The following is a 55871-nucleotide window of genomic DNA, read 5'->3' as shown; positions in this document are numbered from 1 at the left end:
AGACGCTCGCCATCGTGGGGGAATCGGGGTCCGGCAAGTCGACGCTGGCGCGCGTCATCACCGGACTGCTGCCGCCTTCGGAGGGCAGCATCACCTTCGACGGCAAGCAGCTCACCCCGGCGCTCAAGCAGCGGTCGCGCGACGATCTGCGCCGCATCCAGCTGATCTACCAGATGGCCGACACGGCGATGAACCCGCGCCAGACGGTGGGCCAGATCATCGGCCGGCCGCTGAGTTTCTATTTCGGCCTGCACGGGGCGAAGAAGCGGGCGCGCGTGGCCGAGCTGCTCGAAGAGATCGAGATGGGATCCGGTTTCATCGACCGCTATCCGGCGGAGCTGTCGGGCGGGCAGAAGCAGCGCGTCGCCATCGCCAGGGCGCTGGCGGCCGAGCCCGAGCTGATCCTCTGCGACGAGCCCACCTCGGCGCTCGACCCGCTGGTGGCCGAAGGCATTCTCAACCTGCTGCTGCGGCTGCAGGCGGAGACGCAGGTCTCCTATCTGTTCATCACCCACGACATCGCCATCGTGCGGGCCATCGCCGACAGCGTGGCGGTGATGCACCGGGGCAAACTGGTGCGCTTCGGGCCGAAGTCGAAGGTGCTGGCACCGCCGTTCGACGACTACACCGACCTCTTGCTCAAATCCGTGCCCGAGATGGAAATCGGCTGGCTCGAGAAGGCGCTCGCATCGCGCAAGATGGAGAGCGCCGGGAATTGACAGAAAGAAGACACGGAACCATATTATGACTACTGTAGTCATGGGGTGAAGTGATGAAGGAAATTCAGCTCAAGGACGCGAAGGCAAAGCTTTCCTCGGTGGTCGATGACGCCCTCAACGGGAACGGGTCAATCATCACGCGGCATGGCCGAAAGGAAGCTGTGCTGATCTCGTACGACGATTATCAAAGGCTTTCCGAAGTCCCAAGTTTCGGCTGGCTGTTGACCCATTCGCCTCTCGAAGAAGGCGATATCCCGGAAAGAAAGCCGGCTCGGATACTCAAGGACGACCTGGTTTAATGTATTTGCTCGACACGAACATTCTTTCGGTCTTGTCGCCGAAGCCTGTTCAGACACTGAACGAGCGCGCCGCCCAGGATTGGATTGAGGCAGAGTCGTCGCAACTCTTTCTGTCGGTCGTTTCCCTTTCCGAACTGGAATTAGGGATCGCCAAGGCAACGCGCCAAGGTGCTTCACGCAAGGCGCAAGCGTTGACGCAATGGCTGGCCGGCATCACCCATCTCTATGCCGACCGCATGCTGTCGCTGGAGGTGGAAGCTGCGGGGCTGACCGGTCGCTTGCTGGACCGTGCTTATGGCCGCGGTTGGGATCCAGGATATGAAGACGCCGCCATCGCCGCAACGGCGATCGCCCATGGCTTTACAGTGGTCACACGCAATGTCCGGCATTTCGAGATACTGGATGCCCCGTGCTTCAATCCGTATCTCTCGCTGCCCGAAAGATGACGTCACTCTGAAAAGTCGTACTCCGACAGCTTATCCCCGCTATCTTCATCTTCGATCGCATCCAATAACCACATATCGGAACCATCATGAGCCCCCGCCCCTTCACCCTCATCGAAAACCAGTGGATCCGGCTTGCCGATGGCACGCGGCTGGCGGCGCGGATCTGGATGCCGGACAATGCCGAGGCCGATCCGGTGCCGGCGGTGTTCGAATTCCTGCCCTACCGCAAGCGCGACGGCACCAGCCCGCGCGATGATTCCACCTATCCCGCCTTCGCGGCAGCCGGGATCGCCGGCGTGCGGGTCGACATCCGCGGCTCGGGCGAATCCGATGGGATCATCGACGGCGAATACACCGAGCTGGAGCTGGCGAACGCCTGCGAACTGATCGCCTGGATCGCGGCGCAGCCCTGGTCGAACGGCTCGGTCGGCATGATGGGCATCTCTTGGGGCGGCTTCAACTGCCTGCAGGTGGCGGCGCTGAACCCGCCTGCGCTGAAGGCGGTGATCTCGATCGCCTCCACCGTCGACCGCTACAATGACGACATCCACTACAAGAACGGTTGCCATCTCTCGGCGCAGCTGTCGTGGGCGGCGACCATGCTCGCCTACCAGTCGCGCTCCCCGGACCCGGCGCTGGTCGGCGAGCGCTGGCGCGAGATGTGGCTCGAGCGGCTCGAGGGCGAGCCCTTCTTCATGGAAGAATGGCTCGAGCACCAGCGACGCGACGGCTTCTGGAAGCACGGCTCGATCTGCGAGGATTTTGGTGGCTTCAAGATCCCGGCGCTGGTGATCGCCGGTTGGGCCGACGGCTATCGCAGCACGCCGCTGAAGGCCGTCGAGGGGCTGGGCGACAAGGCCAGGGCGCTGATCGGGCCCTGGGTGCACAAATATCCGCATTTCGCCTTTCCCAAGCCGCGCGCCGATTTTCTCGGCGAGGCGATCGGCTGGTGGAACCGCTGGCTGCGCGACGAGCCGAACGGCGTCGAGGCCCTGCCGCAGGTTCGCGCCTATATCCTCGACGGGATGCGGCCGGCGCCAAGGCGTGAGTTCGACCCCGGCCGCTGGATCGCCAAGGACAGGTGGACTTCGCCGGAGATGCTGGAGTTCGGCATCGATGTCCATGGCCGTCTGGCCGAAGGTCCCGCAGCGACGTCCGGAGCGGAGTGCGACATCCATCTCCGCTCGCCGCTCGACACCGGAACCGCGTCCGGCGAGTGGTTCACGCTCAAGCCCGACGTGGAAATGGCCATCGACCAGCGCGGCGACGACGCCGGATCGCTGTGCTTCGAGACCGCGCCGCTTGATGACGCGCACGAATTTCTCGGTCAGCCGACATTGTCGCTGCAACTGTCCTGCACCGATGACTGGGCCAATCTCTGTGCCCGGATCGTCGACGTGCATCCCGACGGCACCGCGACGCGGGTGAGCTTCGGGGTGCTCAACCTGGCGCATCGCGACGGCAACGGCGACCCGAAGCCGATGCCGGACGGCAAGGTCGAGGTGACGGTGCTGCTCGATGCCTGCGGCTATCGCTTCCGGCCCGGCCATCGCATCCGGCTGTCGCTGTCGACCGCCTACTGGCCGATGGTGCTGCCGGCGCCGGGCGATCCCGGTGTCACCATCGACACCGCAACCGTGCGGCTTGGCCTGCCGAAACTCGGCGCGCACGACGCCATCGAGATGAAACAACCGGACAATCCGAACCCGCTGCCGGTCTATGTCCAGCATTCGCCCGGCGAGACGCAGCGCCAGGTGCTGCGCGATCTGTCGCGCAACGCCACCAGCTACGCCATCTACGAGGACACCGGCCTGTCCGAGCGCCCCGGCACGGGCCTGTCCACCCGGCAGGTCCGCGACGAGGTCTGGTCGATCTCGCTCGATGATCCGACCTCGATGACGGGAACATCGATCTGGACCTGCGACATGGCGCGCGAGGGCTGGTCGGTGCGCACGGTCAGCACCGCCACGATTGCCTGCACCGCCACCCACTGGGTGATCGCGGCGTCCGTGGTGGCGTTCGAGGGCGAGCAAGAAGTCTTCCGCAAGCTGTTTGACAGGACCGTCGCACGGGACTTCATGTAGGGCGCCGCGGGCGTCGATGGATGCGGTCGCCGCGTCGACACAGGAGAGATCGCCATGAAGGCCATGTACTACGAACGTTTCGGGGAGCCCCCCGAGGTGCGCGACGTTCCCGATCCGTCGCCGGGACACTCGGCCGTGGTGATCGAGGTCAAGGCCACCGGACTCTGCCGCAGTGACTGGCACGGCTGGAAGGGCCATGACGACGACATTCATCTGCCACATGTGCCGGGCCACGAATTCGCAGGCACCATCGCCGCCGTCGGCCGCGACGTCCGCAACCATCGCGTCGGCGACCGGGTGACCGTGCCCTTCGTCTCCGGCTGCGGCCGTTGCGGCGAGTGCCATTCCGGCAACCAGCAGGTCTGCGAGGCGCAATTCCAGCCTGGCTTCACCCACTGGGGCTCGTTCGCGGAATATGTCGCCATCGACTATGCCGACCAGAACATCGTGCGTCTGCCGGACTCGATCGACCATGCCACCGCGGCCAGCCTTGGCTGCCGCTTCGCCACCTCGTTCCGCGCCGTGGTCGACCAGGGCCGGGTGAGGGGCGGCGAGTGGATGGCGGTGCACGGCTGCGGCGGCGTCGGCCTGTCGGCGATCATGATCGGTGCCGCGCTCGGCGCCAATGTGGTGGCGATCGACATTTCCCACGCCAAGCTCGAGGAGGCCCGCCGCATGGGCGCGGCGCTGACCATCAACAGCCGCGAGGTCGCCGACGTGGTGGCGGCGGTCCGTGACCTCACCGACGGCGGCGCGCATCTGTCGATCGACGCGCTCGGCCATCGCGACACGTGTTTCAACTCGATCGCCAATCTGCGCCGCCGCGGCCGCCACGTGCAGGTGGGGCTGATGCTGGGCGAGCATGGCAATCCGGTCATCCCGATGGGCAAGGTGATCGCGCATGAACTCGAAATCTACGGCAGCCATGGCATGCAGGCGTGGCGCTACGATGCCATGCTCGACATGATCCTGTCGGGACGACTCTCTCCGCAGAGGCTTATCGGCCAATCGCTGAGCCTGTCAGACGCAGTTCCGGCGCTGATGGCGATGGATACGGCCCAGGACACCGGTATCCGCATCATCGACCGTTTCGTCTGACCCGGCCCGGCGGCGCGCAGAGGCGCCGCGCGGTCGGGCCAGCGGTCTCAGTGGGCGAAGACGCTGTCGAAATCCTTGAATCCCTTGACTTCGATCGGGTTGCCGCTGGGATCGAAGAAAAACATCGTGCGCTGCTCGCCGGGTTCGCCGGCAAACCGGATGACGGGCGGGATATCGAAGGCGATGCCGCGGTCCTCGAGCCGCCCGGACAGCTCCAGCCAGGCGTCGAGGGGCAGGACCACTCCGAGATGCGGCATCATCACCATGTGATCGCCGACCTTGCCGGTGCGGGTGACCGCAAACGGCTGACCCAGATGCAGCGAGATCTGGTGGCCGAAGAAATCGAAATCCACCCACGTGTCGGTGCTGCGGCCCTCGGCACAGCCGAGCACGTCGCCATAGAACCGGCGGGCCTCGTCCAGATCGGTGACGTGGTAGGCGAGGTGGAAAAGCGATTTCATCGTGACGTCCTCAGTGATTGCAGGGCTGCGTTCGGAGCGAATTCGCTGGCGAGGCAGGTTGACCTTCTGGTAGCGCGATATACCCTAAAGAAAAACAGGTCTTTTTTACTTCTGAGCATAAGGAAATCTTGTGGATATCCGATTCCTGGAGAGCCTCGTGGCCGTGGTCGATGCGGGCTCGATCGCCGCGGCTGCGCGGCGCGAGGGCCTGACAGCGGCGGCTGTCAGCCAGCGCATCCAGGCGCTCGAGCGCAATCTCCGCTGCACGCTGCTGGCGCGGGGGGCCCATTCGGCCCGTCCGACGGAGGCCTGCCTCGCGCTCCTGCCGCGGGCGCGGCACCTGATCCGCGAGGCAGCCTTCCTCCAGGATGATGTCGCGGGCGGCGACATCGCCGGCGAGATCCGGCTCGGCGCCATCTCCACGGTGCTGACGGGCGCGGTGCCGCAATTGCTCGATGAGACCGCCCGCCGGGCGCCGAAGCTCGGATTGCAACTCGTGCCGGGGTCGTCGCTGCATCTCTACGAGCAACTGGCATGCGGCGCGCTGGACGCGGCGATCCTGGTGGCACCTCCCTTCGCGCTGCCGAAAGGGTTGAAGGCCAGTCTGTTTCGCCGCGAGCCACTGATGCTGATGACACGCGAGCCGCTTTCGGGCGAGGGCGTGGGGGAGCGGATCGCGCGCCAATCCTTCATCCGCTACGACCCGTCCTCCTGGGGCGGGCGGCTGGCGGCGGACTACATGACAAGGGCCGGCCTGTTTCCCGAGGTGCGGTTCGACCTCGATGCGCTGGAAACCATTGCGCTGATGGTCCGAAACGGCCTCGGCAACGCGCTCGTGCCGCACTGGCAGGGGCTGGTGGCAGACGGTTTCCACCTGGTGCCCGTCCCCGACGCGGCGGACTATGCCCGCGATCTGGTCTTCCTGCGCCACAGCGTTTCCAGCCGTCCCAGGGCGCTGGACTTCCTGCTGGAGATGGTGCTGCGCGCCTGACTGGCGTATGTTGCTTGCCGTTGCCGAAAGTCGAACGCCGACAACGAAAATCAGCGCTTCTCAGCAACGCCTGCGTCTGGGATGCTGGCGGCGAATTTCAACGGCGGGCGATCCATGGCCTATATCATCACCACCCCTTGCATCGACATCAAGGACGGCGCCTGCACGGCGGCCTGTCCGGTCGATTGCATCTACGAGGGCGGGCGCATGTACTACATTCATCCCGACGAATGCATCAATTGCGGACTGTGCCTGTCGATCTGCCCGGTGGACGCGATCGTCTATGACGAAAACGCCACGGAAGCCCAGGCCCTGTTCATTCCCGTCAACCGGGAGTATTTCGGGCCGGCGGTTACCGGTCTGGGCTCGCCGGGCAGCTGGGACCTCAGCCGATCACGCGACATCGACCATCCGCTGGTGGCGGCCGTGCCCGTGCCGGCTCACGCGGCAGGCCAGCTCTCGTAATAGCGCCGTGTCGCCGCCGACAGCAGCCTGACATTGCGTCGTTCGATTTCGAGCCTCGGCAGGTCGGCTCTGGCCTGCGCCAGCAGCTCGGCCCTTGCCGCCGGGAAATCCACCTGCGTGAGCCTGCCGTCGCGCATGATCTCGCGTCCGTTCACATGCAGGCCGGAGGCGTGGGCGGCGGACATGCGCGCCAGCAGCACCTCCGCCTCGTCGAGGTCATCGAACAGGCTGTCGGCGATGAGCGCGGCATAGTCGATGACGGTGAAGTCCTCACCGGCAGGTGCGCCGATGACGCCGGCCCCGGTGGCGATTGCAGCGTCGAAGAGGTCGGCCGCGGTGAAATCGCGCTCCAGACCGCGGCCCCCATGCATCAGATAGAGCAGCCGCATCTCCCGCCAGAGATCCTGGTCATCGTCAAGCGCGCTGCCGTCGAGACCCACAGCGAAGCGAAGCCCGCGCCCTGCCGCCGCGGCGAGCGGCGCGATGCCCGAGCGCAGACGGAGATTGGCGGAGGCATTGGACACCAGCCGCACGCCGCGTTCAGCGAGCAGCTCATATTCGTCCGGCCTGAGCTGCACGCCATGGGCGACGGCGAGCCTTGGGGACAGGAAGCCGATCGCGTCGAGGTGGCGCACCACGCCTTGCGGAAAGCGGCGATCGAGCCAGGCCCGCTGCCTCGGACTCTCCAGCAGGTGCATGTGGATGCGGCGGTCGTGGTGCGACGAGGCCTCGGCAATGGCTTCGAGCAATGCATCCGAGCACCATTGCGGGCCGATGGGACCATACTGAACATCGGCCAGCGGGTTGTCGTTGGCATGGGCGATCGCCTCGACGGCGGCGATCTGATCGGCAATCGGGGCATAGCGCGGCGCGCTCTGCGAAAGGGCATTCCAGTCGTCCGCCGCCATGAAGGGGCGCAGACGTTCCGGACCGCCGCCATAGGCCCATGGATCATGGTCCAGCAGGGGACAGGAGAGGGCCAGGCGGATGCCGACTTCGCGGGCGGCGCGGATCACCTCCAGAGCCTCATCGACCAGTCGGCCCGCGTTGAGCGAGTTGTGGCAATGCATCGTCGCGCCGACACCGGTGAGCGCCAGCCGCCCGAAGGCCACCAGGGCTTCGAGATAGGCATCGGTGCGTGGTCTGAGCCGCATGGTCGGGATCCAAACCTCCAGCGCGTCGTCGACGCTGCCGAAATCCAGGAGCCTGATGCCGTAGCCGTGATCATGGGCGTTGACCGGGCTCGGCAGCACCAGGGCTCCCGGACGCAGCTCCGCCGGCAGCCCGCGAGCGGCGAGCGCCGCGCGCGCCAGGGCGCCGCGTTCGGCCTTTCCATGTCCGGGCCGGCCCAGAAACCGGATCTCCGTGTCGCTGGTCACCGGCTGATCACCTCTTCGATGCGCTTGCTGTATTTCTCCAGCTCGATGCTCATGCCCTCCACCACGGCCTCGGTGGCGCGGGAAAGCTGGCGATGGCGGGGGGCCACGACACCGACTTCCAGATCCTGCAGCCGCGATCCCGCGATCGGCAAGGCCACGACCTCACCCGACTTGAGCTCTTCCAGCAGACCCAGCGGCGTGAAGAAAGCGACCCCTTCGCCCGCCACGATCAGCGGCTTGAGCATCATCTGGTTGTTGGTGGCGACCAGCGTGCGCCCGACGCGGTCGAGCGAGGCCAGTTCGAAGGCGATCATCGAACTCATCACCTCGTTGTCGAGCTGCAGCAGCATCTTGAACTGGGCGCATTCCTGCAGCGTCACGCTCTTCTGCCGGGCGAGGGGATGATGCGGCGCGACGATCACCATCAACGGCATGCGCACGCCGTGCACCAGCTTGATGTCGTGCGGGCGCGCCAGGTCGAAGGTGACGCCGATATCGCAGTCGCCATCGGCGACGAAACGAAAGATGTTGTTGAAATTGTCGGCCCGGATGCGGAAATCCACCGCGGGGTTCTTCCTGTGGAAGGCGGAGACGAATTCGGGCAGGAACTGCACGGTGAGGCTGTCGAGGCAGGCGATATGGACCCGGCCGGTCTTCTTGCCCTTCAGGTCGCCGAGATCCGATTTCATGATCTCGTAGTGATGGATGGTCTCCTTGGCGTGGCGCAGCACCACTTTTCCCGCCGAAGTCAGGCGAAGACCGTCGGAGAAGCGCTCGAACAGCGGAGTTCCAAGCTCATCCTCCAGTTTCCGGATCTGGCGGCTGACCGCGGAGGTCGCCACGTGCAGCTCTTCGGATGCCTTGCGGATGGATCCGGCGCGGGCCACCTCGACGAAATACTTCAGTATGCTGGCGTGCATCTACGGCCTCCGGTGACCGCTGATGCATAGCATGTTCAGCGGCCCCGCCAAATCGGCGCGCGCTTCTCCCGGAAGGCGGCGACGCCCTCGACCGAATCCTCGCTGGCGAGGGCCCGGACCAGCGCCGGCGTCCGCAGGGCCTGCGCCTCGGCCGGAGAAAGATGGGCCGTGCGGTTGACCGTCTGCTTGATGGCCTTCAGCGACAGCGGAGCGCAGGCGACGAGGTCGGCAACCCAGCGGTCGACGGCGGCGTCGAGCTGTTCGAGCGGCACGGTTTCATTGACGATGCCGTAGGTCTGCATCTCGGCAGCCGTGAAATGCCGGCCGCTGAGCATCATGCCCATGGCGAGATTGTGGGGGATCTTGCGCTGCAGCAGCACCATGCCGCCATCGAGCGGCAGGCGGCCCACGCGGGCTTCGGGCAGGCCGAACTTCGCGGTCTCCGCGGCAATGACGATGTCGCAGCCAAGCACCATCTCGAAGCCGCCGCCCAGCGCATAGCCGTTGACGCGCGCGATCACCGGCACGTCGAGGCTGCGGCGGAAGGCAAGGCCGCCGAAGCCGTTCTCGCGGCTTTCCGACCAGTATTCGAGACCGCTCTTGCCGGCGCCCCCCTTCATGTCGGCGCCGGTGCAGAAGGCCTTCTGCCCGGCGCCGGAGAGGACAACGCAGCTGATGTCGTCGCGGCTCTCGATCTCGCGCCAGATCAACTCGAGTTCGGCCTCGGTGGCGGCGTCCACGGCGTTCATGCGGTCCGGGCGGTCGAGCGTGACCCGCGCGACCCGGTCCTCGACGGCGAAGGCGACCGTCATGCCGCGTCTCCGCGCCGGGCTTCCAGCGACGCCAGGATCTCGTCATTGTGTTGTCCGAGCGATGGCGGCGGGATGCGCACGGACACGGTTGCGGCCGACATGTCGATCGGCGAACCGACGAGACGCACGGGACCCGCAGCGGTTTCACCCGCCTCCAGGATCATCCGGTTGATGACGGTCTGTTCGTCCGCGAGCGCGGTGGCGAGATCGCGCACCGGCGCGCAGAGGATATCGACCTCCTCGAGCCGCCTGAGCCAATGGGCGGAAGTGTTGGTTGCGAAGGCATCGCGGAAGATACGCTGGAGTTCCGGCCGCCTGGACATCTGGGCGTCGAAATCCTTGTAGCGGTCCTGCGCCGAGAGATCCTCGATCCCGAGGGCGTTGCAGATGTCCTGAAGCGGGTTGGCCTTGAAGGCGCCGACCATGACGATCGTGCCGTCGGTGGTGTCGAACACGCCGGTCAGCGGGAAGGCGCCCCAGTTGAGGTCCTTGCCGCGCATCATGTGGGTCGTGCCCTCCTGCATCTGCATGGCGATCATGGAGCTGTAGAGGTTGACCGCCACCTGCTGGCCTTCGCCGGTCTTGCCGCGCTGCAGCAGCGCGAGCAGGATCCCCTGGACCAGATGCATGCCGGCCGAATAGTCCGCGAGCGGCGTGGCATAGATCGAGGTCGGATGGCTGGAGTCCGACTTGCGCCGCATCACGCCCGAGAGCGCCTGGGCCAGAATGTCCTGGCCGCCCTTGTGACGGTAAGGGCCTTCCAGACCGAAACCGGTACCGACGGCATAGACCAGGCCCTTGTTGATCTTCTTCAGATCCTCATAGCCGAATCCCATGCGCTCCATCACGCCGGGCCGGAAGTTGTTGACGACGACATCCGCATCGGCAATCAGCGCGAGGACGGCATCGCGGGCTTCGGGAAGCTTGAGATCAAGCGCCAGGCTCTTCTTGTTGCGATTGAGCGAGCAGAAGACCGGATTGTTGAGTCCGTCCGGATCCGATCCCAGCGACCAGCGCGACAGATCGCCGATCTTCGCCTTTTCGATCTTGATGACCTCCGCCCCGTAATCGGCGAGGGTCTGGGTGCAGCACGGGCCGAGCATGACCTGGGTGAAATCGATCACCCGGATGCCGTCGAGGGGAAGTGGGGTCATTATTCGGCGGCCTCCAGGAATGTCGCGTTGCCCGACGGCATGTCGCCCGGGTCGGCGCCCTGCGCCCGCATCTGTTTTTGAATCCGGGCCACATCCGCCTGCCTGACGGTTGTTCCGGCATTGAGCGCGACGGTGGCGGCGATGCCCGCGGCTTCGCCCATGGCCATGCAGGGCGGAATCTCGCGGCTCGACTTCTGCGCCTGCGGCGTCGCCGAATAATGCCGGCCGGCAACGATCAACTGGTCGACCTCGCGCGGCAGCATGGCGCGGTAGGGCGTGTAGTAGTCGCGGCCGCGGCAGACCGTGTCGGCGAAATGCACCCGGTTGGTGACGTCGTCCTTGGTCACCACATATTCGCCATCGAGGAGCCGGGTCTGGCGCACGCCGGTCTGCGGGGCAAAGTCGACGACATAGGCCTTCTCGAAGCCGGGCATGTTCTCGCGGGCGAAATCCAGCAGCCGGGCGATGCGGCCGCGGCCTTCGATTTCGGCCCGCGTCAGGTCTTCGGTCTTCAGGCCGGACAGGTTGGGCATGTGCGGGCAGTTGAGCCAGACGATGCCTGGCAGCGGCGTCTTCAGCCACCAGAACGACCAGCAGCCGCCGATGAGACGCTTGGCCTCGTGGTCCAGCTTCTTGAACCGCTCCGGCTCCTCGGCTTCGAAGCGTTCGGCGGCGTCGGTGTCCACGCCGCCCCACCGCGACACGGTGGTGAGGATGAAGTTGGATTCGGTGTGCGACGCGCCGGCATTGGCAGCGACATCCAGGTCGCCGGTGGTGTCGATGACGACGTCGCCCAGCACCGCCTCGAGACCGGACTTGGTCTGCGAGATCACGCCCTTGATCGTGCGGCCCTCCATGATGGCTGAGGAAAACCAGCTGTGGGTCCTGAGCTTGACGCTTGCCTCGGTCAGCATGTCATAGGAAGCGCGCTTGAAGCCGTCGGGGTCGAAGGCGGCCGAAAAGCAGATGGGATGCGGCATCGACTGGGTGTGAAAGTCGAACAGGCCCCATCTCGCCCAGCGGCGCCAGGCTTCAGGCGTCTCGCGGATGTCGAGCTCGCGGTCGCGGCCGGTCGGGGTGACGCAGAGGTCCCACTTCTTCATTCGCTCGATCATCTCCATGCACAGGCCGCGCACGGTGATTTCGAGATCGTTGATCATGTCGTCGAGCACCAGCACCATGCCGCCGGCGGCAAGGCCGCCGACATAGGGGTAGCGCTCGAGCAGGGTGACCTTTGCCCCGTTGCGGGCGGCGGAAACGGCGGCCGAGATCCCGGCGGGTCCGCCACCCACGACGATGACGTCGGAACGGTCGACCACGGCGACGTTGCGCGCCGCCTGAACAATTGTCTGTTGCATCTGGTTAACTCCTGGAGCGCGTGGCTCAGTGGTTTGCGGCCGGCTTCCAGCGGATCACCCTGGCTTCGACGATGGAGACGAGGAAGAAGAGGATGACGGCCATGACGGCGGCGATGACGACGGTTGCGTAAAGCAGGGGCGAGCGGAAATTGTAGGTGGCCTCGATGATCAGCGCGCCCAGACCGAACGAGGAGCCGATCCACTCGGCGACGATGGCGCCCATGACGCTGCTGGTCGCGGCGATCTTCAGCGCCGCGAACAGGAACGGCATCGAACTCGGCAGGCGGACCTTCCACAGGATTTCCGTATTGCTGGCCGACAGGACACGCATCAGGTCGAGCATGGCGGGACTCGCCGACTTCAGACCCTGGACCATGTTGACCAGCGTCGGAAAGAAACAGATCAGGCCGGCGATGATGATCTTCGGTGCCAGTCCGTTGCCGAAGATCAGCACGAGAATGGGCGCGATCGCGATGATCGGGATCGCCTTGATGAAGACGGCGATCGGATAGAAGGCGCGCTCGGCCGTCCGGCTGTGCACGAACCAGATGGCAAGCAGTATCGCCACCAGGTTTCCGAACACGAAGCCCAGGAATGCCTCGAGCAGTGTCGGCAGCAGATTGGCCCAGAGGATGCCGGCGTTTTCCTGGAAGGCGAAGAAGACATCGACCGGGCTGGGCGCCATGAAGGTCGGAATCTCGAAGAACCAGACGATCAGTTGCCAGAGAACGATCAGCCCGAGGCCGGCGCTGATCGCCGGCATGTGCTTGAGGAGCACTCCGGCGGTTGCGTCGAGCACGGAGCCGAGGCGCCGGTCCGGGGTCGCGGGCAGGGATGTGGCTGCATTGCTCACAGGCATTCCTCCAGAAGCTTGCGCAGATGCGCGGTTACGCGGATGAACTCCACGGTGTCACGCACGGCCAGCGAGCGCGGGAAGGGCAGGTCGACCTTCATGAACTCCTTCATCCGGCCGGGATGGGCCTGCAGCATCAGCACGTGCTGACCGAGAAAGGCAGCCTCGGGAATGGAATGGGTCACGAACAGGATCGTCGTGCCGGTTTCCTGCCAGACCCGCAGCAGCTCTTCGTTGAGCCGGTCACGGGTGATCTCGTCGAGAGCCCCGAAGGGCTCGTCCATCAGCAGGATGCGCGGCCGCGTCACCAAAGCGCGGGCAATCGCCACGCGCTGGCGCATGCCGCCGGAGAGCTCGTGCGGCAGCGCGTTCTCACGCCCTGCCAGCCCGACCATCTGCAGCAGCGCCCGCGGGTCGGCATAGTCGCCGGTCCTGGCGTGCTTGCCGACCTCGAGCGGGAGGCTGACATTTTCGAGAACCGTCCGCCAGGGAAGCAGCGTCGCATCCTGGAACACGAAGGCGAAATCCCGGTTCTGCCGCGCCTGGCTGGGAGTCCGGCCGAACACAGTCACCGACCCCTCGCTGACATCGATCAGATCTGCGACGCAACGCAGCAGCGTCGACTTTCCGCAGCCCGAAGGTCCCAGCATGGTGACAAAGGCACCTTCCGGTATGTCGACAGAGATACCGGACAGTGCCGTGACCTCGTTGACGCCGTCTCCGAAACGGACGTCGACATTGCGGATGGAAACAGCCGTGGCTGCAACCGAGGGCGCGGCGGGCGCGTCAATTTCGGGTTTCAACTTCGGTGCTCCCAGCATGAGGATCAGCCCACCTGTTTGCGGATTTCGGTGGTCGCATCCAGAATCGCGAAACTGGCGACATCATCGACCGTGGGAACAGCGCCCTTGAACTGGCCGAGATCGGCATAGGCCTTGATCTGGGCCTCCCAGTTCTCCCTGGTCATCGAACCCCAGCCGTCAGCCTTGGTGCTGTCGCCGAAGGAAAAGTCGACAACCGAGCCGACGGCTTCGAGTTCGCTCGCCTTGTCGAGATTGGGATAGGCCTCGACCAGGTAATCCACCGCAGCTTCCGGATTGTCGCGGACATAGCCCCAACCCCGCGCGGCTGCATTGGTGAAGCGCACCAGCACGTCCTGGTGCTTCTCAAGCTGCTCGTCTGTCGTGTAGTAGACATTGGCGTAGAGCTGCAGGCCGGCGTCCCACAGCATCATGTCGACGCGGTCCTCGCCCAGCACCTTGAGCGCATTGGCGTTGGTGACCCAGCCGGTGACCGCGTCCGCCTGGCCGGTGAGCAACTGGTTCATGTCCGAGCCCATGTTGACGATCTTGACCTGATCCTCGGCGATGCCGTTCTTGGCCAGCAGTGCGCGCAGCAGGATGTAGGCGGTCGGCTGGGTGGCAATCGTCTTGCCGATCATGTCCTGCGGCGTGCTGATGGCGTTCTGCTTGAGCGAGAAATAGGTGAAGGGGTGCTTGCGGTAGCCCGACAGGAAGGCCTTGACCGGGATGCCAGCCGAGCGGGCCAGCATCACGGAGGGGCTGGACGAGATCTGGCCGAGGGTCGACTGACCGGCGGCGACGCCGGCGACACCATCCACATTCGGACCGCCGGGGACGATCTCAAGCTCGATGCCCTCGTCCTTGAAATACCCCATCTTCTGCGCGGCGACCTCTCCAAGCAGGCCGTTGGAGGCGAGCCATCCGAGCTGCATCTTGACGGTGGCGACGTCGCTGGCGAGGCCGGCGCGGATGCCGATGAAACTGGACGCGGCCGCGAGCCCGCCGATTGCCGCGGCATTCGAGATGAAGCGGCGGCGGTTCATGGTGAAATGAGACATGTGGTTCCCTTGTCTGGCTCTTTGGCCGCGATTTGTTTCTTGCCTCGCGGCCAGCTCTCAGGCGCCGCAGGGAAAGGATGGCGCAAGGACGCGTTCTAATAAAGATCAAATTTTCGTCATGCAAATTGCCAGAAAGGCAACACTGCTCCGCCGGCAGCGGAAGTTCTCGCCTATCAGCGGGCGAACGGGATGCTCAAGCTGTCAGCGGAAGACGATCGGCGTGGCGAGGGATCTGGCGCAGGCAGTGTCACCCGGGGCGCATTCGACGCGACGGTCTCAGAGCGCCTCTTCCCTCCGCCGCATCGCAGAGACACTCCAGGTTGCCGGTCTGTCGCAGACGCCACCGGCGAAGCCGGTTTCCCTTCGTCTGCAAGCGCCGGACGCCGCCCGGGCACGTGAAGGCGGCGCGGGCGGCCGTTCCGGCGGCGCAGGCACGGAACAGCCAACTCTCAGTGAGCGCGTTTGGCCCGGATCATGCGTCGGCTGCCGGGCCTTCACCCTCGCGGATCATGCGCTGGACGGCGCTGCACAGCGCCTCAAAGCCGGCCCGGGCGCCCTCGCTCATGTGGCGGGCGCGCAGCCAGGCATGCACCATCTGCGGCTCCTCCCGGAACTGCACATCGACCCCGGCCTCCGCCAGGCGCGCCGCATAGTGGCGACCGTCGTCGCGAAGCGGATCGAAATGAGCCACGGTGACAAACGCCGGGGGCAGGCCGCCAAGGCGCTCGGCCTGCAACGGGAAGGCCACCGGATCGCCTTGCGGGGCCTGGAGGATCTCGCGGTAATACCGGACATCCGCGGTACTCAATCCCGGGGCTGCGGCCATCTCGACATAGGAACCGGAAACGAGGTCGCCGCCAAGGCCGGGATAGACCAGGGCCTGGCCGACGATGCCGGAGAGGCCCGCGTCGCGCGCCCTGATGGCAAGACCGGCTGCGAGATTGCCGCCGGCGCTGTCGCCGATGACGACCAGCCGGCTGCCGTCTGCCAGCAGTTCCTGGAGGACCGCCCAGCAGTCCTCGCCCTGGGCCGGCCAGCGGTGTTCCGGGGCCAGCCGGTAGTCGAGCGCGACCAGTTCGGCCCCGCAGAACTCGGCGAGTTCCGCACAGATCGCCTGATGGCTGTCGAGCGAGCCCACCACGAAGCCGCCGCCGTGAATGTAGACAAGCACGGTTCGCGCGGTGACGGCTTGCGGCCGGTAGCGCCGTGTCGGCACGCCGGCAATCGCGGCGTCGACGGCGGTCATGCCGTCGGGCAGGGGACGGTCGAACTGCGCGCAGAGCGCATCATACCAAAGCCGCTGCCGCTCGACCGACGCCTCGACTGCGTCGGCCGGATAGAAGCTCTCGCACAAGCGGAGAAATTCGAGAATCCCGGCTTCTTCGGGAACCGGTTGGGTGTCGTCCATGCCGTGGTCTTGCATCGTTGCTCCAAGGTGAAGGCTGTGCCGCCAACCTAGCACCGACGCGGCTCGCGGTCGCGCGAATTTCCGCCCGGCCTGCTGTGTCGCCGCATCACCGGGATGTTTCGCTCGTCCGGCAGCGCGACATGAGAAATCCATTAAAATCCCGGGGGTTTCCTTAAGTCGCCCTTAACTCTCCCTGTTGTTTCCTGATGCTGCATTTTCGCAAATAACCGCGCCTGTCACTGCAGGATCTTCATGGCTTTCCGAGCCGTTTCAACAAGAGAGGTCTGTTCAATGCGTGGTATTCTCGGGGGGCTTCGTTGCGACTCTGTTCTTGATGCGCTGGGCAAGTCGATGGCCATGATCGAGTTCGACATGCAGGGGAAAATCCTTACGGCCAATCCGAACTTCTGCAAGACGCTCGGCTATGAATTGTCCGAGATCAAGGGCAGGCACCACTCGATTTTTGTCGATGCGTCCGAGCAGGCGTCAGGCGAGTACCGTGAATTCTGGGAGCATCTGCGGCAGGGAAAGTTCGAGCGGCGGCAGTACAAGCGTATCGCCAAGGGCGGTCGCGAGATCTGGATCGAGGCAAGCTACAATCCGGTTTTCCGGGGCTCCAGGCCCTTCAAGGTGGTCAAGATCGCAACCGACATCACCGATGCCAGGAACAGGGCGATCGATGATGCCCGCAAGCTGACCGCGCTCGACCGGTCCCAGGCGGTCATCGAGTTCACCCCCGATGGTGTCGTCCTTGCGGCCAACGCCAATTTCTGCAACGCCATGGGCTATGCGCCGGATGAGATTGTCGGCCGCCACCACAGGATGTTCTGTGACAAGGTATATGCAGAGACACCCGAATATGGTGCGTTCTGGCAGAACCTGCGCGCCGGGAAGCTTCTCTCCGACGAGTTCATGCGGCTGGGCAAGGGCGGCCGCGAGGTCTGGATCCAGGCCACCTACAACCCGATCCTCGATGACAGCGGCGCCGTCGTCAAGGTCGTCAAATTCGCCACTGACGTTACGGTCCGCATGACCGCGATTGCGGCCATCGCCGAGGGACTGGATGCCGTGGCGGGCGGCAATCTTACGCAGCGGCTCTCGACGCGGTTCTCCCCGAGCATGGAGAAGTTGCGCGGCGATTTCAATTCCGCAATCGAACGGCTTGCCGATACGATGACCGCGATTCTCGCCGGCGTCAGCTCGATCACCGGTAACACCGACGCGATCAGTTCCAGCGCCAACGCGTTTTCCAAGCGGGTGGAAAATCAGGCGGCGGCTCTGGAGGAAACGGCTGCGGCTCTGGACCAGATCACGGTCAACGTCGCCAATGCGACAAAGCTCACGGAGGAGGCGCGCAGCGTCGCCACGGAGGCCAACAAGGACGCGGCCAATTCCGGCCATATCGTCGCCAATGCGGTCAACGCCATGAGCCGGATCGAGCAGTCGTCCAAGCAGATTTCCAACATCATCGGGGTCATCGACGAGATCGCCTTCCAGACCAACCTGCTGGCGCTCAATGCCGGCGTCGAGGCGGCTCGGGCGGGGGAATCCGGTCGCGGTTTCGCCGTCGTCGCCCAGGAAGTGCGGGAACTGGCCGGCCGTTCGGCAAGGGCAGCCAAGGAGATCAAGGACCTGATCGTCACGTCAAGCGCGGAAGTGAGTTCCGGAGTCAGGCTGGTGAGCGAGACCGGAATGTCGCTCACGCAGATCGGCGGCTTTATCGCCACGATCAACGGGCACATGGACGCGATCGCCACGTCCAGCCGCGAGCAGTCGGCGGGTCTTTCGGAAGTGAATGCGGCGGTCAACCAGATGGACCAGTTGACCCAGCAGAATGCGGCCATGGCCGAGGAAAGCACGGCGGCCACCATGGCGCTGGCAGAGGAAGCTGGTGGGCTTCGCCGGCTCGTCGACCAGTTCGAACTCGGCAGCGCCAACAGCCCGACCACGACCCGGCAACAGATGGAAGTCAGGATTGCCACCCCGGCCAAGCCTGCCGGACGCGTCGTCGCGAGAGCACCGTCGAGGCAGATGCAGATGGTGGCGGCTTCGAGCGCGGCCGTCCGCCCCGGCGACTGGTCAGGGTTCTGATATCAGACACCGCCGGAGCGCCGGTTCGGCATTCGCCGGCAGAATGATTGCGCTGCCGCCGCAGTCACCGCGACAGCGGAGCTGACCCTGCCGGGTGGGAGGCACTCAGCTTCGGAATTGCCGTTTCCGGCTTGTCGGCGATAACCCTCCGACACTCCGACACTCCGACACTCCGACACTCCGACGCGCCGCGGGGAGTTGATCCCGGGGACAACCCTCCTGCCCGAAAGCCGTGGCTGTTTCTCCCCGATGGCTTAATTTCCTTCCGGTCCCGGCGATACCGCCGCGATGCAGGCATGCTACGGGATCCCTGGACTGGCGGGGTGACAGTGGTCGGGTCGTGCGAGCTCCAAGCGGCGAGCGCAGATTGGCCCCGCGCCTTCCAGCCGTGCGGCCGTGCCGGCTTCGCCAAATTGCCGAATGGATCCAGAGGGGTAGGAAAATCCGGATCGGGTCGTCTTGGATACCGATTCTTTTCTTGCTAATACATAAGTAAAGATATAGCATATATCATGTATTTGTGAGATCTCTGCGTGAATATAATCCGCCATACTGCTTTCTGTCTGATGTTCTGCTGCTGAGCGGTGTGGATTATCAAATAGTTATCCGGGAGGATCGCGGTGTCGGAGCCATTTGTTGCCGAAATCAGAATGATCGGTTTCACTTTCGCGCCACGTGGATGGGCCTACTGTGACGGCCAGATCCTCGCTATCGGGCAGAACCAGGCGCTGTTTTCAATTCTCGGAGTGAACTATGGCGGTAATGGCACCACCACCTTCGGCCTGCCGGACCTGCGAGGGCGAACGCCGATCCACAGTGACCAGACCTATTCCCTTGCGGCGAGGTCCGGCTTTGAAACGGTCACGCTGACGTCGGCGGAAATTCCCCTCCACAGCCACGCGGTCAGGGCGTCGTCACTGGCGGGGGTGCAACCGGCTGCGCAGAGCGCGCTCCTCGGCGCCGCGGCGATCTATCGGGACCCCGAACCGGCGACGTCCACCGCCATGCGGCCGGGCACGATCAGCAACGCCGGCGGGAGCCAGCCACACAGCAACATGCAGCCTTATCTAACGCTCGGCTTCGTCATTGCGTTGCAGGGAGTGTTCCCGTCGCGGAACTGAAGGAGGGAACCATGTCTGAGCCATTCATAGGTGAAATCCGCATGTTCGCCGGCACATTTGCACCACGCGGATGGGAGTTCTGCAATGGAAAGCTGCTCTCGATCAGCGAAAATGATGCGCTGTTTTCGCTGTTCGGCACCATCTATGGCGGAGATGGTCAGGTCACGTTCGGATTGCCGGACCTGCGCGGCCGCATTCCGCTGCACCAGGGGCATGGACCCGGATTGAGCCCACGACTGCTGGGATCGATGGGTGGATCGGAAGAGGTCACCCTGACCGTCGCCCAGCTGGCGTCGCACCCGCACGACTTCAACGGCAACACTGCCGCGGCAACCGAATCCGCGGCTCAGGGACGGATGGTTGCCGACGCCTCGGCCAATTCCATCCGCATGTATGCAAATACCGATCCGACCGCTGACTTCGCATCGGTGATGATCGGCATTTCCGGCGGCAATCAGGCGCACGACAACATGATGCCGACTCTCTGCGTGAACTTCATTGTCTCGTTGTACGGCATCTTTCCGAGCCGCAGCTGAGGGGGGCTGACATGTCCGAACCGTTTATCGCGGAGATCCGCATCTTTGCAGGCGATTTCGCGCCGCGCGGCTGGGCCTTCTGCGATGGGCAGGTGGTGCCGATCGCGCAGAACACGACGCTGTTCTCGCTGATCGGGAACATCTACGGCGGCGACGGCCGCGTCACCACCGCCTTGCCGAACATGCAGGGCCGCGCGCCGATGCATCCCGGCCGCGGGCCAGGCCTTACCGAGCGCTTTCTGGGCGAGATGACCGGCACGGAGGAGGTCACCATCACGCAGGCGACGATGCCGGCGCACACCCATCTCGCCCACGCGGCGACCACGCCGCCGAACACCAACGCGCCTTCCGTGACGGCCGCCTTCTCCCGCTCCCAGGGGGGACTGGTCTACGAGCCAAACGCCGGCAGCGACGTCGTGGACATGGCCCCCCAGTCGCTGTCGCCCGCCGGTGGCAATCTGCCCCACGAAAATGTGCAGCCGCTGCTGGCGCTGAACTTCATTATCGCGCTTCTCGGCATTTACCCGTCGCGCGCTTGAGACGACAGCGATGGACAGAAGGCTGCAGCAGTTGCCGGCGTGATCGGTCGCCAAGGCCAGCCGCGGCGTGTTGAAGAAAACCGGGACATCCCGGACGTGTTCGAAGTGACGCCGGCGATCCGGGTGGACGTCCGGCAAAAGGAGCTTGATCATGAGCGACACAGCAACACCGGCGGCCGGATTGAAAGACCATGTTCGCCTTCCCTCCGGTGAGCCGGCCATCGTTCCCTTCGCAGAACTCTCTCGGCTCATGCTGGTGGGCATCGACGCCAATCAGGGCAATCATCTGCTCTGGACCGCGCAGACCAGTCCCGACGGGCCGTGGAGCGGGACGTGGGCGCCGGTCAACGAAAGCTACTCCTATATGGTGCTGGGCACCGGCTCGACCATGGACGGCCGTGTCGCGATGGCGGCCCTGACCAAGTCGGCGCCGGCCACGGTGCACTACATCGATGAGGCACAGCAGGGTCCCGGCGGTGCGGAGCGCTGGAACGGGCCGGTGGATCTCGGTCTTCCCGGCGGGGTGACCGGTTTCGTGCAACTGGCCATGCAGCGCGACGCCAATGGGCGGGTCGAAATCTTCGGCGTTGACGGCACCACCGGCGGTGTCTGGTGGATCTACCAGAATCCGGCCAGAATCATCGACATCACCGAAGAGGTCACGCCGCCGGGATCCACCACTCCGATCACCGTGCATGTGCAGGTACCGGCACCACCGGTAACGCCGTGGAGCGCCTGGACCCAGCTGCCGGGCGACGGCCTTGCAAGGATGACGGTGGTCAACGATGTCAACGGCCGCATCACGATCGTGGCCACGGGCCAGGACCCGCAGGCCGCCGAGGTGTATGTCAACGCCCAGACGGCCGATACCGCGCTGACCGCGGCGGACTGGACCGGCTGGACCCGTATCGATAATGCGGCAAGCGGCACCGCCGGCTCGCTGCCGACCGCGGTCCTTGATCGCGCGGGCTTCCTCAACATCTTCATGGTGGGCGTCAATGCGCAGATCGTTCAGATCCGGCAGACCGAGCCCGCCGCCACGACATGGTCCGCCTGGCATCAGGTGAGCATGATCGGCGCCGCAGTGGTGAACGTGACGTCCGCGTTTGACGGAGATGGCGATATCGTCCTCGTGGCGCTGGATGAAAATCTCGGCCTGCACGCCAACTACCAGACCGAGGTCCAGAGGCAGGTCTGGAGCGGCTGGCAGCAGATCGGCGTCGCGCCCGGATTCGGCCTTGCGGCGATGGACTACAACGCCGACGGCTCGCTGAGCTATTTCCAGGGCGAGAACAGGATCGATGGCGTGAAGTTCATTTCCCAGGTTGCTCCGGACTCCACCCACTGGACCGCGGGCTGGACGATGCTGGCCGACAACGGCATCTTCACCTACGGGATCGTCCGCGACCTGACGCCGCCGGCAACAAGCTGACATGGACGAGCGGCACGCCAAGGGAGTCACTGGCCAAGCCGATGGCGGTCCGGTTCCCGGTTTCCGCCGAGCGGAAGCCCGGGGGATGGAATTCCGGCGCGAGACTGCGGACGACCTCGGATTTCTGTCGGCGCTCTATGCTTCGACCCGCGGGGAGGAACTCGCGCCACTGGCGTGGAGCGAGGCGCAGAAGGCCCACTTCCTGGACATGCAGTTTCGGGCGCAGCACAGCCATTACGCCCGGCACTTCCCGAACGCGCTTCGGCTGATCATCGAACACCTGGGCAAGCCCGTGGGGCGGCTCTGCCTCGAGTTCCGGCGCGAGGAACACCGGATCATCGACGTCGCGCTTGTCCCCATGGCGCGGGGGCGGGGCTTCGGCGAGGCCCTGCTCCGGGACGTGATGGACGGCGCGGCATCCAATGGCGTGGCGGTTGGGATCCATGTCGAAAAGGCCAACCCGGCGATGCGGCTCTATCGGCGGCTTGGATTTGCCGTCCGGCAGGACAAGGGAGTCTATGACCTCCTGGACTGGCGACCGCCTCAGGTGAACACCGCCTCGTAGTCCACTCCGTGCGCGCTTTGGGCCACCGGAACCAGAAACAGGTCCACACTGCCGATCTCCGGGTTGGTCAGGCGCAGGACGCCTTGCCCGATCAGGTCCGGGCCGGGGCCGCTGAACAGGAGCGAGAACGCGCCGCCGTGACGCAGCCCGCTGCCCATGGCGGTCGCCTCCCGCAGAACCAGCGTGACTGCTCCCCACGGCAGGGCGGTGGTGAAACCGGACCCTATCAGCGGCTGGAAGGTTTCGAGATCGAGATCATTCAGGTCGGGCATGGCGGTGACCCCTGATTGAGGCGGTTCAAAGCAGTGATCGCATCTGACAGGATTTCGCTCACCTTTGGCAAGCCGATATGACATGCGCCGCTGAAATGCCGGCGTCGGCTGCTCTCCTGTGGTCGCGGAACCATCGGGCCTCCGGCTGGTGTCCGGTGGCTCCACCCCCCGCGGGTAGGTGAGGGGCGGCGGGCGCCGTGACTGCCCACTCTCCAGTCGCGCGCGGATCGCCACGCCACGAACGGACAGATGGTGGCCGTTAAAATTCGGCTGCGGACGATTTGCATTGGATTTCCCACTGCTTTCGCGTCTACCTTGCAGCCGGATGAGGGGGCCCAATGCAGCATCGGACATACGCAGGGATGGACCGCCGGCCTGCCCGGCGCCGTGGATCGCTGCGATGAGCGGCCCGATCGCCGCGGGGAGCGTGGAGCAATTCGATTACATTGTCATCGGAGGCGGTTCGGCCGGCTGCCTGCTGGCCAACCGGCTGAGCCGCGACCCCTCGAACCGGGTGCTGCTGCTGGAAGCCGGTACGAAGGACCGCTATCCGTGGATCCACATTCCCGTCGGCTATCTCTACTGCATCGGCAATCCGCGCACCGACTGGCTCTACACCACCGAGCCCGACGCAGGATTGAACGGGCGCAGCCTGCGCTACCCGCGCGGCAAGACTCTTGGCGGCTGCTCCTCGATCAACGGCATGATCTACATGCGCGGCCAGGCCCGCGACTACGACAACTGGGCCGCAATCACCGGCGACGACGCCTGGTCCTGGGCCAATGTCCTGCCCGCCTTCAAGGCCCATGAGGACCATTACCGGCTGGACGCCGGCGCCGACCCGCAAACCGGCGGCAACGGCCGGTTTTCCGACATGCACGGCCATGGCGGCGAATGGCGCATCGAGAAGCAGCGCCTGCGCTGGGACATCCTCGAGGCCTTCGCCGATGCGGCGGTGCAGGCGGGAGTGCCGAGAACCGCGGATTTCAACGGCGGCGACAACGAAGGCGTCGGCTATTTCGAGGTCAACCAGAGATCGGGCTGGCGCTGGAACACGTCGAAGGCGTTCCTGCGGCCTGCCAGGCGGCGGAAGAACCTGTCGGTGTGGACCGAGGCCGAGGTTGAACGGCTGGTCATCGAGCCTGGGGCGGACGGCGGCCGGCGTTGCGTCGGCGCCATCGTCATGCGCCAGGGCCGGCGGCTGGAGCTCCGGGCGCGGCGGGAGGTGATCCTGTCGGCCGGGGCGATCGGCTCGCCGAAGCTGCTGCAACTGTCGGGGATCGGCCCGGCCGCGCTGCTCGCCGCACATGGCATTGCAGTCACGGTCGATCTGCCGGGCGTTGGGGCGAACCTGCAGGACCACCTGCAGATCAGGTCGGTGTTCCGGGTCACCGGCGCCAAGACGCTCAACGTCCTTGCCGGCAGCCTGTTGGGCAGGATGAGAATCGGCATGGAATATGCCTTCACCCGCAGCGGGCCGATGAGCATGTCGCCTTCGCAACTGGGCGCCTTCACCCGGTCCGATCCCGCCCGGCCCCATGCCAATCTCGAATATCACGTCCAGCCGCTGAGCCTGGATGCGTTCGGCGAGCCGCTGCACAGCGTCCCTGCCTTCACGGCGAGCGTGTGCAATCTCAACCCGACCAGCGTCGGCAAGGTGGAGATCCGCTCGCCGCGGCCGGGCGACGCGCCGGCGATCTCGCCCAACTATCTCAGCACAGATGCCGACCGCAGGATCGCCGCCGACAGCATCCGCCAGGTCCGCAGGATCGTGGGGCAGCCGGCATTGGCGAAATACTCTCCCGTCGAATGGAAGCCGGGGGTCGAGTTCCAGACCGACGCGGAGCTGGCGAGGCTCGCCGGCGACATTGCCAGCACCATCTTCCATCCGGTGGGCACCACCCGGATGGGCGCGGACGGCGATCCGATGGCGGTGGTGGACAGCCACCTGCGGGTGAGGGGAGTCGCCGGCCTGCGCGTCGTGGATGCGGGCGTGATGCCGGCCATCACCAGCGGCAACACCAATTCGCCGACGCTGATGATCGCGGAGAAGGCGGCCGCCTTCATCCTGGCGGACGCCGCCGCCCGACGGTAGCTGGCATCCGCAGCGCCGGGGGCCGGGCTGCCGACCGCGCCGGGGTGTCAGTCACCGATCGGCTTCGGTCCAGGATCGCTCGACAGCGGCACCAGCGAGGTGCGGATACGGCGCAGATATTCCTTGACCTGTTCGGGCCTGCGGCGTGCGGTGCCCGCGGCGAGCACGTCGATGATGGCGATGTAGGCCAGCCGCGAGGCCGACGGCTTGTAGATGTCGTGGTCCTCGGGAATGTCGATCTCGATCGCCACGTCGGTGGCGTGGGCAAGTTCCGAGCCGCGCTTGGTCAGGCTGATCGACTTGACACCGTATTGCTTGGCGATCGCCACACTGTCGAGCAGCTCTGCGGGCGAGCCGCTCTGCGAAATGGCAAACACCAGATCGCCCTTGTCGAGCGTCGAGGCAAGCATGCGTTGGAAGTAGCCGTCGGCATGGGCCTCGGCGGGGACGCCCAAGCGGAAGAACCGGTTGGCGCCTTCGCGCGCCACATTGGCGGAACCGCCGCCGACCCCGAAGAAAGCGATCCTTCGGGCGCCGGCGAGCAGGTCGATGGCGGCTTCGATGGCTTCGCTGTCGAGCTGCTGGCGCACCAGGTTGAGCGTGTCGACCAGCGCGCCGAAGACCTGCACCACCAGCTGGTCGGAGACCGAATTGTCGTTGCCCGGACCACCCAGATACTGGAGACTGACGGCCACGCTCTGCGTGAGTCTGATCTTGAAGTCGCGGAAGCCTTCGCAGCCCAGTGAGATGCAGAAGCGGTTGACCGTGGCGTCCGACACGCCCGCCGCCCTGGCGATTTCCGACTGGCGCAGATAGGCGGCCTGCTCGAGATTGGCGAGCACGAAGTCGGCCACCCGCTGTTCGCGCTTGGGCAACTCACCGTCGAGCCGCCGCATCTGCAGGATAATGTCGATGACCTTGTTCATGCCGCGCTGTCCTGGCTATAAAGGGTTGTAAGCTATTACATCCATTTCCACCTTGGCGTCGACCATCAGCGCCGATTGTACCGTCGACCTGGCGGGCGGATTGTCGAGAAAGTACTTTTCGAACACGCTGTTGAAGCTGGAGAAGTCGCGCGGGTCATCGAGCCAGACATTGACCTTGACCACATGCTCGAGCCCGCACCCGGCCAGTTCCAGAACGCTGATGATGTTGGTCATCACCTGTTCGGTCTGGACAATGATTCCGCCATTGACGATCTCGCCATCCAGCGCTGGCACCTGGCCGGAGACATAGACGAAATCTCCGGCGCGAACGGCCTTTGCAAATGGGCGTCGCTGACCGCCGGCGGCCAGGTCGGCGGTTTCGTATCGGGTGATCCGATGAGCAGCGTCTGACATTGGAAACTCCATTATGGAAAAAACTTACGAGAAAATACGCTGAAGATGAGCGGTATGCAAATTTCAATTGACGTACTTTCACTGAAATGTAAATTTCTTTCACGAAGGCGCGGTTTAGGCGGCGCCGGCGGACCCAGTGAGTGAATCAGAAAAGGGGAATGACAATGAAACTCAAGACCTGGTTGAAATCTGCGGTGATGGCGGGCGCGTTGCTGGCCTGCACCGGCTCCGCGATGGCGGACGGCATGCTGCGCTATGCCACGGTCGGCGAGCCGCCGAGCCTTGACCAGCAGGTCATTACCTCGGATCTGGCCACGACCATCGCCCACCACATGTTCGAGGGGCTCTACACATTCAATTCGTCCAACGCTCCGGTTCCGCTTCTCGCCGCCGGCGACGAGACCAGCGCCGACGGCAAGACCATCACCATCAAGCTGCGCGAGGGCGTGAGCTTCCACAACGGCGAGCCGATGACGTCCGCCGACGTACTGGCCTCGCTCAAGCGCTGGGGTGAATTCGGTTCGCGCGGCGCCCTGCTGTTCGACAATGTCGAGAGCATCGAGGCGACTGGCGATCATGAGATCACCATCAAGCTCAAGGCTCCCTTTGGTCCCTGGAAGAACCTGATGGCCTTCATCAACGGCGGCCCGGCAATCTATCCGGCTTCCGTGCTGGCTGGCGCCGGCAAGGAGCCGATCGCGCCGGAAAGCTACATCGGCACCGGTCCCTACAAGTTCTCCAAGTGGGAGCCAAACCGTTACGTCGAGCTTGTTCGCTATGACGGCTACGTTTCTCCCGAAGGCGAGCCGGACGGCTATGGCGGCAAGCGCGTCGCCGAATTCGACACGCTGCACTTCATTCCGGTGGCCGATGTCGGCACCCGCGTGGCCGGCGTGCGCGCGGGCGACTATGACTATGCCGAGAGCATTCCCGGCGACCTGTTCGCCGATCTCGATGCCGATGCCTCGGTCAAGACCATCGTCAACGGCAGCCCGCTGTTCGGCCTGGTGTTCATGAACTCCAAGGAAGGCCCGCTCAAGGACAATTTCGCCCTGCGCCGCGCCATCCAGACGGCCATCGACAAGGTTCCCGCGCTGCAGGTGTCCATCGGTCCCGATCAGCTGTGGCGCGCCAACGGCTCGTTCATGCCCAAGGGCAATGTCTGGTACACCGAAGCGGGTGCAGAGAACTTCTCGAAGGGCGATGCCGAAGCCGCAAAGGCGATGGCAAAGGAAGCCGGCTACAACGGCGAGCCGATCAAGTTCATGGTCTCGACCAACTATCCGTTCCATTACGACTCCGCCATCGTCTACACCAAGCAACTGGCCCAGGCCGGCTTCAACATCGACCTGCAGGTCTATGACTGGGCGACGCTGATCGACAAGCGCGGCAAGGCCGACCAGTGGGACATGTTCTTCACCCACCACGGCTTCGTGCCCGATCCGATCCTGATCTCGGTGATGAACGACAGCTATCCGGGCTGGTGGGCCACGCCTGAAAAGGCGGCGCTGAAGGCGAAGTTCACCGCTTCTTCCGATCCGGCCGAGCGCGAGAAGATCTGGGCCGAAATCCAGGCGCTCATCTACGAGCAGGTTCCGACCATGAAGACCGGCGACGTCTACACCTACAACATCGCCTCGCCCAAGCTGAAGGGCCTGGCGGACGCCACGCTCATCTGGCCCGCCTTCTGGAATGTCTCCAAGTAGGCTGAAGCATCGAAGGTCCCTCCCTGCGATCCGCGGGGAGGGGCTCTCCACCGGAAATCCTGGTCATCCCCATGCTCGCATACACGTTCAAACGGCTTCTCGCCCTGGTTCCGACCTTGCTGGCGGCCTCCGTCCTGGTCTTCCTCTTCGTCCATCTCATCCCCGGCGATCCGGCCGCCGTCCTGCTTGGCGATTCGGCCACGCCCGAGGATGTGGCGCGGCTGTCGCGGGAAATGGGCCTCGACCGTCCGATCTACGTTCAGTATTTCATCTGGCTCGGCCATGCGCTGCAGGGCGATTTCGGCACCTCTGTTTTTTTCCGCACCCCGGTGATGGACGTGATCGCCGGCGGCGCCGAGACCTCGATCCTGCTGGCGGTGCTGACCATGATCTGGATCATCATCCTCGGCATCCCGATCGGCGTCATGTCGGCGACCCGGCACGGCAGCTGGGTCGACCAGCTCGCCTCCGGCGGGGCCATGCTGTTTGCCTCGGTGCCGACCTTCTGGCTCGGTCTCTATCTCATTCTCATCTTCGCCGTCTGGCTCGGCTGGTTTCCCAGTTCCGGTTTCCCCTCCATCCATGAGGAAGGCGGCCTGCTCAATCTGCGCTACCTGCTGCTGCCGAGCCTGACGCTGGCCGCGCCCAACGCGGCGCTGATCATCCGCCTGGTGCGGGCATCCATGCTCGACGTGCAGCGCGAGGACCATGTGCGCACGGCGCGCGCCAAGGGGCTGCACCCGGCCCGGGTGGCGATCAAGCATGTCTTCCGCAATGCGCTGATCTCCGTTGCAGCCGCCTTCGGCTTCACCTTCGCCGCGCTGATATCGGAAGCGGTGGTCACCGAGACCGTGTTCTCCCTGCCGGGCGTTGGGCAACTGGTGGTGCAATCGATCCTGCGCCGCGACTATCCCGTCATCCAGGGGGTCATTCTGGTGATCGTCTGTCTCTACATGGTCATCAACCTGATCGTGGACCTCGCCTATGCCTGGCTCGATCCGAGGGTGTCGCTGAAATGAGTTTTCTCCACTCCGTCCGGGATATCTTCCGCGGCCGCGCCATGGGCACGGCAGGCCTGATCTGGCTGTGCGTCATCCTGTTCGCGGCGCTCGCCGCCCCATGGATCGCGCCGTTCGATCCGCTCGACATCGATCCGGTCAACCGACTGACGGAGCCGGGCTGGCCGCATCTCTTCGGCACCGACCATTACGGACGCGACACGTTTTCGCGCTGCATCTACGGCGCGCGGATGACCATGCTGATCGGCCTCGGCAGCGTCGCATTCGCGCTGGTGACCGGCGGCGCCGTCGGCATGCTGTCGGCCTATTTCACCCGGCTCGGAAACTTCCTGATGCGCGGCATCGACGTGCTGATGGCGTTTCCGGCGCTGCTGCTGGCGCTGGTGCTGATGACGCTGCTCGAGCGCAGCGTGGTCAACACCATCATCGTCATCGGCATCGTCTACGCCACCACCACGGCGCGGATTCTCTTCGGCATGACGCTCAAGCTCAAACGCGAGGTCTTCATCGATGCCGCTGTCTGTTCAGGTGCGGGCCACGGCTCGATCCTGTTCCGGCACATCCTGCCAAACCTGATCTCGCCGCTGCTGGTGCAGGCGAGCTTCATCTTCGCCTTCGCGCAGCTGCAGGCCGCCGCACTCGACTTTCTCGGCCTCGGCCTGCCGCCGGAAGTGCCGAGCTGGGGCAACATGCTGTCCGAATCGCGGATCTACGTCACCCGCGCGCCGTGGCTGCTGCTCTATCCCGGACTGCTCATCATCCTGTCGGTGTTCTCGATGAACATGGTCGGCGACGCCATGCGCGACAGCATGGACCCACGCTTCAAAGACGACATCGCGGGAGTTTGACCGATGGCCCTTCTGGAAGTCAAAGACCTCGCCATCGCCGTCGCCATCAACGGGCGGCTGGTCCCGGTCGTCCGCGGCATCTCGTTCGAGGTCGAGGCGGGCACAACGCTCGGCATCGTCGGCGAATCGGGCTGCGGCAAGAGCCTGACGTCGCTCGCCATCATGGGTCTGCTCGAAGGCAGCCAGGTCCGCATCACCTCCGGTTCGATCGTCTTCGACGGACAGGACCTGCTGGCGCTGCCGCCGGAGCGGCGACGTGCCGTCATGGGCGCCGACATGGCGATGATCTTCCAGGAGCCGATGACCAGCCTCAACCCGGTCTACCGGGTCGGCGACCAGATTACCGAATCGATCCTGCAGCACCGCCGCATCTCCCGCGCCCAGGCGCGCGAGCGCGCCATCGAACTGTTGCGGCTGGTGCGCATTCCCGATCCCGAGGGCCGCATCGACAGTTTCCCGCATCAGCTTTCGGGCGGCATGCGGCAGCGGGTGATGATCGCCATGGCGCTGGCCTGCGACCCCAAGCTGCTGATCGCCGACGAGCCGACCACGGCGCTCGACGTCACCGTGCAGGCCCGCATTCTCGACCTGATGAAGGAGCTGCAGGCCGAGACAGGCATGGCGATCATGCTGATCTCACATGATCTCGGCGTCATCGCCGAGACCTGCGATACGGTCGCCGTGATGTACTGGGGCAAGATCATCGAGACCGCGCCCGCTGCCGAACTCTTCGCCGATATGGCCCATCCCTACACGCGCGGCCTGCTTGCCTCGATCCCGGTGACGGACCGCGAGGTCGACCGGCTCGAAGCCATCCCGAGCCGGGTGCCGCTCATCGGCGAGACGGTCACCGGCTGCGCCTTCCATCCGCGTTGCGGCCGCGCGCGCCCGGTCTGCGCCGACATCGACCCGGCGGCGATCGCGGTTTCGCCCAGCCACTCCGCCCGCTGCCATTTTCCCGGCGAGGATTCCGCATGAGCGCCGCTCCCCTGTTGCAGGTCGAGGACCTGAAGACGCATTTCTTTCTGGGCACGGCGCGGCCGTTCGGCTCCGGCCGGCGCCTGCTCAAGGCCGTCGACGGCGTGAGCTTTTCCATCGGCGCCGGAGAGGTGCTGAGCCTGGTCGGCGAATCCGGCTGCGGCAAGTCGACGGTCGGCCGAACGTTGACGCGGCTCGAAACGGCGTCGGGCGGCACCGCCAGGCTGGATGGCCGCGAGATCCTGTCGCTGAGCCAGGCCGAGTTCCGGCCGCTCAGGCGCGAGATCCAGATGATCTTCCAGGACCCCTTCGCCTCGCTCAATCCGCGGCTGACCATCGAGCAGACGCTGGCCGAGCCGCTGCGCATTCACGGGTTGGCACAAACCCGTACCGAGGCTCGCGCGCTCATCGCCGAGACGCTGCAGCTGGTGGGTCTCGACCCCAAGGTGATGGAACGCTATCCGCATGAATTCTCCGGCGGGCAGCGCCAGCGGATCGGCATCGCCCGGGTGATGATCCTCAAGCCGCGGCTGGTCATCGCTGACGAGGCGGTCTCCGCGCTCGACGTCTCGATCCAGGCGCAGGTGCTGAATCTGATCAAGGATCTGCAGCGTGATTCCGGAGTCTCCATGCTGTTCATCAGCCATGATCTTGGCGTGGTCAGGCACATCAGTGACCGGGTCGCGGTGATGTATCTGGGCCGGATCGTCGAGATCGGCACGCGAGCCGACATTTTCGATCGGCCGTCGCATCCCTACACCCGCCTGCTGTTGTCCTCGATCCCGCGCATCGTTCCCGGCCGCAAGCGGGTGGAAGACCTGGGCGAACCGGCCAATGCGGCCTCGCCGCCCTCAGGCTGCGCCTTCCATCCGCGGTGCAAGTTCGCCACCGACATCTGCCGCACGACCCAGCCTCCGGCCCACGCCGTCGATACCGGCCATCTCAGCGCCTGCCATCACATCGAAGCCCTGCAGAAAGACCTTGCATGAAAACCAATGCCAAACGGGTATATGTCGGTTCGCTCGCCACCGAGTCCAACACCTTCTCCCCGCTCATAACCGACCTGCAGGACTTCAAGGACAGCTTCTACGCGCCTCCCGGCGAGCATCCGCTCACACCCACACTGTGCAGCGCCGTCTTCCCGGCAGCCCGCGCCCGTGCCGACGCCTATGGCTGGCAGCTGATCGAAGGCACCGCCACCTGGGCCGAGCCGGGCGGCATCGTCAACAGCCGCACCTGGCAGCTGCTGCGCGACCAGTTGCTGGCCGAGATTTCGGCCGCCATGCCGCTCGACGCGGTCCTGCTGGGACTGCATGGCGCCATGGTGGCGCAGGATTGCCTCGACTGCGAGGGCGAGCTGCTGGAGGCGGTGCGCGGCATCGTCGGGCCGGATACATTGATCGGCGCCAGCTTCGATCCGCACAGCCACCTGAGTTCGCGGCGCGTCGACAATCTCGACATCGTCACAGTGTTCAAGGAATTTCCGCACACCGATTTCGCCGAGACCGGCGAACGCCTGGTGGAGCTTGCAAATCGCGCGCTTGCCGGCGAGGTTCGTCCCGTGATCGCGGTCCACGACTGTCGCATGATCGAACTGCTGCCCACCTCGCGGCAGCCGATGCGCGGCTTCGTCGATCGCATGCGGGAGCTTGAGCGGCAACCCCGCATCCTGTCGATTTCCGTGATCCACGGCTTCATGGCCGGCGATGTTCCCGATCTCGGCACCAAGGTGATCGTGGTCACCGACAACGATCCCGATCTTGCCGATCGCCTGGCTCGGACACTCGGCGAGGAGTTGTTCAGTTTTCGCGGCAGAACACGGCCGGAATTCCTCAGCCCGGAACAGGCGCTGGAGCGCGCCGAATCCAGCGCCGACGGCCCCGTGGTCATCGCCGATGTGTGGGACAATCCCGGCGGCGGCGTGCCCGGGGATTCCACCGTGCTCCTGCGCGCCATGCTCCAGCGCGGCGTCAAGAACGCAGCGCTCGCCTCGATCTGGGATCCGATCGCGGTGCGCACCTGCATTTCGGCGGGCGAGGGCGCCCGGCTGCAGCTCCGTTTCGGCGGCAAGATGTCGGCGGGCAGCGGCGAGCCGCTCGATGCCGGAGTGATCGTGCGCGGCACCCGCGCCGCCGCGCTGCAGAGTTTCGGCGACAGCGTCGTGCCGCTTGGCGCCTCGGTGTGGATCGAGGTCGGCGGCATCGACGTCATTCTCAACACAGTGCGCTCGCAGGTCTTCAATCCCGACATCTTCTCCAATTTCGGCATCGATCCGCTGTCGAAATCGGTGCTTGTGGTCAAATCGACCAACCATTTCCAGGAGGCCTTCTCGCACATTGCCAGCGAGATCCTGTATGTTGCCATCGACGGGCCTTATCCGAACAATCCCGTCACCAACCCATACAGGCACCTGACGCGCGCCATCTGGCCGCGGGTGGAGGATCCGCACAATGCTGTCGATTGAAAAGGTCGAGGATTTAGACACGCCCTGCATCGTCATCGACGAGGCGATTGCGCTTGCCAATATCCGCAGGCTTCAGGATCATTGCAACGAGGCCGGGCTGGCGCTTAGGCCGCACATCAAGACGCACAAGATGGTCGGTTTCGCCCGCGCGCAGATGGATGCCGGCGCCGTCGGCATCAACTGCCAGAAGATCGGCGAGGCCGAGGTCATGGCCGACGGCGGTCTCGACGACATCCTCATCACCTTCAACATTCTGGGGGCAGACAAGCTCAAGCGCCTGCGCCGGCTCGCGGCGCGGGTTTCGAGGCTTGCCGTCACCGCCGACAGCACGGTCACGGTGACGGGCCTGAGCGAAGCCTTCGCCGATGCGGAACGGCCGCTCGACGTGCTGGTCGAATGCGACACCGGCGCGGGCCGCTGCGGCGTGCAGACGCCGGAACAGGCGTGCGACCTCGCGGCCGTCATCGCCGCAAGCCCGGGCCTGCGCTTTGCCGGGCTGATGACCTATCCGGCCGTCGGCGGCGCCCCGGACGCGGCTCGGTTCATGCGCGAGGCGGTGGACCGGCTCGCCGGCGTCGGGCTCGACTGCCCGGTCGTCTCCACCGGCGGCTCGCCCGACATGTCCGGGGCGGCGCGCCTCGGCGTGTTCACCGAATATCGCGCCGGCACCTACATCTACAACGACCGTTCGCTGGTCGAGCGCGGCGCCTGCGGCTGGCAGGATTGCGCGCTCGGCGTGCTTGCCACTGTCGTGAGCCTGCCGGCGCCCGGCCGCGCGGTGATCGATGCGGGTTCCAAGAGCCTGACATCGGATCTTCTCGGGTTGCAGGGCTTCGGCCACGTGGCAGGCTCTGCCGACACGGCCATCGTCTCGCTCAGCGAGGAGCACGGCGTGCTGCATCACGGCCCAGCCGACAGCTACCGCATCGGCCAGCGAATTCTGGTGATCCCGAACCATGTCTGCGTCGTCTCCAACCTGTTCGACGAAGCCTGGCTCGTCAAGCCCGGCGGCGAACCGGTCCGGGTGGGCGTCGACGCCCGCGGAACCGTTTCCTGAGCGAAAACGGAGCATTGCGACGAGTGAATTTCACCTCGTCGACGGACAATGTGATACGTTCAAAGGGAACTCTGCACGTGAAGTTGCTCGCCGGCGGAGGGGCAGCCGGCGGCGGATGCCAGCAGTGGTAACACCTCATCCATGTGGATGCCAGGCGCCGACCATGGTGCTGCCGCGTGCCAGGCGGATCCGTGGGCAGGCTGCCAGTTGTCGTCCCATCAGCCCTGGCACGTTGCGGACCACCAGGTCATTTGCCCCACCAAGGTCATTGGCCAGTCATGCGGTCAGGCCGATTCCGAACGCGTCCGAGGTCGCCTGCGCTTCGGCGATCAGCCACTCCCTGAAGAGCTCCAGCATCGGCACACCGGCGTACCGTGGCGAGGAGAGGAAGTAATAGGTCTCGTCGGAGTGGACCGGGATCTGGATGGGAGCCACCAGCAAGCCCGCCCTCAAATCGTCCTCGATCAGAAAGCGCTGGCCGAGCGCCACGCCAAGGCCGCACTGGGCGGCTTGGTAGGCCATGCTCGACGAGGCGAAGCGGTGGCCGGTCTCGAGATCCACGTGGGAAAGTCCCGCGCCCTCCAGCCAGACGCGCCAGTCGTTCGGCCGTCCGAGCGAGTGAAGCAGCGTGGCCTTGTCGAGATCCTCAGGGCCCCGCAGCGGCAGGTCCGTCGCCACGTAGGTGGGAGAGCAGACCGGCACGAGATAGGTCTCGCAGAGCTTATCGGCGCGAACCGGCCACTCGCCCGCGCCGGCGCGCACGGCGCCGTGGACGTCGGAGTTGTTGAAGTCGACCGGCTTGAGCGACGCGGTGAGCCTGACATCGATCTCGGGATTTTGCTTCTGAAACCGGCTCAGCCGTGGGATCAGCCAGCGCATCGTGAAGGTAGTGTAGGTCTGGATGTTGAGGACCTCACGGCCCTGCTTGCGCCGGAGTCTGCGGGTGGCGATGTCGACCTGCGAGAAAGCGCCTGCGACATCGCGCCGGTAGCGTTCGCCTTCCGCCGTCAGCACCACGGCGCGGTGCTTGCGCTCGAACAGCTGCAGGTCGAGAAAATCCTCCAGCAGCCGAATCTGCCGGCTGACCGCCGATTGGGTGACGAACAACTCCTCTGCGGCCTTGGTAAAGCTCATGTGACGCGCGGCAGCGTCGAAGGCGCGCAGGGCGGACAATGGCGGCAGCATCGGAATCTCCTCGTTTCGCATGAGAATAGCTCATGCATTCCTTTCCAAAAAGTCGTTTGTCGCTTCCGATCGTATTTGCCAATCTCCCTCCATCGGATGTCCGGGAGGAGGGCACAGCCGGGACCCGATCCTGCCATGGCCCGAAGGCTCCGGCATCGGAACGCGCCGCATTCCTCCAGAAATTCTAAGCAAAGGATTTGATTTACAGATGGTTATGTCATCAATTCGAGACAAGGTCTGTATGGTCGGCATCGGCACGACCGACTATGGCAATTTTCCTGAGACCGATACTTACGGACTTGGCTCGCAAGCCCTGCTGTCGGCCCTCGACGATGCGGGATTGCAGGTTTCCGACATCGACGGTTTGATTGTCAATCGAATTCCCTCATACGAACGCTTCGCCGAAATGATGGGGATCAACCCGCGCTACTGCCTCCAGACCGAGGCGCCGGGACGCTACTCCGCGGTGTCGCTGATGCTGGCCGCCCAGGCCATCGCCACGGGCGCCGCCGAGACCGTCGCCTTGGTCTACGCCAACAACGGCCGCTCGCAGCGCGTCTTCTACGGCGGCGACGAGGGCGAATGGGCGCCGTGGGGCATGTCCTCGCCAGGCGCCTCACATGCGATGATGTTCCAGTCGCACATGAACCAGTTCGGCACCACGGCCGAGGATCTGGGGCATATCTCGGTGGCGTTCCGCAAGCATGCCGGCCTCAATCCGGCAGCCGTGATGCGCAAGCCGATGACGCTCGAGGATCACCATAATTCGCGGCTGATTGCCGAGCCGTTGCGCCTGCTCGACTATTGCCTGATCAACGACGGCGGCGTGGCCTGGATCATGACGTCGGCCGAGCGCGCCAAGGATCTCCGGCAGAAGCCGGTCTATGTGTCGGGCTTCGCCCGCGAGGATCTCTTCGACACCGCATCCATTCCCCGCCAGGATTACTGGTACCCGGCGCTCAAGCGGATCGAAAGCCAGGTCTACGAGAATGCCGGCATCAGCCGCGACGAAATCGACGGACTGATGATCTACGACAACTTCTCGCCGACCGTGATGTTCGCATTGGAAGGCCTCGGTTTCTGCAAGCAGGGCGAGGGCGGCCAGTTCATCCAGAATGGGATGCTGGAACTCGGCCGCGGCCGCTGGCCCACCAACACCAGCGGAGGGCACCTGTCGGAAAGCTATATGCAGGGATGGGCGCTGATCGCCGAGGCGGTCCGCCAGCTGCGCGGCGAATGCGGCGACCGGCAGATTCCCGATGCACGCGCTATCCAGTACATCGCCGCGACGCCGATATCCTCTTCCATCATCCTACGCCGGGACTGAACCATGACCGTTGCTGCCAAGCCCAAACCGATCCTCGATGTGTGGAACCGGCCCTTCTGGAACGCCTGCGCCGAAAACCGACTGCGCCTGCAGCGCTGTGCCGACACCGGCAAGTGCTGGTATCCGCCCGCGCCCGTGAGCCCCTATTCGCCGCGCGGCGCGTGGGAATGGGTGGAATGCTCCGGCCGCGGCGAAATCGTGTCATGGGTGGTGTTCCACCACAACTACTTTGCCGGTTTCGCCGACGAACTTCCCTACAATGTCACCCTGGTGCGGCTCGACGAGGGGGCTCTGATGCTCACCAACGTCTCCGGCGGCAATGACCGGCTGTCCGTCGGTGCGCTTGTGGAGGTGGTATTCGAGGATCGCGGCGATGCCGTCGTGCCCGTGTTCAAACTGGCGGAACAGACCCGATGACCGAGCCACTTGTCCTTGTCGACGACCGCGGCGACCATGCCGTCATCACGCTCAACCGTCCGGCCAAGCGCAATGCCATGAGCCGCGCCTCCCGGGCCGCCCTGCTGAATGCCTTGCGCGCCCTCGAAAGCGGTCCGCGTGTGATCATCATCACCGGCGCGGGCGAGGCATTCTGCGCCGGCATGGACCTGAAGGAACAGGCCGCCGACCGGGAGGCGGGCGTGCAGACGGCCAACTCCGAATGGCGCGACGTCAACATCGCCATCCGCCAGCATCCGGCCGTCATCATTGCGGCGGTCAACGGCTTCGCACTGGGCGGAGGCCTGACGCTGATCAATGTCTGCGACCTCGCCATTGCCGCCGACAGCGCCTCGATGGGCATGCCCGAGATCACCTTCGCCACCTATCCCGGCCTGGCCGGTCCGTCGACGCAGTTGTCATTGGCGCGAAAGCGCGCCGCCTGGATGATCCTGACCGGCGAGCGGATCAACGGCAAGACCGCCGAGGAGTGGGGCATCGTCAACCGCTGCGTGCCCGCCGGCGAGCTTATGCCGACCGCCGAGGCGCTGGCCAGACGCATCGCCGGCTATGATCCCGCCGCGCTTGCCGCTTCCAAACGCGCCCTCGACATTGTTCCGGCCTCGATCAGCGACTGGCGGCAGGCATTCGACTTCGGCGAACTGACCAACGCCGCGATCCGCGAACGCACCGACGCGCAGCGTGGCGGGCTGGCGCGCTTCGGCGCCGGGGAGAAGAGCTCCGGCCAGGGCAGGCAACAGCCATGAGCACCTCGGAATTGACGGCCGAGGCGGCTCCCACATCCAGCTCCGGGCTTTTTCAGAAGGCTCTGACCTGCCTGGCGCTGCTGTTTTCGGTCTATATGATCTATGCGACGCTCTACGGTCCCTACCGCACGACGCTGGTGCATCTCGCCATCTTCCTTGCCGCCTCCTTCACGCTCTACTTCCTGCAGAACGAGGGCAGGGGGAAATCGCAGCCGTTGCTGCGCCGGGTCGTCAGCTGGGCCTGCGTCATCGGCACGCTGGCCTCCGTCGCCCACATCCTCATCGATCTCGACCGCATCCTTGCCTCGTGGGGCGCATCCTATCTGACCAATGCCGACCTGTTCTTCGGCGCCGTCCTCGTCTTGGTGGTGCTGGAGGCGGCGCGGCGCGAAAGCGTGGGATTCTTCATCCTCAGCGTCATGGGCATTCTCTACATTCTCTTCGGCAACTGGCTTCCCGGCATCCTCGGTCACGCCGGCATGGATCTGCGCCGGTTCATCTATCTGACCGCCTACACCCAGGAGGGGGTCTTCGGCTTCGGCCTCGACGTCGCGGCCACCTACCTGTTCATGTTCATGCTGCTGAGCTCCGCGATGGCGCAGACCAGGACCGGCGATTTCATCATGAACATCTGCAACGCCTATTTCGGCAGGCGGGTCGGCGGCCCGGCGAAATCCGCCGTCGTCGCCAGCGCGCTGCTGGGTACGATGGTTGGCTCGTCGATCGGCAATGTCGCCACCACGGGCACGTTCACCATTCCGCTGATGAAGGCCAACGGCCTGCCGGCGCACAAGGCGGGAGCAATCGAGACCGTGGCCTCCGAGGGATCCCAGTTCCTTCCGCCGGTGATGGGCGCCGGCGCATTCATCATGGCGGAGATGACCGGCATTCCCTATGCCACGATTGCGCTGGGCGCGCTGTTGCCGGCCATCCTGTATTTCGTCTCGATCTTCGCCGTCGTCCACATCGAATCGGTCAAGCTCGGCCTCAAGGGGCTCGACAAGTCGCAGATTCCCGATGCGCGCCAGGTGTTCAAGGACGGTTGGCACCTGCTGATTCCACCGGCGCTGCTGTTCTACTTGATGATGGGACGCGGGCTGTCGCCGAGCTATGCCGGCATGATCGCCATCCTGGTTTCCATAGCCGTCGCGATGATGCGGGCCACGTCACGCCTGAACGTTTCCCGGTTCATCGCGATCTTCGACAAGGGCGCACGCAGCACTGCGTCGGTGGCGGCGCTGATTGCCGCCATCGGGTTCATCCAGCAGGCCATCGTTACCACCGGCCTGGCGCCGCGGCTCACCGAGATCCTGCTCATGGGCACCGGCGGCACCATGATCCTGACGCTGATCCTCAGCGTGGTGGCGGCGACCATCCTCGGCATGGGCATGCCCACGCCGATCGCCTATGTGCTGCTGGCCCTCTTCGTGGCGCCCGCACTCGAGGCGGTCGGCGTGCCGACCCTGGCGGCGCATCTTTTCCTGTTCTACTTCGCCATCAAGTCCGGCTCGACGCCGCCGGTAGCGGTCGTCGCGGTGGTGGCGGCCACCATCGCCGAAGCCGATTGGTGGAAGACCTCGGTCTCGGCCTTCCAGTATTCGATCCCCGGCTTCGTCGTCGCCTTCATGTTCGTCTATTCGCCGGAGCTCCTCTTCCAGGGCAGTTGGCCGGACATCGCGATGGCCTCGGTCATGGCGACCGTCGGAACCATCGCCATCGCCGGCGCCCTGCTCGGCCACTTCGGCTGGAGGTTGTCATGGCCCGAGCGGATCGCGCTGGGAGCGGGCGCCATCTGCCTCGTCTATTTCGGACTGTTCTCCGATCTCGTCGGACTGCTTCTCATCGCCGGCAGCGTCTTGCTTGCACGCTATCGCGCCGTTCACTTCACCGCAGGCTCAATCGACCATATGAATCCGGGAGGAAAATTATGATTATCCGCAGCCTTACCCTGGCGCTTGTCACCGCAACCGCCATCATGCCGGCCGTCGGCCATGCCGAAGAGCGCTGGTCCATCGCCACCTCGAGCACGGGTTCCGGACCCTACATCATCGGCTCGGCGATCGCCGAGACAATGAACGCCAGCCAGGATATGCTCGACGTGTCGGCGCAGACCTCGGGGGGCTACAACGACAACCTCAACCTGGTGGCCCAGGGCCAAGTCAATGCGGGCCTGACGCTGCTGTCCGAACTCGGTGATGCCTGGCGCGGCACAGGCAAGTTCGAAGCACTGCCCGGTGCCAAGGAGGCATTCGCGCCGCTGCGGCGCATGTTCCCCGTCACCACAGCCACCTTCCAGTGCGTCGTCCGCGCCGATTCGGGCATCAAGAGTTTTGCCGACCTCAAGGGCAAGAAGCTCAACATCAACGTGCCGGCGACGGCGACCCAGGCGATCAACCGCAACCTGATCGCCGCCTTCCAGATGTCGGTGGACGACTTCCAGATCATGGAAATCGCCACCAGCGGCAGCTATGACGCGGTCGGCAACTCGGTCGTCGACGCGACCTGCAACGGTCAGCCGCTGCCGTCCGGCTCGATCCAGCAACTGGCGGCCTCGGCGGCGGTCAATGTGCTGCCGATCCCCGATGAGGTCTTCGACCGCATCAACGAGGCCTATCACGGCACCATGCTGCGGACGACGATCGCGGCCAACACCTATCCCGGCCAGACCGAGGAGGTGATGACGTTCGCCTATCCGGAGGTGCTGTTCGTCAGTGCCGATGCCGACGAGGAGCAGGTCTACACCGCGACCAAGGCCTATTGGGAAGGCAAGCGCCCGACCAACCCGGCGTTCAAGCAGATCACGATCGAGAATGCGACCCTCGACGTCGATCCGCCACTGCACCCCGGCACCGAACGCTACCTGCGTGAAAAAGGCCTGATCAAGTAACCCGAACGGCCCGCGAGGAAGACCGACATGATGATGACGCCGAGGCCGCTTTCAGGCACGAGGATCGCAGAGTACCCGTGCCCGGATTGTGACGACGTCACGCGCATCTCGATCGCCTTTGCGGGCCGCCTTGCCGCCGATCTCGGCGCCGAGGTCTGCCAGATTCTTCCCGACGGGCCAGATCCGCTTGACGCATGGGCGCCGATCCTGCCCGGCGGCCGAAGCAGCGTCGCCACCTTCCTCAACCGGGGTAAGCTCCGGTCGGCCCGAGTCGATGATCGCCGGGCGCTGCTGGTGACCAATGACCGCGCGCTGGCCGGGAACTGGCCAGGTCCGGCGGCAGTGCTCATCCGCTCCTCGATGCTCGATGACCGGCCCCACAGCGAACTGACCATTCTGGCAGCCAGCGGCCTGCTTGACGTTTACGGCAGCGAGGGCCGCCCGCCGTTGCCGCTGCCGGGCCATCAGGCCGGCTATTCAGCCGGCATCGCCGCATTCAATGCGCTGATGGCATCGCTGCTGTCCACGGGCCTCCGCCCGGCCGGCCGGAGCTGTGTTTCGGTCGTCGATGTCGCCACCTGGCTCAACTGGAAGCACTATCTCGCCTGCCACATGGGCAATCCGCACGCCGGGATCGGCCGCGCCGAGGACTGGACCACGATGCGGTGCCGCGACGGCTACATCGCGCTGGTGTTCCAGGACAAGGACGTTGCCAAGCTGGCGAAGATGACCGGCGACGGCCGGCTCAACGATGCCGCATTCGCCACCGTCGGCCGCCGGCGCGAGAATATCGAGGTCTTCAACGGGATCTTTTCCGTCTGGGCCGGGACGCAGAGCCGGGCTGACATCGTTGCGGCGGCGCGAGAGCTGTCCATTCCGATCGGTCCCGTGCTCAGCGTCGCCGACCTGCTGACCGATCCGCAGATGCTGGCGCGCGATTTCCTCGACCTGGCCCGATCCAGTCCGGATTTCGGCCTGACGCGGCTTCCGGCGACCTGGGCAGGGACGAACTGATGGGCAGTGCAGTCAACCGCGCGCCGCCGGCGAACGAGAGCCGCGGCGACCTACCGCTTGAGGGCCTGCGGGTCGTCGATTTCGGCATCATCACCGCTGGGGCCAGCACATCGGCGATGCTTGCGGATCTGGGCGCCGAGGTCATCAAGGTGGAAGGACCGGGGTATATCGACCCCTTTCGCCATTGGGCGGGCGAATCCACCGAGGCCGGGTGGTGGGAAGGCTCACCGCATTTCCGGTTCACCAACCGCAACAAGCAGGATGTCTGCGTCGACCTCAAATCCGAATCGGGCAGGGAACTGCTGCTTGACCTGGTTCGCATCAGCGATGTGGTGATCGAGAATTTCCGCGCCGGAGTGCTCGACCGGCTGGGCCTCGGATTCGATGTGCTGCGCGGCGCCAACAGCCGGATCGTGCTCGGCTCGGTTTCAAGCCAGGGGACGACCGGACCGAACGCGACGGCGGTTTCCTTCGGATCGACGCTTGAGGCCTCCAGTGGCTTCGCGGATCTGGTGCGTTATCCGGGCGAAGCGCCGATGATCAGCGGACAGGCCCTGAACTATCCGGACCAGGTGGTGTCGCTGTTTGCAGCAGGCATGATCATGGCGACGGTGCTCGAGGCTCGCCGCAGCGGACGCGCCCTTCATGTCGACATCGCGCAACGCGAGGTGACGGCGTTCCTCATCGGGGAGAAGCTCGTTGCGGCCGCCTACGGCGTCAACGATTCGGCCGGCGGCGCCTGCGAATGCGGTGCGCTCCATGGCGGGCAGGGCATCTACCCCAGTGCCGACGGACGATGGGTCGCGGCAACCCTGGTCCGCAAGACCGATCCGGCCAGGGTCGACGCCCTGACGGGCGGCAGCGGGCTCGCCGCGCTGGAACTCTGGATTGCCAGCCAGCCTGCCGCGATTGCGGTCGCCGGGCTGCGCGCCGCGGGTTGCGCGGCCGAAATCGCCTTGACGGCTGCCGACATGGTGGATGCCCACCACCCGGCACAGGATCGCCTTGCCGTCGTGCTCGGCCCTGACGGCACACCGGTCAAGGGCCTGCCCTGGTCGACCGACGGACGACCGCTGCAGGTGCGCAGTTTGGCGCCGACGCTGGGTCAGGACAATCGCCGCATCGTGATTGATCTCCTCAAACGGGACGAAGCCACGTACAACGACCTCGTCGCCCACGGGATTTTGGCAACAGCGCCCACCCGCTGAGCGGCGGCCGAGCCCGGAGCAGTCCCATGGACCGGATCCGGATCGACCGAGTCGATGCAACCGAATGAATGGAGAGTGCAGTGAAACAGCGGCAGTTGGGAACGGATGGCCCGATGGTGGGCGCCATCGGGCTTGGATGCATGAGCTTTGGCGGCCCCTACGGTCCCACCACGGAGGCGGAATGCTTTCGGACATTGGCGCGCGCCCACGACCTGGGCGTCACCCATCTGGACACGGCCAATATCTATGGCAATGGCGTGTCCGAGCAGACGATTGGCGCCTACATCGCCCGGTCGGGACATGAATTCGTCATCGCGACCAAGGCGGGGATCATCAACCAGCCGGTCAGGCGCTATGACAATTCCGAGGCCCATATCCGCTCCAGCCTCGAGGACTCTCTGCGACGGCTTGGACGGGAACATGTCGAGTTGTTCTACATACACCGCCGCGAAGCCGACCGCCCCATCGAAGAGGTGATGGAAACGCTTGCCCGCCTCAAGCAGGAAGGCAAGATCGGCGCCATCGGCCTGTCGGAAGTCTCGCCCGGCACGCTCGAGCGCGCGCAGGCGATCCACCCGGTTGCGGCGGTGCAGAGCGAGTACTCGCTGTGGACGCGGCTGCCCGATCTGGGTCTGATCCGGGCCTGCGAGACCTATGGCACGGCCTTCGTCGCCTTCTCGCCGGTGGCGCGCGGCATGCTGACTGGCAGAATTCCCGATCCGAGGGATTTCGCCGACACCGATTTCCGCAAGGCCAGCCCGCGGTTCATCGAGCCCAACTACAGCCTCAATCTCAAGCGCATCCAGGCATTCAACGCTTTCGCGCGCGACACCGGCCGATCGCCGGCAGCGCTGGCGATCGCCTGGGTGTTGCATCGAACCGGCGCCGCGATCCCCATCCCGGGGACCCGGACTGCCGAGCATCTCGAGGAGGATGTGGCGGCTGCCGACATGGTGCTCACCGCATCCGACATTGCCACCATCGAGGAATTGCTGCCGGTGGGCTTTGCCCATGGCGACCGCTATTCGGACCGCCAGGCAAGCGGGCCGGAGCGTTACTGCTGAGGGCGTGCCCGATCCGACACGCCGCCCTGCATGACCCAGACCAGCGAGGGAAGACACACCATGACGATGACCTTCACACTGGAGACCCCGACGCGGATCCTGTTCGGGGAGGGGATGATCGACGAGCTCGCCTCGCAGATCGGGCCGGAAGAGCGGGTTCTGCTGCTCTATGGCGGCGGCAGCATCATGCGCAACGGCGTTCATGATCGGATCAGGCAGGCGCTTGCCGGTCATGTCGTCACCGAATTCGGCGGCATTGAGCCCAATCCGGAATACGAGACCGTGATGCGGGCGGCCGTTCTGGCGCGCGAGGAGAAGGTGACCTTCATCCTCGGCGTCGGCGGCGGCTCGGTGATCGATGCGGCCAAGTTCCTCTCCTGCGCCGCGCCGATCGGTGGGGGTGACGCCTGGGACCGGATGCTGGGCGGGAGAGACCTGCCGGAGCCGCTGCCGAGCGGCGCCATCCTGACGCTGCCGGCCACCGGTTCGGAGAGCAACCCGGTCTCGGTGATCTCGCGGACCGCGCGCGGGTTGAAGCTGCCGTTCAAGCGGGAAGCTGCGCGGCCGCGCTTTGCCATCCTCGATCCGTCGACGATGAAGTCGCTGCCGCGCCGGCAACTGGAGAACGGCGTCGTCGACGCCGTCACCCATGTGCTCGAGCAGTATCTGACGCTGCCGGTCAACGCGCCGGTGCAGCACGGTTACTCGGAGGCACTGCTGGCGGTGCTGTTCGAATGGGGCCCGCGCCTGTTGGTGGAGGACAGCGACGAGGCGCGGGAGAACGTCATGTGGGCGGCCAACCAGGCGCTCAACGGCCTGATCGGAGCCGGGGTGCCGCAGGACTGGTCGACGCACATGATCGGCCATGCGCTGACCGCCCTGCACGGCCTCGACCATGCGAGGTCGCTGTCGCTGGTCATGCCGCATCTGATGCGCAACCGGATGCCGAACAAGGTCGCCATGCTGGCGCGCTACGGCCGACGCGTCTGGGGCGTGGCCGAAGCCGACGACCGGGCTGCCGCCGACCTGGCGATCGCCCGGACGGAGGACTTCTTCCGCCGGATGAACTGCCCGGTCGCGGTTCGCGATGTGCCGGGACTGGCCGTCAGCCCGGATAAGGTCGTGCAGCACCTTGAGGAGGCCGGACAACTGCCGCTCGGGGAGAACGCCGATATCGGCGCCGCCGAAGTCCGAGCCATTCTCAAGGCCGCCGGCGCGGCGGCATGAATCGGTGCAACGGCTTGGGAAAACTGCAAATCATGTGGAACGGGACACGGATCCCCGAAAATTGACGCGCGCATCGCACCGAATGGTCACGGCGGCATCGTTTCCGCCCGCCATGCGGCGGCTGAGCAAATCCCAGGCAATTCGTCCCAGTTCGCGTGTCGGCTGCTGGATGCAGGAGAGACTGGGCCACGCAGCCATCGCCCAGTGGGGCTCTTCGGCAGCGAGCAGCGAGATGTCCTCAGGGCAACGGAGGCCGAGGTCGCGGAAAGCCTCGATGCTCCAAGCCGACAACAGGCTCGAACTGGCAATGAGGACCGTCTTGCGGCTTGCATCTCTCAGTTCTACGGCGAGCATGCGGTTGAATTCTTCCTGGTTTGTACCGCATTTCATGATGGTAGAGGAGACGTCAGCGCCGCTGTCCGCAATGGCCTCGTTTATGCCGGCAATATTCTGCCGCACTACCGAGAAATTGGGAAATTGGGTCGCCACGATGATCCTGGTGTGGCCCCATTCGAGCAATTGCCGGGTGGCGGCCACAAACGCGCTCCTGTGATCCACCAGAACCTGATCAAAGCGTTCCTCATCCGCCACGAAGCGATTGATGATGACCGTCGGCATTTGGGAGCTGTGAAGGAGTTCCAGCACCGGCTCCGCCAGAAGCGTTGGCAGCAGCAAGACACCGCTCGCCCGCGAGGCGATCAACCGCTCGATCCGATCATGTTCCCGCTGCTGGTCGTGGCGGGTGATGATCTGGACAAGCTCGAAATTTGCACCTGTGGCGTGTTCTTCGAGGATGTCGGTCATCGTGACGAAGTTGGAGGACGTGCTGTTCGGAACGCAAAGGCCGACGACCGGATAGCGCTGAGCACGCATGCCCTTTGCAAGGAGGCTGCCAGTGAAGGAAAGGGTCGCGATCGCTTCGCGGACCTTCTTGCGCCGAGGTTCACTCACATTGCCGCGGCCGTTGATGACATTGGACACGGTCCCCACCGATACTCCCGCCAGGGCGGCGACGTCATTGATTGTTGCCTTGCGCAGGTGTCGGGGATTGCGCACGACGCCTGGGAGTTCTTTCTTTGCCACGCATTTTCCCGTTCTTTGAGCCTGCTTTCAGTTCGTTTTTATGAAGCGGTTCAAAAAATAATTCAAGCGGGCTGGCGCATTTCCGCCAGTTTCCTGACCGCCGCCGACCTGGAGATGTCTTGACTTGGTTTAGGGTGGAATTCGATGCATCTGCTCCGGAAGTCAGCTGGATAACATTGATTTTGGCCGTTTTTTATCTGATTGTATCCAGATCGTGCTGATACTGCTGTTCCCGTGGAGGTTAATTTTCGCGCTCTTTCTGGCTGGTGGCAGAGGGCATCTCGGCAATATTGGCTTAAAAAAATCATTGACAGCAGTTTGCCTGATGCGCATTGTTGCCCAGAAATGAACCGGTTCAAATTCGTTGAGCCACCTTGAGGGAGGAGAAATCGATGACACTGACAGGAACTCTGCGTGCGCTTTTCGCGGGCACGATGATGGTGGCCGCGAGCGGTTGGGCCATGGCCGCGGACGGTGAACTTGTCCTCGGCGCGCTGTTGCCGCTGACGGGGCCCGCGGCCCCGATCGGCATTGAGGAACAACAGGGAGTGCAATTCGCCATTGACCAGGTCAACGCCAAGGGCGGGCTCAACGGCGTGCCCGTGCGCATCGTGTTCGACGACAGTCAGGGCAAGCCAGACCAGGCTGTTCTGGCCTTCAATCGGATGGCCGACCTTCAGGACGTGCCCGCCATGATCACCGCTTTCTCTTCGATTTCTCTGGCGATCGCGCCGTTGGCCACACGCCGTGAATTGCTGGTCGTCAACCCAGCTGCGCAGACAGACAAGCTCGAGAATGCGTCCCCTTACCTGCTCAACACCATTCCGCTGGTGAAGGACGAGGCGCAGGTGCTGGCCAAGTACGCGACAGCCAACATCGGGAAGAACGCAGCCATCGTTTATGAGAATGCCGCCGCCGGCATCGATGGCCGGGACGACTTCAAGAAATACTTCGAGGCCGCTGGCGGCAAGATCCTGGCGGAAGAGCCGGTGGAATTCGGCCAGACAAACTATCGCTCGTCGCTGCTCAAGGTCGCAAGCGTCAAGCCGGATTTCGTCTATATCGCCATTACCCAAAGCCATGAGACCATGGCCGATCAGGTCGGTCAGGTGCCGGGCTTTCCCGTGGCGATCGGGAACACCTTCTCTCGGCCCTTCTTCGGCTATGCATCCACCGAAGGCTGGTACCAGACAGCCATCCAGTCGGGTTACCCCGACGATGCGACCCTCGAGGCGTTCAAGACCCAGTTCGATGCGGAGGACATGGGTTTTTTTGCCCGTGAGTATTTCAACGCCACCAACATCATCATCGAGGCGGCAAGACTGGTCACCAAGGATGGCGCGTCGTTGACCGGAACCACCCTTCGCGATGCCATTTTCAAGATCAAGGATTTCAATTCGCCCATCGCTGACATCCGTTTCGATACCAACACGGCCTCGCGGCCGGTGGAAATTCAGCAATACAAGGGCAAGGAACGAAAGGTCATAACGACCTCGACAGCTTCCTCCGCTCAGTGAACTGAAATCTCAAGGCTCTGATCAAATGCTGTATGTACAACTGATAGCCGATGGCGTGGTTACGGGATGCGCCATCGGGCTGGTGGCGGTCAGCTTCGCTTATTTCTACGCGACAACCGGCATCTTTCATGTCGCCCATGCCGGCATCTATACGCTGTGCGGTTATATCGCCTGGTATCTGACCGGACTGGGTATCCCTTTCATTCTGGCATTGATTGCGAGCATCCTCTGTGGAGCGCTGGTGGGAATGTTCGTCCAGGTCACTCTCTATCAGACGCTGGAAAACAAGGGCGCGTCGCCCCTGGTCAAGCTGATCGCGTCCATAGGTGTCCTGACGACACTGCAGAACATTGTTGCCATCTTCTTCACACCGAACATCGTGCAGTTTGATCTGCCCTGGCGATTGAACAGCCTTACCATTGGCGGAGTCTGGTTCAGCGTTCCGCAGATCCTGATTCTCCTGTCCAGCGTCGGGCTTTTTGCGGCGGTGGTGCTCTTCTCGAAATATTCCAAGCTGGGCAAACGCATTCGCGCGGTGGCCTCCAACCCGGGACTGGCGGAAATCACCCACCTCAACCCGCAGCGCGTGTTCGTCTACGTCATCGCGATCTCATCAGGGCTGGTGGCCGTTCCGGGCGTTCTTGTCGGAGTCGATCAAGCGCTGCAGCCATACACCTCGCTCATCATCCTTCTGACCGCGGTCATTGCCATGATCGCCGGCGGGATCGGCAGCCTGGGCGGCGCCTTCGTGATGTCGATCGTTCTCGCGGTCATCCAGAGCCTTTCGGTGGCGTTTGTGTCCGGGCGCTGGAGCATTGCCGTGGTGTTCGCCATCTTCGTGCTGTTCATCCTCATCAGACCCGAAGGCCTGGTGCGTCGCAAATTCAGTCGCGCGATCTGAGGGGAGATTGGGTCATGAATTACTTCTTTAGCTTTCTGGTGCTCGCGGAAATATTCTCCATCGTCGCCTTCTCCACCAATCTGCTGATGGGTGTCGTCGGCATCTTTTCCGTCGCCCAGGCGGCAATCATGGGAATTGGCGCCTATACGTCCGGCATTCTCGTGATGATGGGTGTGCCCTTTCCCCTGGCCGTGCTGGCCGCCATCGCCGTGTGTGCCGGCGTCAATCTCATCTCCTCGCTTCCTTCGCTCAGGCTCGCTGGCGACTACTTCATCATCACCTCATTTGGCACGCAGCTTGTCGCAACGGCCGTCTTCATAAACTGGTCGTCACTCACCGGCGGAGCGTCGGGCCTTAGCGGCATCCCTGTCGCCACCATGTTTGGCTATTCCTTTGTGACTGCCAGCCAGTTCGCCGTCTTGTCCACATTGGCGCTCTGCCTTGTCGCCTTGAGTTTCTGGCTGATCCTCCGCTCGCCCTATGGGATGATGCTGAACGCGATCCGACTGGACGAAATCGCGGTGGTCGCATCCGGCCGGAAGGTCCTGCAGACCAAGATCGGCGTATCGGCCGTGTCCGGCGCCTATGCCGGCATCGGCGGCGCTCTGTACGCGGCCTATATCAGCTTTATCGATCCGGTATCCTTCGACATCCATGTCTCGGTTCTGGTGGTCACGATGGTGGTCGTCGGCGGAGCCCGGACCCTTGCCGGCTCAATCATCGGACCCTTTCTGCTGCTGGCCATTCCGCAGGCGCTCACCCTTATCGACATTCCATCGACACTCGTGGGGCCGATCCGCCAGCTGATCTACGGCCTGCTGCTGATTGCCTTCATGCTGTGGCGTCCGCAAGGCATTGCCGGAAAGAGCCTGTAACATGACCTATCTCAACGTCTCCAACGTCAACAAGAGTTTCGGTGGTATCCGCGCGTTGACCGATTGCAGCTTCTCCATCAGGCCGATGGAAACAACCTGCGTCGTCGGGCCGAACGGCGCGGGAAAGACTTCCATTTTCAACGTGATCACCGGCTTCATTCCGGCCGACACCGGCCGGATAGAATTCAAGGGGCGGGACATCACCGCCGAAAGCCGACATGACCGGGTTGAAGCCGGGATCGCCCGGACATTTCAGAATCTGCGGCTGTTTGAGACCATGACACTGCTCGACAATGTCATCGTCTGCCTCGGCGACAACGGTGCGAACGATCCGCTCTCCGCGGTCTTCCGACCGTTTCACACGCAAGCTGTTTTGCGCCGGAAGCGCGAGGCGGCCATGATGCTGCTGGAACAGGTGGGTCTAGCCCACAAGGCGGGCGATCAGGCTGCCAACATCAGTTACGGCCAGAAGAAGTTGCTGTGCATTGCACGGGTTCTGGCAACCGGCGCCGAATTGCTTCTGCTCGACGAGCCGACATCCGGCCTGGCGGCCGCCGCGCTCGACAACATGGTCGAGCTCATTCACGCCCTGAAAAATCAGCAGAAGACGCTGTTGATCGTCGAGCACAACACCAAGATCGTCAAGCGGATCGCTGACGAGGTGCTGTTCTTCCATCGCGGGACGCTGCTGGCCAAGGGAAAGCCGGACGAGATCATCGCCAACGAGGACCTCGGCAAGATCTACTTCGGATCAGGAGCCTGACATGACCCTGGAAGCACGCAATCTGGTCGCCGGCTATGGCGACAAGTCGATACTGGAAAAGGTGTCCTTCAACCTAGCCGACGGGGAGATCCTCGCATTCTTCGGTCACAACGGTGCCGGCAAGTCCACCACATTGAAAGCCGTTCTCGGATTGTTGCCCGCGAAGGAGGGGCAAATCCTCCTGGACGGTGAGCGAATTGAACATCTGACGGTCAGTGCCCGTCTCAAACGTGGCTTGCGGCTGTTGCCCGAGGGGAAAGGCGTCTTTCCCGACCTCAACGTGCAGGACAGCATCGAGATCGTCTCGCAGAGCAACAGGGACCCCAACGGCGCGAAGATATCGGCGGACGACGTCTACGATCTGCTGCCCGTTCTCAGAGACCGCCGAAAGACCATCGCCGGGGAAATGAGCGGTGGCCAGCAGCAGATGCTTGCATTCGGGCTGGCACTGCTTGGTTCGCCCAAGTGCGTGCTCCTGGAGGAACCGTCGGTGGGCTTGCAGCCGGATCTCGTCGAGGAGTTGTTCGGAAAGATGTCCGACATCTGCAAGAAGCTGTCGATCTCCGCAATCCTGGTGGAGCACAAGATCGCCTCGGCGATGAAGATTGCCGATCATGTCATGATCATCAACAGCGGAAAACTTGTCTTCAACGGCAGCAAGGCCGAGGCCGAACAGATCAATCTTTGGAACTACTTTTGAAATATCGGCTCGGCATGGGGTGCTCTTATGAACTGGATTGACGCCAACGGCGTGGCGCTGCGCTATCAACTTCTTGGGGACCGAGGGCCGGTTCTGGTGCTCATCCATGAGATGGGCGGGACACTTGAATCGTGGGATCGGGTGGCGCCGGAACTGGCGAAAACACGACGCGTGCTCCGCTTTGATACCCGCGGAGCGGGAATGTCGGAGAAGATCGTCGGTGAGGTGAGCCTGGGGCAGATGGCGGCCGATATCGCCGCGCTGCTCGACGCGCTCGATCTCGCCGGTCCGGTGTCGCTGGCCGGCTGCGCCGTCGGCGGCGGCATAGCGCTTCGCTTTGCTTTGGACTACGCCGAACGCACCGCTGCCTTGATCCTGATCAACCCGGCAATCGACGCCGAACCCGATGCCCGTGACGGCCTCATCGCTCGCGGAACCACGCTGTGCGCAAAGGGGCTGCGGGCTGTGGAAGCCGGATCGCTCGATGGGGGATACCCCGAACAGTTCCGTCTGCGCGACCCGGCGCATTTCGCTGAATTCCGTGCACGTTGGCTTGCAAATGATCCGGCCAGCATGGCTGCGTTGTTCCGCATGCTGGCATCCACGAACCTGTTTCCGGAGCTTTCAGCCATCAAGGTTCCGGTGCTCGGCCTGGCTGGCGTTCATGATCCGTTGCGTCCCCCCTCCTATGTCCGCCGGGTGGTCGAGACGATTGGGGCGCACTTGGTAATCGAGGTCGATGCGGCGCATCATGTGCCCGATCAGGCGCCGGAGATCATCACGCGGCACATCGGTGCGTTTCTCGATCGCATGGAACGGGCCAACGAACGGGTGCCGGCATGAAATTGCTTGGATCGCTTCGCTCTCCCTATGTCCGACAGGTGCTGGTGGTGGCATCGGAGACCGCCCTGGCAACTGACATCGTTCTGGAACTGCACACCGTTCACCTCGCCGCCCACACCCCGGAAGTCATGGCGTTCAATCCACTGAACAAACTGCCGACCCTGATCGACGACAGCGGACGGTGCATCTTCGATTCGCGCGTCATCTGCGAATTCCTGGTCTGGAAGAGTGGACGTACCGATCTTCTGCCTGCTGATTTTCCGGCACGGATATCCGTGCTGCAGCGGCAGGCCCTCGCCACCGGGCTGATCGATCTCCTGATCCTCCGCCTGGTGGAACTGGCCAAACCGCAGTCGATGCAATGGGGTGATGTCGTCAAATCCTCGGAGATCAAGATCGCCGCCGTTCTCGATCATCTGGACACCGAAGCCGAGGTCCTGCGCGAAGAGGGGGTCACCCTGGGGACCCTGGGCTTGGCGGTGGCGCTGAACTACATCGAGTTCCGGTTTGCGGATCTCGCATGGTCCACCACCCGGCCGGGGCTGTCGGCTTGGCATCGCGAAATCAACCTTCGCCCCTCGCTCCGTGACAATCGGCTCGAGGACAATGCCCCCGCACTGGCCGGGAAAATCCGCTAACCGTGATCGGAGCAAACTGTTGATCTACACGCGCACCATCGGTGACGTCCGCCTGACCAATCTGGTTGAGTATTTCGCGCCAACCCATGACCCTGTCGCCTTGTATCCCGACTTTGACCCTTCCGTCATCGACCTCAATCGGTCTTGGTTGAGCAATGCCCACTGGTATGAAAACCTTCAACGCTTGGTGGTGGCTATCCAGATCTGGATTGTCCACGTCGATGACAAGGTCATTCTGGTCGATACCGGCGTAGGTAATTTCAAGCCGCGTGCAGCTGCTCGAATGAACATGCTCAACAGTCTTGTGCCGCAGTGGCTGGCGGCGGCCGATGCCTCGTTCGAGCAGGTGACACATGTCGTCATGACCCATCTGCACGGCGATCATGTGGGTTGGAACACGGTCCCGGGCAGCGAAGGCTGGGTTCCCGCCTTTCCCAATGCCCAATATTTCATCCCGCGCCGGGACTTCGACTACTTCAAGGCCTTGCATGAAACGAATCCCGCCGCCGATCCGTCATTCGGCGACAGCGTTCTTCCGGTTGTCGCCGCCGGTCTTGCCCGGTTCGTGGAGCCGGGTGACGTGGTGGCCGGCTGCCTGACCGCCGAATCTGCCGCCGGTCATACACCGGGCCAGATGAACTACTGGCTGCGTCGCAAGGACGAACAGGCCGTCTTTTGTGCGGACCTTTTCCATCATCCGCTCCAGATCACCAACCCGGACCTCAATACCGCATTCTGTGTCCTCCCCGAAACAGCCCGCGAGACACGCCTGGCATTCCTGGAGCGGGTCGCCGACACCGGGACTCTCATCCTGCCATGCCATTTTGGTCCACCGCATTGCGGATATGTCAATCGCACCGATAACGGCTTCGCCTTCCAGCCGAGCGAGCCGGATCTACCGCAATTCAACTGAATCAACTGCAGAAGCTGCTCGAAAGGAGCATTTCCATGTCGTCCAAGAAGACCATCGTCACCTGCGCCGTAACCGGAGCATCGCTCACGCCGTCCATGTCGCCCCATCTTCCCGTTTCTCCGAAGGAGATCGCGGATCAGTCTATCGAGGCCGTGGCGGCCGGCGCGGCCATCATCCATGCCCATGCCCGCCTTCCAGACGGTCGTCCGACAAATGAGACGGCGATCTGGGAGGAGTTCATCACCCCGATCCGCCGCGAGACCGATGCCATCATCAACATGTCGGCATCGTTGGGCAAGACGGCGGAAGAACGGCTCGAAGCTGTGCTGGCACTCAAGCCCGATGTCGCCACGGTGATCGTCGGCTCGATGAACTATGGTCTGTTCAACAAGGCGAGGAACCAGGGCGTCAACGAGTTCGCCCAGACCTGGGAGCAGGAGGCGTTCGGCGAAAAGAGCTATCAGATTGTCACGCAGAACAGCTTCGCCACGATCGACCGGATGATGGACATTCTGCTGGAGCATGAAATCGGCATGGAGTTCGAATGCTACGATGTCGGCCACCTGTACATTCTCGACCACCATCTCCGCCGCAAGCCAAACGTCAAGCGTCCGATCATCCTGCAGTTTCTCACCGGAATCCTTGGAGGTATTCCGTCCGATATCGATCATCTGGTGCATCTCAAGCGGACGTCAGAAAGGCTCTTCGGCGATGCTGTTGAACTCTTCACGCATGGCACCGGCACCGGAAACATCAAGGCAGCCACGTATGGGGCGATGATGGGCACGCATATTCGCATCGGCCAAGAAGACAACCTGTTCGAAAGGCCCGGTGTTCCGTTCAGGTCAAACGCCCACCAGGTTGAGAAGATCACCGGCATCCTGTCCGCGCTCAACATCGATATCGCCACCCCGACAGAGGCCCGGTCCATCCTCGGACTGTAGAGTGGAGCAGCGGAGCGATTGATGCTGGAAGACACACCATGACGATGACCTTCACACTGGAGACCCCGACGCGGATCCTGTTCGGGGAGGGGATGATCGACGAGCTCGCCTCGCAGATCGGGCCGGAAGAGCGGGTTCTGCTGCTCTATGGCGGCGGCAGCATCATGCGCAACGGCGTTCATGATCGGATCAGGCAGGCGCTTGCCGGTCATGTCGTCACCGAATTCGGCGGCATTGAGCCCAATCCGGAATACGAGACCGTGATGCGGGCGGCCGTTCTGGCGCGCGAGGAGAAGGTGACCTTCATCCTCGGCGTCGGCGGCGGCTCGGTGATCGATGCGGCCAAGTTCCTCTCCTGCGCCGCGCCGATCGGTGGGGGTGACGCCTGGGACCGGATGCTGGGCGGGAGAGACCTGCCGGAGCCGCTGCCGAGCGGCGCCATCCTGACGCTGCCGGCCACCGGTTCGGAGAGCAACCCGGTCTCGGTGATCTCGCGGACCGCGCGCGGGTTGAAGCTGCCGTTCAAGCGGGAAGCTGCGCGGCCGCGCTTTGCCATCCTCGATCCGTCGACGATGAAGTCGCTGCCGCGCCGGCAACTGGAGAACGGCGTCGTCGACGCCGTCACCCATGTGCTCGAGCAGTATCTGACGCTGCCGGTCAACGCGCCGGTGCAGCACGGTTACTCGGAGGCACTGCTGGCGGTGCTGTTCGAATGGGGCCCGCGCCTGTTGGTGGAGGACAGCGACGAGGCGCGGGAGAACGTCATGTGGGCGGCCAACCAGGCGCTCAACGGCCTGATCGGAGCCGGGGTGCCGCAGGACTGGTCGACGCACATGATCGGCCATGCGCTGACCGCCCTGCACGGCCTCGACCATGCGAGGTCGCTGTCGCTGGTCATGCCGCATCTGATGCGCAACCGGATGCCGAACAAGGTCGCCATGCTGGCGCGCTACGGCCGACGCGTCTGGGGCGTGGCCGAAGCCGACGACCGGGCTGCCGCCGACCTGGCGATCGCCCGGACGGAGGACTTCTTCCGCCGGATGAACTGCCCGGTCGCGGTTCGCGATGTGCCGGGACTGGCCGTCAGCCCGGATAAGGTCGTGCAGCACCTTGAGGAGGCCGGACAACTGCCGCTCGGGGAGAACGCCGATATCGGCGCCGCCGAAGTCCGAGCCATTCTCAAGGCCGCCGGCGCGGCGGCATGAGTGC

Annotated in this window: 55 protein-coding genes (1 of these 55 cut by a window edge); 40 read left to right on the top strand and 15 right to left on the bottom strand. The window is 64.2% G+C overall.

The genetic code is table 11. The annotated features are described in order from the left end of the window. The 5 genes from DFR52_RS16165 to DFR52_RS16145 form a co-directional block, all read left to right on the top strand. Positions 1 to 719, top strand: partial view of an ABC transporter ATP-binding protein gene (locus tag DFR52_RS16165; RefSeq protein WP_110033039.1) — the end only. 916 nt of this gene lie to the left of the window's left edge; 719 of the gene's 1635 nt are visible here — the last part of the coding sequence; the start codon falls outside the window, past its left edge; it ends in the stop codon at positions 717 to 719. Between the two features lie 53 nt (positions 720 to 772). Beyond that, positions 773 to 1018 carry a type II toxin-antitoxin system Phd/YefM family antitoxin gene (locus DFR52_RS16160; protein WP_110033038.1) on the top strand — a complete coding sequence of 82 codons (246 nt, stop codon included), beginning with the start codon at positions 773 to 775 and terminating at the stop codon, positions 1016 to 1018. Continuing rightward, positions 1018 to 1464, top strand: coding sequence for a PIN domain-containing protein (locus DFR52_RS16155; protein ID WP_110033037.1), 447 nt, complete (start codon positions 1018 to 1020; stop codon positions 1462 to 1464). Before DFR52_RS16160 ends, DFR52_RS16155 begins: the two co-directional genes overlap by 1 nt. An 86-nt stretch (positions 1465 to 1550) precedes the next feature. Beyond that, positions 1551 to 3548 (top strand): CocE/NonD family hydrolase, encoded by a 1998-nt coding sequence (locus DFR52_RS16150; RefSeq protein ID WP_110033036.1) that lies wholly within the window; start codon positions 1551 to 1553, stop codon positions 3546 to 3548. A 54-nt stretch (positions 3549 to 3602) separates the two neighbouring features. Then, the gene (locus DFR52_RS16145; protein WP_110033035.1) at positions 3603 to 4646 is read left to right on the top strand and encodes a zinc-dependent alcohol dehydrogenase family protein; all 1044 of its coding nucleotides are present in this window, start codon (positions 3603 to 3605) and stop codon (positions 4644 to 4646) included. Positions 4647 to 4693: 47 nt separating this feature from the next. Here DFR52_RS16145 and DFR52_RS16140 read toward each other — a convergent pair whose 3' ends face one another. Continuing rightward, a complete protein-coding gene (locus DFR52_RS16140; RefSeq protein ID WP_110033034.1) occupies positions 4694 to 5107 on the bottom strand; it encodes a VOC family protein in 414 nt (137 codons plus the stop codon). Positions 5108 to 5237: 130 nt separating this feature from the next. Here DFR52_RS16140 and DFR52_RS16135 point away from each other — a divergent pair, with 130 nt between their 5' ends. Together DFR52_RS16135 and DFR52_RS16130 are read left to right on the top strand one after the other, a co-directional pair. Beyond that, entirely contained in the window at positions 5238 to 6098 is an 861-nt protein-coding gene (locus DFR52_RS16135; protein WP_110033033.1) for a LysR family transcriptional regulator, read from the top strand. A gap of 114 nt (positions 6099 to 6212) precedes the next feature. Then, entirely contained in the window at positions 6213 to 6563 is a 351-nt protein-coding gene (locus DFR52_RS16130) for a 4Fe-4S dicluster domain-containing protein (RefSeq protein WP_110033418.1), read from the top strand. On the opposite strand, the gene DFR52_RS16125 is transcribed toward DFR52_RS16130, so the two are convergent. The 9 genes from DFR52_RS16125 to DFR52_RS16085 form a co-directional block, all read right to left on the bottom strand. After that, positions 6539 to 7942 carry an amidohydrolase family protein gene (locus DFR52_RS16125; RefSeq protein WP_245415373.1) on the bottom strand — a complete coding sequence of 468 codons (1404 nt, stop codon included), beginning with the start codon at positions 7940 to 7942 and terminating at the stop codon, positions 6539 to 6541. The genes DFR52_RS16130 and DFR52_RS16125 overlap by 25 nt on opposite strands. After that, complete coding sequence (locus DFR52_RS16120; protein ID WP_110033032.1) at positions 7939 to 8862, bottom strand: LysR family transcriptional regulator; 924 nt, start codon at positions 8860 to 8862, stop codon at positions 7939 to 7941. The genes DFR52_RS16125 and DFR52_RS16120 overlap by 4 nt, the downstream gene beginning before the upstream one ends. Positions 8863 to 8897: 35 nt before the next feature. Continuing rightward, positions 8898 to 9674, bottom strand: coding sequence for an enoyl-CoA hydratase-related protein (locus DFR52_RS16115; RefSeq protein WP_110033031.1), 777 nt, complete (start codon positions 9672 to 9674; stop codon positions 8898 to 8900). Then, the gene (locus DFR52_RS16110; RefSeq protein WP_110033030.1) at positions 9671 to 10828 is read right to left on the bottom strand and encodes a CaiB/BaiF CoA transferase family protein; all 1158 of its coding nucleotides are present in this window, start codon (positions 10826 to 10828) and stop codon (positions 9671 to 9673) included. Before DFR52_RS16110 ends, DFR52_RS16115 begins: the two co-directional genes overlap by 4 nt. Continuing rightward, the gene (locus DFR52_RS16105) at positions 10828 to 12186 is read right to left on the bottom strand and encodes an FAD-dependent oxidoreductase (protein WP_110033029.1); all 1359 of its coding nucleotides are present in this window, start codon (positions 12184 to 12186) and stop codon (positions 10828 to 10830) included. The genes DFR52_RS16110 and DFR52_RS16105 overlap by 1 nt, the downstream gene beginning before the upstream one ends. 25 nt (positions 12187 to 12211) lie before the next feature. Then, entirely contained in the window at positions 12212 to 13045 is an 834-nt protein-coding gene (locus DFR52_RS16100) for an ABC transporter permease (RefSeq protein ID WP_110033028.1), read from the bottom strand. Further along, entirely contained in the window at positions 13036 to 13860 is an 825-nt protein-coding gene (locus DFR52_RS16095; protein ID WP_110033027.1) for an ABC transporter ATP-binding protein, read from the bottom strand. Before DFR52_RS16095 ends, DFR52_RS16100 begins: the two co-directional genes overlap by 10 nt. A 5-nt stretch (positions 13861 to 13865) precedes the next feature. Further along, positions 13866 to 14900: an ABC transporter substrate-binding protein gene (locus tag DFR52_RS16090; RefSeq protein WP_110033026.1), complete on the bottom strand. Its 1035-nt coding sequence runs from the start codon at positions 14898 to 14900 to the stop codon at positions 13866 to 13868. Between the two features lie 472 nt (positions 14901 to 15372). Next, complete coding sequence (locus tag DFR52_RS16085) at positions 15373 to 16308, bottom strand: alpha/beta hydrolase (RefSeq protein ID WP_110033416.1); 936 nt, start codon at positions 16306 to 16308, stop codon at positions 15373 to 15375. Positions 16309 to 16599: 291 nt separating this feature from the next. Between DFR52_RS16085 and DFR52_RS16080 the strand changes: the two genes are divergently transcribed. The 6 genes from DFR52_RS16080 (at position 16600) to DFR52_RS16055 (ending at position 22592) form a co-directional block, all read left to right on the top strand. After that, a complete protein-coding gene (locus DFR52_RS16080) occupies positions 16600 to 18399 on the top strand; it encodes a methyl-accepting chemotaxis protein (RefSeq protein WP_110033025.1) in 1800 nt (599 codons plus the stop codon). Positions 18400 to 19049: 650 nt separating this feature from the next. Continuing rightward, positions 19050 to 19520 (top strand): phage tail protein, encoded by a 471-nt coding sequence (locus DFR52_RS16075; RefSeq protein ID WP_245415372.1) that lies wholly within the window; start codon positions 19050 to 19052, stop codon positions 19518 to 19520. Positions 19521 to 19531: 11 nt separating this feature from the next. Then, a complete protein-coding gene (locus DFR52_RS16070; RefSeq protein WP_110033023.1) occupies positions 19532 to 20056 on the top strand; it encodes a phage tail protein in 525 nt (174 codons plus the stop codon). Positions 20057 to 20067: 11 nt separating this feature from the next. After that, positions 20068 to 20595, top strand: coding sequence for a phage tail protein (locus DFR52_RS16065; RefSeq protein WP_110033022.1), 528 nt, complete (start codon positions 20068 to 20070; stop codon positions 20593 to 20595). 151 nt (positions 20596 to 20746) lie between these two features. Beyond that, positions 20747 to 22027, top strand: coding sequence for a DUF8189 domain-containing protein (locus tag DFR52_RS16060; protein WP_110033021.1), 1281 nt, complete (start codon positions 20747 to 20749; stop codon positions 22025 to 22027). 1 nt (position 22028) lies between these two features. Then, positions 22029 to 22592, top strand: a complete 564-nt coding sequence (locus DFR52_RS16055) for a GNAT family N-acetyltransferase (RefSeq protein WP_110033020.1) — start codon at positions 22029 to 22031, stop codon at positions 22590 to 22592. Here the strand turns inward: DFR52_RS16055 and DFR52_RS16050 are convergent. Next, positions 22571 to 22864, bottom strand: a complete 294-nt coding sequence (locus tag DFR52_RS16050) for a DUF6916 family protein (RefSeq protein ID WP_110033019.1) — start codon at positions 22862 to 22864, stop codon at positions 22571 to 22573. The two genes, DFR52_RS16055 and DFR52_RS16050, sit on opposite strands and share 22 nt — an antisense overlap. Positions 22865 to 23264: 400 nt before the next feature. Here DFR52_RS16050 and DFR52_RS16045 point away from each other — a divergent pair, with 400 nt between their 5' ends. Further along, entirely contained in the window at positions 23265 to 24959 is a 1695-nt protein-coding gene (locus DFR52_RS16045; protein WP_110033018.1) for a GMC family oxidoreductase, read from the top strand. 47 nt (positions 24960 to 25006) lie between these two features. Here the strand turns inward: DFR52_RS16045 and DFR52_RS16040 are convergent, their stop codons facing one another. Beyond that, positions 25007 to 25885 (bottom strand): MurR/RpiR family transcriptional regulator, encoded by an 879-nt coding sequence (locus DFR52_RS16040; RefSeq protein ID WP_110033017.1) that lies wholly within the window; start codon positions 25883 to 25885, stop codon positions 25007 to 25009. Positions 25886 to 25900: 15 nt separating this feature from the next. Next, complete coding sequence (locus DFR52_RS16035) at positions 25901 to 26299, bottom strand: RidA family protein (RefSeq protein ID WP_110033016.1); 399 nt, start codon at positions 26297 to 26299, stop codon at positions 25901 to 25903. A gap of 158 nt (positions 26300 to 26457) precedes the next feature. Between DFR52_RS16035 and DFR52_RS16030 the strand changes: the two genes are divergently transcribed. The 7 genes from DFR52_RS16030 to DFR52_RS16000 all read left to right on the top strand — a co-directional run bounded on the left by DFR52_RS16030 (position 26458) and on the right by DFR52_RS16000 (position 34371). After that, positions 26458 to 28005 carry an ABC transporter substrate-binding protein gene (locus DFR52_RS16030; RefSeq protein WP_110033015.1) on the top strand — a complete coding sequence of 516 codons (1548 nt, stop codon included), beginning with the start codon at positions 26458 to 26460 and terminating at the stop codon, positions 28003 to 28005. Positions 28006 to 28076: 71 nt separating this feature from the next. Beyond that, positions 28077 to 29024, top strand: a complete 948-nt coding sequence (locus DFR52_RS16025; protein ID WP_110033014.1) for an ABC transporter permease — start codon at positions 28077 to 28079, stop codon at positions 29022 to 29024. Beyond that, entirely contained in the window at positions 29021 to 29872 is an 852-nt protein-coding gene (locus DFR52_RS16020; protein WP_110033013.1) for an ABC transporter permease, read from the top strand. Before DFR52_RS16025 ends, DFR52_RS16020 begins: the two co-directional genes overlap by 4 nt. Before the next feature lie 3 nt (positions 29873 to 29875). Continuing rightward, positions 29876 to 30850, top strand: a complete 975-nt coding sequence (locus DFR52_RS16015) for an ABC transporter ATP-binding protein (protein ID WP_110033012.1) — start codon at positions 29876 to 29878, stop codon at positions 30848 to 30850. Then, complete coding sequence (locus tag DFR52_RS16010; RefSeq protein WP_110033011.1) at positions 30847 to 31839, top strand: ABC transporter ATP-binding protein; 993 nt, start codon at positions 30847 to 30849, stop codon at positions 31837 to 31839. The genes DFR52_RS16015 and DFR52_RS16010 overlap by 4 nt, the downstream gene beginning before the upstream one ends. Beyond that, positions 31836 to 33314 (top strand): M81 family metallopeptidase, encoded by a 1479-nt coding sequence (locus tag DFR52_RS16005; protein ID WP_110033010.1) that lies wholly within the window; start codon positions 31836 to 31838, stop codon positions 33312 to 33314. Before DFR52_RS16010 ends, DFR52_RS16005 begins: the two co-directional genes overlap by 4 nt. After that, positions 33301 to 34371, top strand: a complete 1071-nt coding sequence (locus DFR52_RS16000) for a D-TA family PLP-dependent enzyme (protein ID WP_110033009.1) — start codon at positions 33301 to 33303, stop codon at positions 34369 to 34371. The genes DFR52_RS16005 and DFR52_RS16000 overlap by 14 nt, the downstream gene beginning before the upstream one ends. 276 nt (positions 34372 to 34647) lie before the next feature. Here DFR52_RS16000 and gcvA read toward each other — a convergent pair whose 3' ends face one another. Then, a complete protein-coding gene (gene gcvA, locus DFR52_RS15995) occupies positions 34648 to 35556 on the bottom strand; it encodes a transcriptional regulator GcvA (protein WP_210205858.1) in 909 nt (302 codons plus the stop codon). A 208-nt stretch (positions 35557 to 35764) separates the two neighbouring features. Here gcvA and DFR52_RS15990 point away from each other — a divergent pair, with 208 nt between their 5' ends. The 9 genes from DFR52_RS15990 (at position 35765) to DFR52_RS15950 (ending at position 45485) form a co-directional block, all read left to right on the top strand. Beyond that, positions 35765 to 36883: a thiolase family protein gene (locus DFR52_RS15990; RefSeq protein ID WP_210205857.1), complete on the top strand. Its 1119-nt coding sequence runs from the start codon at positions 35765 to 35767 to the stop codon at positions 36881 to 36883. 3 nt (positions 36884 to 36886) lie between these two features. Beyond that, positions 36887 to 37300 (top strand): Zn-ribbon domain-containing OB-fold protein, encoded by a 414-nt coding sequence (locus DFR52_RS15985; protein WP_110033007.1) that lies wholly within the window; start codon positions 36887 to 36889, stop codon positions 37298 to 37300. After that, positions 37297 to 38085, top strand: a complete 789-nt coding sequence (locus DFR52_RS15980) for an enoyl-CoA hydratase/isomerase family protein (RefSeq protein WP_110033006.1) — start codon at positions 37297 to 37299, stop codon at positions 38083 to 38085. The genes DFR52_RS15985 and DFR52_RS15980 overlap by 4 nt, the downstream gene beginning before the upstream one ends. Further along, complete coding sequence (locus DFR52_RS15975; protein WP_110033005.1) at positions 38082 to 40016, top strand: TRAP transporter permease; 1935 nt, start codon at positions 38082 to 38084, stop codon at positions 40014 to 40016. Before DFR52_RS15980 ends, DFR52_RS15975 begins: the two co-directional genes overlap by 4 nt. After that, positions 40013 to 40972: a TAXI family TRAP transporter solute-binding subunit gene (locus DFR52_RS15970; protein WP_110033004.1), complete on the top strand. Its 960-nt coding sequence runs from the start codon at positions 40013 to 40015 to the stop codon at positions 40970 to 40972. Before DFR52_RS15975 ends, DFR52_RS15970 begins: the two co-directional genes overlap by 4 nt. Positions 40973 to 40999: 27 nt before the next feature. After that, positions 41000 to 41986: a CoA transferase gene (locus tag DFR52_RS15965; RefSeq protein ID WP_110033003.1), complete on the top strand. Its 987-nt coding sequence runs from the start codon at positions 41000 to 41002 to the stop codon at positions 41984 to 41986. Continuing rightward, positions 41986 to 43194 carry a CaiB/BaiF CoA transferase family protein gene (locus DFR52_RS15960; protein ID WP_110033002.1) on the top strand — a complete coding sequence of 403 codons (1209 nt, stop codon included), beginning with the start codon at positions 41986 to 41988 and terminating at the stop codon, positions 43192 to 43194. Before DFR52_RS15965 ends, DFR52_RS15960 begins: the two co-directional genes overlap by 1 nt. An 80-nt stretch (positions 43195 to 43274) precedes the next feature. After that, positions 43275 to 44258 (top strand): aldo/keto reductase, encoded by a 984-nt coding sequence (locus DFR52_RS15955; protein WP_110033001.1) that lies wholly within the window; start codon positions 43275 to 43277, stop codon positions 44256 to 44258. Between the two features lie 60 nt (positions 44259 to 44318). Continuing rightward, the gene (locus DFR52_RS15950; protein ID WP_210205855.1) at positions 44319 to 45485 is read left to right on the top strand and encodes an iron-containing alcohol dehydrogenase; all 1167 of its coding nucleotides are present in this window, start codon (positions 44319 to 44321) and stop codon (positions 45483 to 45485) included. A gap of 30 nt (positions 45486 to 45515) precedes the next feature. Here DFR52_RS15950 and DFR52_RS15945 read toward each other — a convergent pair whose 3' ends face one another. Further along, positions 45516 to 46568, bottom strand: coding sequence for a LacI family DNA-binding transcriptional regulator (locus DFR52_RS15945; RefSeq protein ID WP_110033000.1), 1053 nt, complete (start codon positions 46566 to 46568; stop codon positions 45516 to 45518). 392 nt (positions 46569 to 46960) lie between these two features. Here DFR52_RS15945 and DFR52_RS15940 point away from each other — a divergent pair, with 392 nt between their 5' ends. Genes DFR52_RS15940 through DFR52_RS15895 form a run of 10 tightly spaced genes read left to right on the top strand, consistent with a single transcriptional unit; the run spans position 46961 to position 55867 of the window. After that, positions 46961 to 48085, top strand: coding sequence for an ABC transporter substrate-binding protein (locus tag DFR52_RS15940; RefSeq protein WP_110032999.1), 1125 nt, complete (start codon positions 46961 to 46963; stop codon positions 48083 to 48085). Positions 48086 to 48110: 25 nt separating this feature from the next. Beyond that, positions 48111 to 48986: a branched-chain amino acid ABC transporter permease gene (locus tag DFR52_RS15935; RefSeq protein ID WP_110032998.1), complete on the top strand. Its 876-nt coding sequence runs from the start codon at positions 48111 to 48113 to the stop codon at positions 48984 to 48986. A 14-nt stretch (positions 48987 to 49000) separates the two neighbouring features. Further along, positions 49001 to 49861, top strand: a complete 861-nt coding sequence (locus DFR52_RS15930; RefSeq protein ID WP_110032997.1) for a branched-chain amino acid ABC transporter permease — start codon at positions 49001 to 49003, stop codon at positions 49859 to 49861. 1 nt (position 49862) lies between these two features. Beyond that, on the top strand, positions 49863 to 50624 hold the full coding sequence (locus DFR52_RS15925) for an ABC transporter ATP-binding protein (protein WP_110032996.1): 762 nt from the start codon (positions 49863 to 49865) through the stop codon (positions 50622 to 50624). 1 nt (position 50625) lies between these two features. Next, the gene (locus DFR52_RS15920) at positions 50626 to 51324 is read left to right on the top strand and encodes an ATP-binding cassette domain-containing protein (protein ID WP_110032995.1); all 699 of its coding nucleotides are present in this window, start codon (positions 50626 to 50628) and stop codon (positions 51322 to 51324) included. 27 nt (positions 51325 to 51351) lie between these two features. Continuing rightward, on the top strand, positions 51352 to 52167 hold the full coding sequence (locus DFR52_RS15915) for an alpha/beta fold hydrolase (RefSeq protein WP_110032994.1): 816 nt from the start codon (positions 51352 to 51354) through the stop codon (positions 52165 to 52167). Next, positions 52164 to 52805 (top strand): glutathione S-transferase family protein, encoded by a 642-nt coding sequence (locus DFR52_RS15910; RefSeq protein WP_110032993.1) that lies wholly within the window; start codon positions 52164 to 52166, stop codon positions 52803 to 52805. The genes DFR52_RS15915 and DFR52_RS15910 overlap by 4 nt, the downstream gene beginning before the upstream one ends. A 19-nt stretch (positions 52806 to 52824) precedes the next feature. Beyond that, positions 52825 to 53718 (top strand): MBL fold metallo-hydrolase, encoded by an 894-nt coding sequence (locus DFR52_RS15905; protein ID WP_110032992.1) that lies wholly within the window; start codon positions 52825 to 52827, stop codon positions 53716 to 53718. A 35-nt stretch (positions 53719 to 53753) separates the two neighbouring features. Further along, positions 53754 to 54662 carry a beta-keto acid cleavage family enzyme gene (locus DFR52_RS15900; protein WP_110032991.1) on the top strand — a complete coding sequence of 303 codons (909 nt, stop codon included), beginning with the start codon at positions 53754 to 53756 and terminating at the stop codon, positions 54660 to 54662. A gap of 38 nt (positions 54663 to 54700) precedes the next feature. Continuing rightward, the gene (locus DFR52_RS15895; RefSeq protein ID WP_210205855.1) at positions 54701 to 55867 is read left to right on the top strand and encodes an iron-containing alcohol dehydrogenase; all 1167 of its coding nucleotides are present in this window, start codon (positions 54701 to 54703) and stop codon (positions 55865 to 55867) included. Positions 55868 to 55871 lie beyond the last annotated feature (4 nt).

This window comes from Hoeflea marina, assembly GCF_003182275.1.
Taxonomy (GTDB): domain Bacteria; phylum Pseudomonadota; class Alphaproteobacteria; order Rhizobiales; family Rhizobiaceae; genus Hoeflea; species Hoeflea marina.
Note: the sequence above shows the minus strand (reverse complement) of the source record. Positions and strands in the feature narration are given on the sequence as shown.

What these genes read in the sequence shown, in the direction of transcription:
- DFR52_RS16160 (WP_110033038.1), top strand. Translation starts at nt 773, where the DNA reads ATGAAGGAAATTCAGCTCAAGGACGCGAAGGCAAAGCTTTCCTCGGTG.
- DFR52_RS15920 (WP_110032995.1), top strand. Translation starts at nt 50,626, where the DNA reads ATGACCCTGGAAGCACGCAATCTGGTCGCCGGCTATGGCGACAAGTCG.
- DFR52_RS16000 (WP_110033009.1), top strand. Translation starts at nt 33,301, where the DNA reads ATGCTGTCGATTGAAAAGGTCGAGGATTTAGACACGCCCTGCATCGTC.
- DFR52_RS16070 (WP_110033023.1), top strand. Translation starts at nt 19,532, where the DNA reads ATGTCTGAGCCATTCATAGGTGAAATCCGCATGTTCGCCGGCACATTT.
- DFR52_RS16030 (WP_110033015.1), top strand. Translation starts at nt 26,458, where the DNA reads ATGACAATGAAACTCAAGACCTGGTTGAAATCTGCGGTGATGGCGGGC.
- DFR52_RS16080 (WP_110033025.1), top strand. Translation starts at nt 16,600, where the DNA reads ATGCGTGGTATTCTCGGGGGGCTTCGTTGCGACTCTGTTCTTGATGCG.
- DFR52_RS15975 (WP_110033005.1), top strand. Translation starts at nt 38,082, where the DNA reads ATGAGCACCTCGGAATTGACGGCCGAGGCGGCTCCCACATCCAGCTCC.
- DFR52_RS16130 (WP_110033418.1), top strand. Translation starts at nt 6,213, where the DNA reads ATGGCCTATATCATCACCACCCCTTGCATCGACATCAAGGACGGCGCC.
- DFR52_RS16010 (WP_110033011.1), top strand. Translation starts at nt 30,847, where the DNA reads ATGAGCGCCGCTCCCCTGTTGCAGGTCGAGGACCTGAAGACGCATTTC.
- DFR52_RS16015 (WP_110033012.1), top strand. Translation starts at nt 29,876, where the DNA reads ATGGCCCTTCTGGAAGTCAAAGACCTCGCCATCGCCGTCGCCATCAAC.
- DFR52_RS16045 (WP_110033018.1), top strand. Translation starts at nt 23,265, where the DNA reads ATGAGCGGCCCGATCGCCGCGGGGAGCGTGGAGCAATTCGATTACATT.
- DFR52_RS16065 (WP_110033022.1), top strand. Translation starts at nt 20,068, where the DNA reads ATGTCCGAACCGTTTATCGCGGAGATCCGCATCTTTGCAGGCGATTTC.
- DFR52_RS16115 (WP_110033031.1), bottom strand. Translation starts at nt 9,674, where the DNA reads ATGACGGTCGCCTTCGCCGTCGAGGACCGGGTCGCGCGGGTCACGCTC.
- DFR52_RS16025 (WP_110033014.1), top strand. Translation starts at nt 28,077, where the DNA reads ATGCTCGCATACACGTTCAAACGGCTTCTCGCCCTGGTTCCGACCTTG.
- DFR52_RS16005 (WP_110033010.1), top strand. Translation starts at nt 31,836, where the DNA reads ATGAAAACCAATGCCAAACGGGTATATGTCGGTTCGCTCGCCACCGAG.
- DFR52_RS16120 (WP_110033032.1), bottom strand. Translation starts at nt 8,862, where the DNA reads ATGCACGCCAGCATACTGAAGTATTTCGTCGAGGTGGCCCGCGCCGGA.
- DFR52_RS15940 (WP_110032999.1), top strand. Translation starts at nt 46,961, where the DNA reads ATGACACTGACAGGAACTCTGCGTGCGCTTTTCGCGGGCACGATGATG.
- DFR52_RS16050 (WP_110033019.1), bottom strand. Translation starts at nt 22,864, where the DNA reads ATGCCCGACCTGAATGATCTCGATCTCGAAACCTTCCAGCCGCTGATA.
- DFR52_RS15985 (WP_110033007.1), top strand. Translation starts at nt 36,887, where the DNA reads ATGACCGTTGCTGCCAAGCCCAAACCGATCCTCGATGTGTGGAACCGG.
- DFR52_RS16110 (WP_110033030.1), bottom strand. Translation starts at nt 10,828, where the DNA reads ATGACCCCACTTCCCCTCGACGGCATCCGGGTGATCGATTTCACCCAG.
- DFR52_RS16085 (WP_110033416.1), bottom strand. Translation starts at nt 16,308, where the DNA reads ATGGACGACACCCAACCGGTTCCCGAAGAAGCCGGGATTCTCGAATTT.
- DFR52_RS15965 (WP_110033003.1), top strand. Translation starts at nt 41,000, where the DNA reads ATGATGATGACGCCGAGGCCGCTTTCAGGCACGAGGATCGCAGAGTAC.
- DFR52_RS15950 (WP_210205855.1), top strand. Translation starts at nt 44,319, where the DNA reads ATGACGATGACCTTCACACTGGAGACCCCGACGCGGATCCTGTTCGGG.
- DFR52_RS15925 (WP_110032996.1), top strand. Translation starts at nt 49,863, where the DNA reads ATGACCTATCTCAACGTCTCCAACGTCAACAAGAGTTTCGGTGGTATC.
- DFR52_RS15980 (WP_110033006.1), top strand. Translation starts at nt 37,297, where the DNA reads ATGACCGAGCCACTTGTCCTTGTCGACGACCGCGGCGACCATGCCGTC.
- DFR52_RS16105 (WP_110033029.1), bottom strand. Translation starts at nt 12,186, where the DNA reads ATGCAACAGACAATTGTTCAGGCGGCGCGCAACGTCGCCGTGGTCGAC.
- DFR52_RS15915 (WP_110032994.1), top strand. Translation starts at nt 51,352, where the DNA reads ATGAACTGGATTGACGCCAACGGCGTGGCGCTGCGCTATCAACTTCTT.
- DFR52_RS15910 (WP_110032993.1), top strand. Translation starts at nt 52,164, where the DNA reads ATGAAATTGCTTGGATCGCTTCGCTCTCCCTATGTCCGACAGGTGCTG.
- DFR52_RS16040 (WP_110033017.1), bottom strand. Translation starts at nt 25,885, where the DNA reads ATGAACAAGGTCATCGACATTATCCTGCAGATGCGGCGGCTCGACGGT.
- DFR52_RS16035 (WP_110033016.1), bottom strand. Translation starts at nt 26,299, where the DNA reads ATGTCAGACGCTGCTCATCGGATCACCCGATACGAAACCGCCGACCTG.
- DFR52_RS16075 (WP_245415372.1), top strand. Translation starts at nt 19,050, where the DNA reads ATGATCGGTTTCACTTTCGCGCCACGTGGATGGGCCTACTGTGACGGC.
- DFR52_RS15990 (WP_210205857.1), top strand. Translation starts at nt 35,765, where the DNA reads ATGGTTATGTCATCAATTCGAGACAAGGTCTGTATGGTCGGCATCGGC.
- gcvA (WP_210205858.1), bottom strand. Translation starts at nt 35,556, where the DNA reads ATGCTGCCGCCATTGTCCGCCCTGCGCGCCTTCGACGCTGCCGCGCGT.
- DFR52_RS16145 (WP_110033035.1), top strand. Translation starts at nt 3,603, where the DNA reads ATGAAGGCCATGTACTACGAACGTTTCGGGGAGCCCCCCGAGGTGCGC.
- DFR52_RS15930 (WP_110032997.1), top strand. Translation starts at nt 49,001, where the DNA reads ATGAATTACTTCTTTAGCTTTCTGGTGCTCGCGGAAATATTCTCCATC.
- DFR52_RS16020 (WP_110033013.1), top strand. Translation starts at nt 29,021, where the DNA reads ATGAGTTTTCTCCACTCCGTCCGGGATATCTTCCGCGGCCGCGCCATG.
- DFR52_RS16150 (WP_110033036.1), top strand. Translation starts at nt 1,551, where the DNA reads ATGAGCCCCCGCCCCTTCACCCTCATCGAAAACCAGTGGATCCGGCTT.
- DFR52_RS16155 (WP_110033037.1), top strand. Translation starts at nt 1,018, where the DNA reads ATGTATTTGCTCGACACGAACATTCTTTCGGTCTTGTCGCCGAAGCCT.
- DFR52_RS15935 (WP_110032998.1), top strand. Translation starts at nt 48,111, where the DNA reads ATGCTGTATGTACAACTGATAGCCGATGGCGTGGTTACGGGATGCGCC.
- DFR52_RS15960 (WP_110033002.1), top strand. Translation starts at nt 41,986, where the DNA reads ATGGGCAGTGCAGTCAACCGCGCGCCGCCGGCGAACGAGAGCCGCGGC.
- DFR52_RS16095 (WP_110033027.1), bottom strand. Translation starts at nt 13,860, where the DNA reads ATGCTGGGAGCACCGAAGTTGAAACCCGAAATTGACGCGCCCGCCGCG.
- DFR52_RS16060 (WP_110033021.1), top strand. Translation starts at nt 20,747, where the DNA reads ATGAGCGACACAGCAACACCGGCGGCCGGATTGAAAGACCATGTTCGC.
- DFR52_RS16090 (WP_110033026.1), bottom strand. Translation starts at nt 14,900, where the DNA reads ATGTCTCATTTCACCATGAACCGCCGCCGCTTCATCTCGAATGCCGCG.
- DFR52_RS16140 (WP_110033034.1), bottom strand. Translation starts at nt 5,107, where the DNA reads ATGAAATCGCTTTTCCACCTCGCCTACCACGTCACCGATCTGGACGAG.
- DFR52_RS16100 (WP_110033028.1), bottom strand. Translation starts at nt 13,045, where the DNA reads ATGCCTGTGAGCAATGCAGCCACATCCCTGCCCGCGACCCCGGACCGG.
- DFR52_RS15895 (WP_210205855.1), top strand. Translation starts at nt 54,701, where the DNA reads ATGACGATGACCTTCACACTGGAGACCCCGACGCGGATCCTGTTCGGG.
- DFR52_RS15900 (WP_110032991.1), top strand. Translation starts at nt 53,754, where the DNA reads ATGTCGTCCAAGAAGACCATCGTCACCTGCGCCGTAACCGGAGCATCG.
- DFR52_RS16055 (WP_110033020.1), top strand. Translation starts at nt 22,029, where the DNA reads ATGGACGAGCGGCACGCCAAGGGAGTCACTGGCCAAGCCGATGGCGGT.
- DFR52_RS15970 (WP_110033004.1), top strand. Translation starts at nt 40,013, where the DNA reads ATGATTATCCGCAGCCTTACCCTGGCGCTTGTCACCGCAACCGCCATC.